Source organism: Myroides sp., assembly GCF_032073645.1.
GTDB lineage: Bacteria > Bacteroidota > Bacteroidia > Flavobacteriales > Flavobacteriaceae > Flavobacterium > Flavobacterium odoratimimum.
In genome coordinates this window covers 1-57671 of sequence record NZ_DAMANB010000016.1, presented here as the reverse complement: position 1 = coordinate 57671, position 57671 = coordinate 1, and the positions used below count along the sequence as shown (strand labels likewise).

57 protein-coding genes and 2 tRNA genes (1 of these 59 running past the window's edge) are annotated in these 57671 nt (G+C 34.0%); 41 read left to right on the top strand and 18 right to left on the bottom strand.

Features of this window, described 5'->3' with window-relative positions:
* A protein-coding gene (locus tag RT228_RS12365; RefSeq protein WP_006261988.1) for a hypothetical protein crosses the window boundary here: on the top strand, positions 1 to 215 show its 3' portion. It extends 175 nt beyond the left edge of the window; the window shows 215 of its 390 coding nt (coding positions 176-390); its start codon lies beyond the left edge, outside the window; its stop codon occupies positions 213 to 215.
* Positions 216 to 532: 317 nt separating this feature from the next.
* Here RT228_RS12365 and RT228_RS12360 read toward each other — a convergent pair whose 3' ends face one another.
* Positions 533 to 1273: a CDP-alcohol phosphatidyltransferase family protein gene (locus RT228_RS12360; protein WP_006260264.1), complete on the bottom strand. Its 741-nt coding sequence runs from the start codon at positions 1271 to 1273 to the stop codon at positions 533 to 535.
* A gap of 557 nt (positions 1274 to 1830) precedes the next feature.
* Between RT228_RS12360 and RT228_RS12355 the strand changes: the two genes are divergently transcribed.
* Both RT228_RS12355 and RT228_RS12350 read left to right on the top strand, forming a co-directional pair.
* Positions 1831 to 2952, top strand: coding sequence for a DUF4105 domain-containing protein (locus RT228_RS12355; protein ID WP_313138691.1), 1122 nt, complete (start codon positions 1831 to 1833; stop codon positions 2950 to 2952).
* Positions 2953 to 2980: 28 nt separating this feature from the next.
* On the top strand, positions 2981 to 3718 hold the full coding sequence (locus RT228_RS12350) for a tyrosine-protein phosphatase (protein WP_006260261.1): 738 nt from the start codon (positions 2981 to 2983) through the stop codon (positions 3716 to 3718).
* A 73-nt stretch (positions 3719 to 3791) separates the two neighbouring features.
* Here the strand turns inward: RT228_RS12350 and RT228_RS12345 are convergent, their stop codons facing one another.
* The gene (locus RT228_RS12345) at positions 3792 to 4181 is read right to left on the bottom strand and encodes a DUF1573 domain-containing protein (protein WP_006260260.1); all 390 of its coding nucleotides are present in this window, start codon (positions 4179 to 4181) and stop codon (positions 3792 to 3794) included.
* Positions 4182 to 4411: 230 nt separating this feature from the next.
* Between RT228_RS12345 and RT228_RS12340 the strand changes: the two genes are divergently transcribed.
* The 3 genes from RT228_RS12340 (at position 4412) to RT228_RS12330 (ending at position 8503) form a co-directional block, all read left to right on the top strand.
* Positions 4412 to 7045 (top strand): valine--tRNA ligase, encoded by a 2634-nt coding sequence (locus RT228_RS12340; RefSeq protein ID WP_006260259.1) that lies wholly within the window; start codon positions 4412 to 4414, stop codon positions 7043 to 7045.
* Positions 7046 to 7116: 71 nt separating this feature from the next.
* On the top strand, positions 7117 to 7752 hold the full coding sequence (locus RT228_RS12335; protein WP_006260258.1) for a TatD family hydrolase: 636 nt from the start codon (positions 7117 to 7119) through the stop codon (positions 7750 to 7752).
* 34 nt (positions 7753 to 7786) lie between these two features.
* The gene (locus RT228_RS12330; protein WP_006260257.1) at positions 7787 to 8503 is read left to right on the top strand and encodes a ThiF family adenylyltransferase; all 717 of its coding nucleotides are present in this window, start codon (positions 7787 to 7789) and stop codon (positions 8501 to 8503) included.
* A gap of 113 nt (positions 8504 to 8616) precedes the next feature.
* Here the strand turns inward: RT228_RS12330 and RT228_RS12325 are convergent, their stop codons facing one another.
* The 3 genes from RT228_RS12325 to RT228_RS12315 form a co-directional block, all read right to left on the bottom strand.
* Positions 8617 to 9273 carry an NAD(P)-dependent oxidoreductase gene (locus RT228_RS12325; RefSeq protein WP_006264421.1) on the bottom strand — a complete coding sequence of 219 codons (657 nt, stop codon included), beginning with the start codon at positions 9271 to 9273 and terminating at the stop codon, positions 8617 to 8619.
* 125 nt (positions 9274 to 9398) lie between these two features.
* Positions 9399 to 10598 (bottom strand): aromatic amino acid transport family protein, encoded by a 1200-nt coding sequence (locus tag RT228_RS12320; protein WP_006260254.1) that lies wholly within the window; start codon positions 10596 to 10598, stop codon positions 9399 to 9401.
* A gap of 49 nt (positions 10599 to 10647) precedes the next feature.
* Complete coding sequence (locus tag RT228_RS12315) at positions 10648 to 11853, bottom strand: aromatic amino acid transport family protein (protein ID WP_006260253.1); 1206 nt, start codon at positions 11851 to 11853, stop codon at positions 10648 to 10650.
* A 205-nt stretch (positions 11854 to 12058) separates the two neighbouring features.
* Here RT228_RS12315 and RT228_RS12310 point away from each other — a divergent pair, with 205 nt between their 5' ends.
* Positions 12059 to 12475, top strand: coding sequence for a Fur family transcriptional regulator (locus tag RT228_RS12310; protein WP_006260252.1), 417 nt, complete (start codon positions 12059 to 12061; stop codon positions 12473 to 12475).
* Here RT228_RS12310 and RT228_RS12305 read toward each other — a convergent pair.
* From RT228_RS12305 to RT228_RS12290, 4 genes are all read right to left on the bottom strand, one after another.
* The gene (locus RT228_RS12305) at positions 12472 to 13455 is read right to left on the bottom strand and encodes a YpdA family putative bacillithiol disulfide reductase (protein ID WP_006260251.1); all 984 of its coding nucleotides are present in this window, start codon (positions 13453 to 13455) and stop codon (positions 12472 to 12474) included. The two genes, RT228_RS12310 and RT228_RS12305, sit on opposite strands and share 4 nt — an antisense overlap.
* A 125-nt stretch (positions 13456 to 13580) precedes the next feature.
* A complete protein-coding gene (locus tag RT228_RS12300; protein WP_006260250.1) occupies positions 13581 to 14282 on the bottom strand; it encodes a YceI family protein in 702 nt (233 codons plus the stop codon).
* Positions 14283 to 14552: 270 nt separating this feature from the next.
* On the bottom strand, positions 14553 to 15065 hold the full coding sequence (gene azu / locus RT228_RS12295) for an azurin (protein WP_006260248.1): 513 nt from the start codon (positions 15063 to 15065) through the stop codon (positions 14553 to 14555).
* 121 nt (positions 15066 to 15186) lie between these two features.
* Complete coding sequence (locus RT228_RS12290) at positions 15187 to 15687, bottom strand: hypothetical protein (protein ID WP_006260247.1); 501 nt, start codon at positions 15685 to 15687, stop codon at positions 15187 to 15189.
* A gap of 148 nt (positions 15688 to 15835) precedes the next feature.
* Between RT228_RS12290 and RT228_RS12285 the strand changes: the two genes are divergently transcribed.
* The 24 genes from RT228_RS12285 (at position 15836) to recN (ending at position 37453) form a co-directional block, all read left to right on the top strand.
* A complete protein-coding gene (locus RT228_RS12285) occupies positions 15836 to 16411 on the top strand; it encodes a DJ-1/PfpI family protein (RefSeq protein WP_006260246.1) in 576 nt (191 codons plus the stop codon).
* 89 nt (positions 16412 to 16500) lie between these two features.
* Positions 16501 to 17361, top strand: coding sequence for a carboxylating nicotinate-nucleotide diphosphorylase (nadC, locus tag RT228_RS12280; protein WP_006260245.1), 861 nt, complete (start codon positions 16501 to 16503; stop codon positions 17359 to 17361).
* A gap of 12 nt (positions 17362 to 17373) precedes the next feature.
* A complete protein-coding gene (locus tag RT228_RS12275) occupies positions 17374 to 18753 on the top strand; it encodes a TFIIB-type zinc finger domain-containing protein (RefSeq protein WP_006260244.1) in 1380 nt (459 codons plus the stop codon).
* Between the two features lie 2 nt (positions 18754 to 18755).
* On the top strand, positions 18756 to 19757 hold the full coding sequence (locus RT228_RS12270) for an SPFH domain-containing protein (RefSeq protein WP_006260241.1): 1002 nt from the start codon (positions 18756 to 18758) through the stop codon (positions 19755 to 19757).
* A gap of 3 nt (positions 19758 to 19760) precedes the next feature.
* Positions 19761 to 20000 (top strand): hypothetical protein, encoded by a 240-nt coding sequence (locus RT228_RS12265; protein WP_006260240.1) that lies wholly within the window; start codon positions 19761 to 19763, stop codon positions 19998 to 20000.
* A 24-nt stretch (positions 20001 to 20024) separates the two neighbouring features.
* Positions 20025 to 20924 (top strand): YihY/virulence factor BrkB family protein, encoded by a 900-nt coding sequence (locus tag RT228_RS12260; RefSeq protein ID WP_006260239.1) that lies wholly within the window; start codon positions 20025 to 20027, stop codon positions 20922 to 20924.
* Between the two features lie 39 nt (positions 20925 to 20963).
* Positions 20964 to 21392, top strand: a complete 429-nt coding sequence (locus RT228_RS12255) for a DUF2147 domain-containing protein (protein ID WP_006260238.1) — start codon at positions 20964 to 20966, stop codon at positions 21390 to 21392.
* 666 nt (positions 21393 to 22058) lie between these two features.
* Positions 22059 to 24509 carry a primosomal protein N' gene (gene priA / locus RT228_RS12250; protein WP_006260237.1) on the top strand — a complete coding sequence of 817 codons (2451 nt, stop codon included), beginning with the start codon at positions 22059 to 22061 and terminating at the stop codon, positions 24507 to 24509.
* A 48-nt stretch (positions 24510 to 24557) separates the two neighbouring features.
* Positions 24558 to 25094 (top strand): DUF4375 domain-containing protein, encoded by a 537-nt coding sequence (locus tag RT228_RS12245; RefSeq protein WP_006260236.1) that lies wholly within the window; start codon positions 24558 to 24560, stop codon positions 25092 to 25094.
* Between the two features lie 121 nt (positions 25095 to 25215).
* The gene (locus RT228_RS12240) at positions 25216 to 25764 is read left to right on the top strand and encodes a helix-turn-helix domain-containing protein (protein WP_006260235.1); all 549 of its coding nucleotides are present in this window, start codon (positions 25216 to 25218) and stop codon (positions 25762 to 25764) included.
* A gap of 74 nt (positions 25765 to 25838) precedes the next feature.
* Positions 25839 to 26180: a 30S ribosomal protein S6 gene (rpsF, locus tag RT228_RS12235; RefSeq protein ID WP_006260234.1), complete on the top strand. Its 342-nt coding sequence runs from the start codon at positions 25839 to 25841 to the stop codon at positions 26178 to 26180.
* A 5-nt stretch (positions 26181 to 26185) separates the two neighbouring features.
* Positions 26186 to 26482, top strand: coding sequence for a 30S ribosomal protein S18 (rpsR, locus tag RT228_RS12230; RefSeq protein ID WP_006260233.1), 297 nt, complete (start codon positions 26186 to 26188; stop codon positions 26480 to 26482).
* A gap of 66 nt (positions 26483 to 26548) precedes the next feature.
* The gene (gene rplI / locus RT228_RS12225) at positions 26549 to 26992 is read left to right on the top strand and encodes a 50S ribosomal protein L9 (RefSeq protein WP_006260232.1); all 444 of its coding nucleotides are present in this window, start codon (positions 26549 to 26551) and stop codon (positions 26990 to 26992) included.
* Between the two features lie 213 nt (positions 26993 to 27205).
* Positions 27206 to 27835, top strand: coding sequence for a hypothetical protein (locus RT228_RS12220; RefSeq protein WP_006260231.1), 630 nt, complete (start codon positions 27206 to 27208; stop codon positions 27833 to 27835).
* 61 nt (positions 27836 to 27896) lie between these two features.
* On the top strand, positions 27897 to 28370 hold the full coding sequence (locus tag RT228_RS12215) for a DUF6495 family protein (RefSeq protein WP_006260230.1): 474 nt from the start codon (positions 27897 to 27899) through the stop codon (positions 28368 to 28370).
* Between the two features lie 12 nt (positions 28371 to 28382).
* Positions 28383 to 30380 carry an NAD-dependent DNA ligase LigA gene (gene ligA, locus RT228_RS12210; protein WP_006260229.1) on the top strand — a complete coding sequence of 666 codons (1998 nt, stop codon included), beginning with the start codon at positions 28383 to 28385 and terminating at the stop codon, positions 30378 to 30380.
* A 65-nt stretch (positions 30381 to 30445) separates the two neighbouring features.
* On the top strand, positions 30446 to 30955 hold the full coding sequence (locus RT228_RS12205) for a DUF6913 domain-containing protein (protein ID WP_006260228.1): 510 nt from the start codon (positions 30446 to 30448) through the stop codon (positions 30953 to 30955).
* A gap of 14 nt (positions 30956 to 30969) precedes the next feature.
* Complete coding sequence (dapA, locus tag RT228_RS12200) at positions 30970 to 31851, top strand: 4-hydroxy-tetrahydrodipicolinate synthase (RefSeq protein ID WP_006260226.1); 882 nt, start codon at positions 30970 to 30972, stop codon at positions 31849 to 31851.
* Positions 31852 to 31863: 12 nt separating this feature from the next.
* Positions 31864 to 32379, top strand: a complete 516-nt coding sequence (locus tag RT228_RS12195) for a ferritin (RefSeq protein ID WP_006260225.1) — start codon at positions 31864 to 31866, stop codon at positions 32377 to 32379.
* A 162-nt stretch (positions 32380 to 32541) separates the two neighbouring features.
* The gene (locus RT228_RS12190) at positions 32542 to 33348 is read left to right on the top strand and encodes an outer membrane protein assembly factor BamD (RefSeq protein WP_006260224.1); all 807 of its coding nucleotides are present in this window, start codon (positions 32542 to 32544) and stop codon (positions 33346 to 33348) included.
* A 14-nt stretch (positions 33349 to 33362) separates the two neighbouring features.
* Positions 33363 to 33674, top strand: a complete 312-nt coding sequence (locus RT228_RS12185; protein WP_006260223.1) for a DNA-directed RNA polymerase subunit omega — start codon at positions 33363 to 33365, stop codon at positions 33672 to 33674.
* Positions 33675 to 33694: 20 nt separating this feature from the next.
* Entirely contained in the window at positions 33695 to 34903 is a 1209-nt protein-coding gene (gene coaBC, locus RT228_RS12180) for a bifunctional phosphopantothenoylcysteine decarboxylase/phosphopantothenate--cysteine ligase CoaBC (RefSeq protein WP_006260222.1), read from the top strand.
* The gene (locus RT228_RS12175; protein ID WP_006260221.1) at positions 34896 to 35780 is read left to right on the top strand and encodes a DUF4835 family protein; all 885 of its coding nucleotides are present in this window, start codon (positions 34896 to 34898) and stop codon (positions 35778 to 35780) included. The genes coaBC and RT228_RS12175 overlap by 8 nt, the downstream gene beginning before the upstream one ends.
* A gap of 17 nt (positions 35781 to 35797) precedes the next feature.
* A complete protein-coding gene (recN, locus tag RT228_RS12170; protein WP_006260220.1) occupies positions 35798 to 37453 on the top strand; it encodes a DNA repair protein RecN in 1656 nt (551 codons plus the stop codon).
* A gap of 29 nt (positions 37454 to 37482) precedes the next feature.
* Here recN and RT228_RS12165 read toward each other — a convergent pair whose 3' ends face one another.
* Positions 37483 to 38325 (bottom strand): DUF4249 domain-containing protein, encoded by an 843-nt coding sequence (locus RT228_RS12165; protein ID WP_006260219.1) that lies wholly within the window; start codon positions 38323 to 38325, stop codon positions 37483 to 37485.
* A gap of 4 nt (positions 38326 to 38329) precedes the next feature.
* Positions 38330 to 40744, bottom strand: a complete 2415-nt coding sequence (locus tag RT228_RS12160) for a TonB-dependent receptor (RefSeq protein ID WP_006260218.1) — start codon at positions 40742 to 40744, stop codon at positions 38330 to 38332.
* A 156-nt stretch (positions 40745 to 40900) separates the two neighbouring features.
* Between RT228_RS12160 and RT228_RS12155 the strand changes: the two genes are divergently transcribed.
* Positions 40901 to 41902, top strand: a complete 1002-nt coding sequence (locus tag RT228_RS12155; RefSeq protein ID WP_006260217.1) for a sensor histidine kinase — start codon at positions 40901 to 40903, stop codon at positions 41900 to 41902.
* Positions 41878 to 42576, top strand: a complete 699-nt coding sequence (locus RT228_RS12150) for a LytR/AlgR family response regulator transcription factor (protein WP_006260216.1) — start codon at positions 41878 to 41880, stop codon at positions 42574 to 42576. Before RT228_RS12155 ends, RT228_RS12150 begins: the two co-directional genes overlap by 25 nt.
* 62 nt (positions 42577 to 42638) lie before the next feature.
* On the opposite strand, the gene RT228_RS12145 is transcribed toward RT228_RS12150, so the two are convergent.
* The 6 genes from RT228_RS12145 to RT228_RS12120 form a co-directional block, all read right to left on the bottom strand.
* Entirely contained in the window at positions 42639 to 44858 is a 2220-nt protein-coding gene (locus RT228_RS12145; protein WP_006260215.1) for an NADP-dependent isocitrate dehydrogenase, read from the bottom strand.
* Positions 44859 to 45096: 238 nt separating this feature from the next.
* Positions 45097 to 47496, bottom strand: coding sequence for a GumC family protein (locus tag RT228_RS12140; RefSeq protein ID WP_006260214.1), 2400 nt, complete (start codon positions 47494 to 47496; stop codon positions 45097 to 45099).
* A gap of 4 nt (positions 47497 to 47500) precedes the next feature.
* Positions 47501 to 48286, bottom strand: coding sequence for a polysaccharide biosynthesis/export family protein (locus RT228_RS12135; protein WP_006260213.1), 786 nt, complete (start codon positions 48284 to 48286; stop codon positions 47501 to 47503).
* Between the two features lie 234 nt (positions 48287 to 48520).
* On the bottom strand, positions 48521 to 49261 hold the full coding sequence (lptB, locus tag RT228_RS12130; RefSeq protein ID WP_006260212.1) for an LPS export ABC transporter ATP-binding protein: 741 nt from the start codon (positions 49259 to 49261) through the stop codon (positions 48521 to 48523).
* A 17-nt stretch (positions 49262 to 49278) separates the two neighbouring features.
* Complete coding sequence (gene tatC, locus RT228_RS12125; protein ID WP_006260211.1) at positions 49279 to 50091, bottom strand: twin-arginine translocase subunit TatC; 813 nt, start codon at positions 50089 to 50091, stop codon at positions 49279 to 49281.
* Positions 50092 to 50123: 32 nt separating this feature from the next.
* Entirely contained in the window at positions 50124 to 51089 is a 966-nt protein-coding gene (locus tag RT228_RS12120) for an SIS domain-containing protein (RefSeq protein WP_006260210.1), read from the bottom strand.
* An 89-nt stretch (positions 51090 to 51178) separates the two neighbouring features.
* On the opposite strand from RT228_RS12120, the gene RT228_RS12115 reads away from it, so the two are divergent.
* Both RT228_RS12115 and RT228_RS12110 read left to right on the top strand, forming a co-directional pair.
* Complete coding sequence (locus tag RT228_RS12115) at positions 51179 to 53374, top strand: ATP-dependent DNA helicase RecQ (protein WP_006260209.1); 2196 nt, start codon at positions 51179 to 51181, stop codon at positions 53372 to 53374.
* A 77-nt stretch (positions 53375 to 53451) separates the two neighbouring features.
* Entirely contained in the window at positions 53452 to 53904 is a 453-nt protein-coding gene (locus RT228_RS12110) for a hypothetical protein (RefSeq protein WP_006260208.1), read from the top strand.
* A gap of 549 nt (positions 53905 to 54453) precedes the next feature.
* On the opposite strand, the gene RT228_RS12105 is transcribed toward RT228_RS12110, so the two are convergent.
* Positions 54454 to 54690, bottom strand: coding sequence for a hypothetical protein (locus tag RT228_RS12105; protein WP_006260207.1), 237 nt, complete (start codon positions 54688 to 54690; stop codon positions 54454 to 54456).
* A 262-nt stretch (positions 54691 to 54952) separates the two neighbouring features.
* Between RT228_RS12105 and idi the strand changes: the two genes are divergently transcribed.
* From idi to RT228_RS12075, 6 genes are all read left to right on the top strand, one after another.
* A complete protein-coding gene (gene idi, locus RT228_RS12100; RefSeq protein WP_006260206.1) occupies positions 54953 to 55480 on the top strand; it encodes an isopentenyl-diphosphate Delta-isomerase in 528 nt (175 codons plus the stop codon).
* A gap of 4 nt (positions 55481 to 55484) precedes the next feature.
* Entirely contained in the window at positions 55485 to 55898 is a 414-nt protein-coding gene (locus RT228_RS12095; RefSeq protein WP_006260205.1) for a 6-pyruvoyl trahydropterin synthase family protein, read from the top strand.
* Positions 55899 to 56005: 107 nt separating this feature from the next.
* Positions 56006 to 56974 carry a type I phosphomannose isomerase catalytic subunit gene (locus RT228_RS12090; RefSeq protein WP_006260204.1) on the top strand — a complete coding sequence of 323 codons (969 nt, stop codon included), beginning with the start codon at positions 56006 to 56008 and terminating at the stop codon, positions 56972 to 56974.
* Positions 56975 to 57039: 65 nt separating this feature from the next.
* Complete coding sequence (locus RT228_RS12085; RefSeq protein ID WP_006260203.1) at positions 57040 to 57303, top strand: hypothetical protein; 264 nt, start codon at positions 57040 to 57042, stop codon at positions 57301 to 57303.
* Between the two features lie 81 nt (positions 57304 to 57384).
* Positions 57385 to 57458: transfer RNA gene (locus RT228_RS12080), tRNA-Thr, on the top strand.
* A gap of 42 nt (positions 57459 to 57500) precedes the next feature.
* Positions 57501 to 57574: transfer RNA gene (locus tag RT228_RS12075), tRNA-Thr, on the top strand.
* Positions 57575 to 57671: the final 97 nt, after the last annotated feature.

The following is a 57671-nucleotide window of genomic DNA, read 5'->3' as shown; positions in this document are numbered from 1 at the left end:
AGAGACTGTCTATTACCTTTAATTATATGGCAGAAGAGGGAAATCTTGTTTTTACTAATCACAGTGTTTCAGTATATAGAAATGATGGCTCTGTGAGTAAGGTAAAAGTAATTGCAACTTTTGTAATAGAAAATGAGAAAATAGTATTCTGTGATGAGTTAACGCTTCATGAAGAAGGAAAACATGATGATGCTAACCTTGGTTCTATGGTGTAAAAAAAACAATAAAAAAAGCCCTATACAAAGGGGGTAAGGTGTATAGGGCAAAAAAGTAGTATGAAAAAAAAGTTTGTAATAAAGTTTTCAATAAGTGTGCCAATGACTAGTGTTTTAGAGGTAAAGTGATTGTTTTATAGTCAATTGCTCATATTGTGATTATTGCTGTTTTGGATAGTTGTATAAATGAGAATAATAATTATTCAATAAAGAATTGGCATAAAAAAGGGGCAACATAGTCATAAGGATGAAATAGTACACTTTTTAGATATAGACCAAATGAAAAACGCTATCTGGAGAGATAGCGTTTCTTATTTTTAGTTAGTAGTTTGCTTTTTTGTCATATTCATGATGATAGATAGTAAGATATATACTAGTATAATAATAGGTATAGCTAGATATAATAGAGTAGCTAGTAGTACTAATGATAGTAGCATAAATCCTATCTGAAGTTTATAAGCTCCTAGATTATTAGGCTTGATTTTTAATGAGAACAATGGAAGTTCTGCATTCATGATAATAGCACTTAAGATACTGATCACCACTAATAAGTAAGGATTGCTTAATAAGGAGATAATCTCTTCTGATTTAGTCGTAGAGATAATCATCGGGATACTTAAGATGAATAGAGCATTACCTGGTGTAGGTAATCCGATAAACGAATCAGTCTGTCTAGTATCGATATTAAATTTGGCTAATCTATACGCAGCTCCTAATGTGATGATAAACCCTAAGTATGGAACTACTCCCATATAGTAGGTCTCAGGGGTAAGGTTATAGATCTCTTGGTTTTCTTGAATATTAGCTAGCATTTTATAAACTACTAATCCTGGAACTACTCCACTAGTCACCATATCGGCTAGTGAGTCTAACTGTAATCCCATTTCACTTTTTACATTAAGGATACGTGCTACAAAGCCGTCCCAATAGTCAAAAAAGATTCCTATACATACCCATAAGAAAGCCATGTGTATATTATCATCAAATGCATACACTAACGCAATTAATCCTGAAAGTAAGTTTAATAAAGTGATAGCATTAGGAATGTGTTTTTTCATAACTGAAATTTGTTTGTTTATATAAACTCTATAACGGTTTACTTGTATTTATTGATACAAATGTATCATAAAGTTACTAATTTTTATAGTGTTTATAAGGATTACTTTAGATAATGCCATTTATCTTTATAGATGTTTTATTATTTGATGTACTCTATTTAGGTAACTAAACGTTTATTAGATAATTAATATATTTGATAAGTAGAGAACAGACTACATTGGATCAAGTTAATTAAAGGATAGAAGAGGTTATACCTAGTATTGTACTTATAGCCAGATTAACATGGTTTTAGTTGCATTGAGTCCGTAGTGAGTCCGTAGTGACTCCGTTTTATAGTTAGTTTTAACGGAGTTATCATGGAGGTGTTGTGTTGATATAATTTAGTTCTTGCGAAGAAGATAGGAGCAGTAGCAGATGAGAAGCTACGTTTTAACTGTGGTACAAGAAGGTTATTCATAAATAGTTTAGAGTGTATGTTTTTATTGTAAATCAAAGATTAGTAAAGTATTTTTGTAAAGAGCAAATAGAACGCTTAGTTATAAATCAAGAAGAATAGATGACAAAGAAAATTATATATCTGCTTTTCTGCCTTTTTGTAGTGCAGATGGCTTTCTCTAAAGAACGACCACTCTCTGATAGAGCAGAGATAAGTGTACTTACTTGTGGTACGGGAGATGAGTTGTATTCACTATTCGGGCATACAGCGATACGCGTAAGTGATCCTTTTGAGGGGATAGATAGGGTATATAATTATGGAATGTTTGATTTTAGAACACCTAATTTTTATGGAAAGTTCGTAAAGGGAGATCTTTTATACTACGCAGATTATTCTACGTATAGAAACTTCATTGGGAGTTATGTATATGATAATAGAGCAGTGTATGAACAAGTACTAGACTTGACGCCAACTCAGAAAGAAGAGATATGGCAAAAACTGAACGAATCCTTAGAAGAAGAGAATAAATTCTATGTATATAAGTTTATAGATCAGAACTGTACTACTAAGGCGGTAGATATTATTAATAATAGTATAGCTACACCTGTGAAAGTAGATGTAGAAGGAAATACAGCTACTTATAGAACCATCTTAAACTCGTATCTGAACAAGAGATACTTCGAGATGCTAGGAATTAATTTAATATTCGGTTCTAAGGTAGATGCTCATTCTACTTTACTGTTCTTACCAGATAAGTTTATGCAAGGGTTAGCAGAGACTAAAGTCAACGGAAAACCTTTGGTTCCTGAGACAGTGACTGTTTTTGAGCCAGAAGTATCTACGGAGAAATCAGGTATAAGTGTGAACTCTATGTGGTTCTTTAGTCTTGTCGTTTTAGTGTTAGCAGGACTAATGACTCAGAGAGGCGTTAGAAGTGTGTATTTTGTCATCTTAGGGCTGTTAGGTATTTTCTTCTTTGTCGTAGGGTTTTACTCTCTTCATGGCGAACTGTTAAGTAATAATACAGTGCTACTGTGTAGTCCTATATTCTTAATCTTACCTTTTATAAGAAAGAATGTCAAGATAGCTAAGTTACTTCAGTTGTTAACTTTAGTTTGTGTAATTTTGTATATCGTATTGAATATTACTAGCGAAAAGTTATTAGTGACCTTGCCATTAGTATTGTTGACTCTTGTGAGTTTGGCTATAGAAATGCGTATAGCTAAGAAGTATAACAAGTAGACCTAATCAGAAAAAATAATATAAAGATATGTTCGGATTATTTAAATCTAAACCAGAGCTTAAAACATTAATTCCAAATAATTATGTAGATATTCACTCTCATTTAATGTTTGGTATTGATGATGGGGCGCAGACTAAAGAGGATACAAAGACTATTATAGAGTCGATGAAAGCGATGGGCTTTGACCAAGCGATTACCACTCCACATACTACACCACTAGTATGGGATAATACTAAAGAAGGAATCTTAGCTAAGTATGATGAGGTATTAGAGGTACTACCTACAGAGGCGGAGTCTCTTCAGCTGAGAGTGGCTTCTGAGTATATGATGGATGAGAGTTTCTTACAGCGCATTCATTCAGAGAAGCTATTGACATTAAAAGATAACTATGTATTAGTAGAGATGTCTTATATCAACCCACCTATACAATTAATGGATATTTTATTCCATTTAAAATCGAATGGGTATGAGATTATCTTAGCGCATCCAGAGCGTTATAACTTCTATCACAAGAATACAGAAATGTATAAGAAGCTTAAAAAATCAGGGTGTAAGTTTCAGATGAACTTATTGTCTACTACAGGATACTATGGAAGTCATGTATTAGAGGCTGCAAACTATCTGTTGAACAATGATATGATAGACTTCGTAGGATCTGATATCCACCATACCAAACATATCAAGGGCTTTGATGCTAAAATACAAATTAAAGAAGTGAAGAACTTCGAGAAAGCAATTGCTAATAATATCTTCTTTAAGAAATAAAGAATTACTTATCGTATAAAATAAGAAAGGGATCGCGTGAGCGATCCCTTTTGTTTTTCTGTCTATTTTCTGATTAGTTGTTTACAACTTCACCTTTGATGCGTAGTGCTACTACACCGTTAGTATAGTTCACAGCATTAGATTCTACAGTGATAGTTCTACTGATTTTACCAGGAGCCATATTATACTGTACGTCTATTTTACTTTTTTGACCTGGTAAAATAGGTTCTTCAGGTTTAGAAGGTACTGTACATCCACATGTAGATCTTACAGCTGTAATGATTAATGGCTCATCACCAACGTTAGTAAACTCAAAAGTTCTAACTCCATTATCTTTCCCTCTTACAACAGTACCGTAATCGATAGTATTGTTCTCTGCTTTAAACTCGATTTTTGGTCCTTTTTGTGCGAATGTTACTGCACTTGTCAAAACCAAAACTAATAATGCTAAAATGTTTTTCATTATTTTTCTATTTGTTGTTTTGTAAAATTAAAAACTTTAGGAATACTCGCAAATAAAAATAAACATTTAAAGTAATGTGTTATCTTTTGTAATTACATAGTAATCCATATTTTTGCATGATACAAAGGTACGTAAAAAGAAAGAGTGCTTAGATTAAAATTTGATTAAAGTATTGTTATCTTTGGATGTGTCTTTAAAAAATGTTAAAAACAAGTAAAATTAATAAGTAAATGACAATTCCTGCACAATTTGACGCGAAGCAAGTAGAGCAAAAATGGTATGAGTACTGGATGGAGAATAATTTCTTCCACTCAACTCCTGACCACAGAGAGCCTTACACGATTGTAATACCACCACCGAACGTGACGGGTGTATTACACATGGGACATATGTTGAACAATACGATTCAAGATGTATTAATACGTCGTGCTCGTTTAAAAGGGCTTAACGCTTGTTGGGTTCCTGGAACGGATCACGCCTCTATCGCTACTGAAGCTAAAGTCGTCGCAAAATTGAGAGAGCAGGGTATCAATAAAAACGATTTAACACGCGAAGAGTTCTTAGCACATGCTTGGGAGTGGAAAGAAGAGTACGGAGGAGTAATCTTAGATCAACTTAAAAAATTAGGTTGTTCTTGTGATTGGGATCGTACGAAGTTCACTATGGACCCAGAGATGTCTGAGCAAGTGATAAAAGTATTTGTTGACCTATATAACAAAGGATTAATCTATAGAGGGTACCGCATGGTAAACTGGGATCCTGAAGCGAAGACTACTTTATCTGATGAGGAAGTAATCTATGAAGAGCGCCAAGGGAAGTTATACCATCTAAAATATCAAATAGAAGGATCTAATGACTATCTAGTAATTGCGACTACACGTCCAGAGACTATCTTAGGAGATTCTGCTATCTGTATTAACCCTAATGATGAACGCTATACACACCTAAAAGGTAAAAAGGCTATCGTACCAATCTGTAATAGAGTGGTGCCTATCATCTTCGACGAATATGTAGATATGGAGTTCGGTACAGGATGTCTTAAAGTGACTCCTGCTCACGATGTGAATGATAAGGATCTAGGAGAGAGACATAACTTAGAGATTATAGATATCTTTAATGCTGATGCTACACTGAATGAATTAGGATTACACTACGCTGGTAAAGACCGTTTTGTAGTTCGTAAAGAGATAGAGGCAGAGTTAAAATCTATCGGAGCTTTAGACAAAGTAGAGAACTATATTAACAATGTAGGTACTTCTGAGCGTACAAAAGCTGTTATAGAACCAAGACTTTCTGATCAGTGGTTCCTTAAGATGGAAGAGTTAGCTAAGCCTGCTTTAGATGCGGTATTAGAAACAGAAGATGTAAAGTTATACCCAAGTAGATATAACAATACTTATAGAAGCTGGTTAGAGAATATCCGCGATTGGAATATCTCTCGTCAGTTATGGTGGGGACACCAGATACCTGCATTCTACTATGGAGCTGGTAAAGAAGACTTCGTAGTAGCTGAGAATATCGAAGCTGCTGTAGAATTAGCTAAAGTAAAATCAGGTAATGCTGCTTTGACTGCTGCTGATTTAAAACAAGATGAAGATGCACTAGATACATGGTTCTCTTCTTGGATTTGGCCAATGTCTGTATTTAACGGAATTACACAGCCAGAGAATGAAGAGTATAACTACTATTATCCAACGAATGACTTAGTGACTGGTCCAGATATTATCTTCTTCTGGGTAGCACGTATGATTATGTCTGGATATGAGTACACTGGTAAGAAACCATTTACGAATGTTTACTTCACAGGTATCGTAAGAGATAAACAACGTCGTAAGATGTCTAAGTCATTAGGAAACTCTCCTGATGCACTAGGATTAATCGATAAGTTCGGTGCTGATGGTGTACGTGTAGGATTATTATTATCTGCGTCTGCTGGTAACGATATTATGTTTGACGAGGAGTTATGTGCTCAAGGTAAAGCTTTCACAAATAAGGTATGGAATGCATTCCGTCTAATCAAAGGATGGGAAGTGTCTGAGACATTAGCACAACCAGAATCTGCTAAAGTATCATTAGCGTGGTACGAAGCGAAGTTACAGAGTGCATTAGTAGAGATAGAAGATCACTTCTCTAAATACAGAATTTCGGATGCGTTAATGACGATCTATAAATTAGTATGGGATGACTTTTGTTCTTGGTTCTTAGAAATGATTAAACCAGGATACCAACAGCCAATAGACAAAGCTACTTTTGACAAGACTATCGAGTTATTAGAAGCGAACTTGAAGTTGTTACATCCATTTATGCCATTCTTATCAGAAGAGATTTGGCAACATATTAATGAGCGTACTGCTGCTGCAGCATTAGTAGTATCTTCATGGCCAGAGATGAAATCATTTGATGAGAACTTGATTAAAGAGTTTGAATTCGCTACTGAAGTTATCGCTGGTATCCGTACAATCAGAAAAGACAAGAATATTTCGTTTAAAGAAACGATAGATTTAAAAGTAATCAACAACGAGAAAACATCTACATACTTCGACAGTATCATCTCTAAATTAGGTAACGTAGTTGCTATAGAGTATGTAACAGAGCAAGTAAGTGGTGCACTATCTTACCGTGTGAAATCTAATGAGTACTTCATTCCTGTAACAGGAAGTGTGAACTTAGAAGAAGAAATCGCTAAGTTAGAAGAAGAGTTGAAATATTTAAAAGGATTCTTGAAATCTGTACAAGGAAAACTATCTAACGAGAAGTTCGTTGGTGGTGCACCTGCTCAGGTTATCGAGAACGAAAGAAAGAAAGAAGCAGATGCTTTAGCTAAAATAGCAACTATCGAACACAGCTTAGCTGGATTAAAATAGTGTAGTATCTCTTAGATATAGAAGCCTCTAGTTAGTTTACTAATTAGAGGCTTTTTTTTATCTTCGTATGTATGAAAATCAATACACACACTCATCATATTACAGCACAGCAGGGGATAATAGAAATCATCAATCAGTATCCTCTGACAGTGGATAATACCCTTCCTACCTATACTGTTGGTATACATCCATGGTATATCCAGGAAGAGCGTTTAGAGGAAGAGTTAGCCTTGTTAGAAGAGCAGCTACAACAGCCAAATTGTTTAGCGATAGGAGAGTGTGGATTAGATAAGAAGATCAATATTTCGTTAAATCTACAGATAGAAGTATTTAAGAAGCAATTACTACTTGCAGAAAAGTATAAAAAAGCAGTAATTTTGCACGTCGTTTCAGCTTATCAAGAAGTTATACAGATTAAGAAAGAGTTACAGATTACGGTTCCTCTGATTATACATGGCTTCAATAAAAAAGAGCAAGTAGCAGAGAGTCTGTGGAAGAATGGGTTTTATTTGTCTTTTGGTAAACACCTTATTTATAACGAGGCATTGAGAAGTACCTTCTTGAAAGTACCAAGAGAGCAGTTGTTTTTAGAAACAGATGATGCTAAGGAGATAACCATAGAGGACGTATATACTGTGGCAAGCGCATTAGATATGAATATAGAAGCGATCATAGAACAGAATTATAAAACAGTTTTTAATAGATAACATCAGTCTTAGATTGATATAATAAGTAGAATAAATGGCAATTTGGCAAGAAAGAGCAGAATTACTTTTTAAGGAAGAAGGATTGCAAAAACTAAAAGATGCGAAAGTATTAGTAGTAGGATTAGGAGGAGTTGGATCATTTGCAGCTGAGTTTTTAGCTAGAGCAGGAGTAGGAAATATGACTATCGTAGATGGAGATACTGTAGATATTACGAATATCAATAGACAGTTACCCGCTTTACACTCTACGATCGGTATGCCAAAAGTGAAAGTTGTAGGAGATAGATTGATGGATATTAACCCAGAGCTTAACTTGATTCGTATAGAAGAGTTTATTTCTCCAGAGCGTGCTCATGAGATTGTGACAGAGGACTTTGATTATGTATTAGATTGTATTGATAGTATTACACCTAAGATTAACCTTATTTTGGCAGCTAAACGCAAGAAGGTAAAAGTAATCAGTGCGATGGGAGCAGGAGGAAAGATGATGGCAAATAAGATTGTGATTAAAGATATCAGTAAGACAGATGTATGTCCACTAGCGAAGCAGATCAGAAAGCGCCTAAAGAAAGAAGGAATATCTTCTGGGGTAAAAGCAATCTTCTCTACAGAAAAACCTGACGAGAGTAGCTTAAAGATGACAGATGGTAGTAACTTTAAAAAGTCATTTTTTGGGACGAATAGTTGGATGCCAGCCTTGTTTGGTTTAAACTCAGCAGAACATGTAGTAAGATATATCTTATCGAAATAGTAAAGTAAAAAGGCTGTAAATCAATTAGATTTACAGCCTTTTTTAGTAAGGGAAGAATTGCTATTATTTTGTTGTTGAACTGTTGTTTCCCTTATGGGGACTTATTATGAATTTTAGTAACCTATTGTAAATTGTGTGTTTTTAAACTGTTCGTTCTCTACTTCATCTACTATAGCGACAGCTACATCCTCTACAGATATTCTACTTCTACATTCGCTATCATAGACAGGAGTATTATTACTTAGTCTAAAGTGTCCTGTGCGCTTTCCAGGGTTTTGTGGGTTCATTTCTATCGCAGGGCTAAAGTATGTCCAGATAAAACCGTTTTCTTTACTTAATACCTGCTCAAAATAGTCTCTTACTGCTGTAGCACCTGGTTTAATAAAGTCAGGAAAATCTACTGTGTCTACTAACTGTAGCCCTGGTTTAATATACAGTGTACCTGCTCCACCGATTACAATTAAGCGCTCTACTTTAGCTTCTTTTACAGCATTGTGTATAGTCTGTATTCCTGTTGTGAAGTCTTCGTAAAGATTAGGATTTGACCATCCTGCATTGAATGCACTGATGACTACATCTGCGCCTGTTATCATCTTTACGAGTTCTTTTTGATCTGTTATATCTAGCGCTACTTTTTTTACTAAAGCGCTATTAGATATTGTTGAGGTATTTCTAGCGATTGCTGTAACGTTGTATTGACGATGTATCAATTCGTTTAATATAGCACTACCTACATATCCAGACGCTCCTATCAAAACTATATTTTTCATACGGTGTTATTTTATTAGGACAAAGGTACTGAGGAGTAGTGGTTTAAAAATAGAAAGCCGACTTAATCTAGAAATTTCTTAATCTAGGTTAAGTCGGCTAATATTGTATAAAGGTTGTTTCTTGTTTAGTAAGCTGGTATAACTTCAGCAACCATAAGGCCTTGAAGTATAAAAATCAAAAGAGAAAGTCCCCATAAAAATACGAAAGCGAGTTTCTGTAAAAAGGGTTGTTTAACTCCTGCTTGCTTTTGTGCTTTTTGTAACATTAACATCGGCATGATTAAAGCAAGAACTACTAATGGGATAGAAGCATATCCTAGTGCTATTACGAATCCATCAGGATAAAAGATAGCAAATACTAATGGAGGAATAAAGGTCAATAGCATTGCCGACATATTATTCTTGATTAGCGGTTTGTTCTTTCCTAAGTCTTGGATATAATCTTTTAAAGCCATGGCTACTCCCCAGAAAGAAGTAAGTAATGCTGCAGAAGCAAATAGTGTAAAAGAAATACCAATCATTTTTGAATTGTGTACTTGTTTTACTGCTTTTAATAAGCCTTCCATTTTAGAGTTCTCTTGTAGTATAGCAGTAAAGGTATTGCTATCTAAGTTTCCTAAGAATGTAAGTTCCCATACTAAGTATAATAGAAGAGGAGTGATACTTCCGATTAAAAATACGAGTTTTAATTGTTTAATATTTCCGTCTAAGTATTTTACCAATGTTGGAATAACTACATAGAACCCAAAGCTAGTAAAGATTACAGGAATAGTGGCTAATACAGGAATACTAGAAGAAGGTAAATGTTGTAAGTGGATCATTTCTACTTTAGGTAATAATAACGCCATTACAATACACAAGAAGATTAGCTTCGTTGTAAATACAATTTTATTACTAAAGTCAACAACACGTGTGCCGAATGCGATGATACTTCCAAATAATGCTGTAAATAGAAAAGCAGAAGTATGAGATGATATTTCTACTTGTAGCCACTTCTCTAAGTTAGTTCTGAATATTTCACCTCCTCCTGTGATATAAGCACTTACTAAGGCATACATTAGTATCAGCATACTTAGCGCTGTAGCAACAGCCCCAGAGTTACCTAGATATTTTACTGTTAAAGTATTTAATCCATCTGTAGGAGGGTTGTATTTATAGACATCCACCAGAAGTATAGCAGTATAATACATAGCAAACCAGATACAGAACAAGATAAAGGCCATAAAGGTAAAGCCTACACTTGCTGATATAATGGGCATTGCTAACATTCCTGCTCCGATTGTCGTTCCTGCGACAATAAGGATACTTCCGATAATTTTTTGCATTTCTATTTGTTTAAATTTATTTAATTCTTCGAATTTATTTTTTGTTTCATTAGTCTAAAATAGGGAGTACTCCCGCTGTCATTAAAACTTGTATTACTAAGATGCTTGTTCCAAAAGCAAAAATCAAGCTAAAAGCTATCTTTTGTAAAAAAGATATGGTCTCTTGTCTTTCTTTTTTGACTTTGATGTACATCAGTACAGGAATAAACAAAGAGGTTATCACTACAGAGATAGCTGCATAGCTTAGTGCTATCACAAAACCTTTAGGATAGTAAAGTGCGAATAATAATGGAGGTATAAAAGTAATTAGGTAAATAATTACACTGTTTTTTCCAAAAGCTTTCTTTTTACTTAAATCCTTTACATAGTCAAATAGGGCTAATGCCACTCCTAAGAAAGAAGTAAGGATAGCTGCAGCAAAGAAAATGTTTAAAGGAATATTCATCCACTTAGACTCAGATACACCATTTACAGCTATGATAACAGCTTCTAGACCTTGTGTTTCTTTTATGATTGTAAAGAAAGTATTAGAGTCTATACTTCCTAAGATAGATAGTTGCCAGATGATATACACAATTAGAGGTAATAGACTACCGTAGATAAACGCTTTTTTAAGTAGCTTAATATCTCCATCTAAGTACTTTACCATACTTGGTACCACAATATGAAAACCAAATGAAGTAAAAATAACAGGAATAGAGGAGAAGAATAGTTTACTCTCTATAGGCATCTGTAAGAGATTGTCTATTCTGACATAGCCAAACATCACAATGATAACAATCAATAGAAAGATTAGTTTGATAATAAATATCCATCTCGTAGCGATATCTACCACTCGAGCACCTAAACCAACTATACCTCCAAATAAAATTGTAAAGATAAAAGCAGTCACTTGTGGACTGATATCAGTCTCTAACCAATTACTTAAGTTCAGTCTTAGGATATCACTTCCTCCTGCGATATAAGCACTTACTAGAGCGTACATCAGGGTTAGCATACTTATTCCAGTGACGATAGAGCCTGCCTTACCTAAGTATTTATAAGTCATCGTGCTCAACCCATCTTCAGGATTATTATCTTTATATGTCTCTACTAATAGAATAGCGGTATAACACATCGTTAACCATATCAAGATCATTACTATCGTAATGCCTGTAAATCCTACTCCAGACGAAATAATCGGCATGGCTAACATTCCACCTCCGATTGCTGTACCCGCTATAATAAGGGAACTACCTATAAGTTTACTATTCACTTTGAGTTTGTGTTTTTAGTTTGATTGTTGTAAAAAAAATAAATATATGTTTTTATTATTTACTACAACACTCAAATATGTTTATTTATATTAAAATATTTTGATTGTTTTTAAGCTAAAGAGTTGTTAAATGGAATCTGATTACGTAAAAACGAGTTGATAAACAAACATTGTTTATCTTTGTTTATACACAAAATGAGAGACTATGAGTACCCTAAATTTAGAGCAAGAATTAAAAGCTAAAAAGATTAATCCTACTGCAATGCGTTTATTGGTTCTAAAATTCTTGAAGCAACAAAAAGGTGCAGTATCACTTGCTGATATAGAGGCAAGCTTTGAACAATCTGATCGAGTGACATTATATAGAACCGTAAAGACTTTTGAAAGCAAAGGATTACTTCATAGTATTACGACTAATAATATTACTCATTATGCGCTATGTGCTCAGGGGTGTGACGAAAAGAATCATCACGATACTCATCTACATTTCGTGTGTAATAATTGTAAAAAGACAATCTGTTTAACACAAGTGTCTATCCCTAAAATAGAAGTACCAGCTGGTTTTCAGCTAGATGATATAGACGTAGTAGCTAAAGGGGTGTGTAAGGAGTGCAAGCCCTAAAATCGACGATATCGATACTTAGAGATGATGTGGGTAAGAATGGTAACAGCGTGAATTCTAGAGTTCTCAATAAACCAAGTGTGCGTGTTTAAACCACCGCATACTACACCTGCTAAATATAAGTTCGTCACATTTGTTTCCATAGTTTCTGTATTGTAAGTAGGAGTCTGATTAGCATCATTAGATATTGTAACTCCTAATTGTTTTAAAAAGGCAAAGTTAGGACGATATCCTGTAAGTGCAAGGACAAAGTCGTTTTTTATTGCTAGTTCTTCGTTATTTGTGTTGATTATAACTGTATTATCAGTTATTTCTTTGATGTTACTGTTGAATAGGGCAGTGATACTTCCTTCTTTAATTCTATTTTCAATATCCGGTTTTACCCAATATTTTACATGAGAACTAATTTCTTTATCTCTTACAACCATAGTGACATTTGCTCCTTTGCGATAGCATTCTAATGCTGCATCTACAGAAGAATTACTTGCACCTACCACCACTACATCCATACCTGCATAATAATGAGGATCTGTGTAGTAATGAGAAACTTTAGGTAAGTGTTCTCCTGGAATGTTTAATGGATTTGGAATATCATAAAAACCAGTCGCTACGATAATGTCCTTAGCTGTATAGTTATCCTTAGAAGTCTTTATATCAAATGATCCTTCTTCATTTTTAGTCGCTTCTAAGACAGTTTCGAATAAGTTTATCGTAAGTTCATTAGTCGTTACCACTCTACGGTAGTATTCTAAAGCTTCACTACGACGAGGTTTGTTTTCTTTACTAATAAAAGGAATCTTGTCTAACTCTAATAATTCAGAAGAAGAAAAGAACTGCATATTAACAGGATAGTGATATAAGGAATTAACTAAACAACCTTTTTCTATGATTAGATAAGAAAGTCCGTTCTTCTTAGCTTCTAGTCCACAGGCTATACCTATAGGGCCACCTCCTATAATTATAATGTCAAAATGCTTCATTGTATCTATTTTCTATTCGCAAAACTCAAAGTTACGGCTTTATTCTTGTTCCTCTTTTAGAAAGCGGGTAAAAAAATAAGAGCTACTCGTTAGAGTAGCCCTTACAGGATATATTGTGAATGAAATTATTCAGTTACTTTATCAGCTACTAAATGAATTCCTATTTCCATATCTTGACTAATAGCCCAGTCAGCAGGGTTAAGAGCAGCACCTGAATCTTTATCAGTAGTACCGAATACTAATCCCCATTCTGTACGGTCAGCTACGAATGCAGCATCCATAACAGCTTTACCATTCTCTACAGTTACTTTAGCAGGGAAAGTGATGTTTACAGTTTTTCCTAAGATAGTTAAGTTTCCACTTACTACTTTATTAGCTCCTTCTATTTTACTAGTGTGTTTAGCAGCGTCGAAATCTTCTACATTAGTGATTTTGAAATCAACAGTCGAATTAGCTTCTACGTTAAAGAAGTCAGCACTTTTTAAGTGACCTTCTAATTTAGCGATATCTTCATCAGCACTTACAGAAGCACGATCAACTTTGATAGAGTTCATATCGATAGTATAAGAACCTGCGTTTAACCCATTTGCATCGATAGCGATATCACCAGCTTTTAAAGTTAAAGTACCATAACGAGGGTTAACTCCTCCTTTGTGACCTACTTTCCAAGTTACATTACTCTCAGTCAAGTTTACTGAATATTTGTCTCCTTGTTCTACAGCTACTTCTTGTTCTGTTGTAGTTGTTGCTTTATCTGCATTTTTGTTTCCACAAGATGCAAGAGTTAACGTAGCGATTACAGCTAACGATAATACAATTTTTTTCATTTTATATGCTAATTTGTTGATACAAATATACATGCTTAAATAAGAATAAACAATCAGTCAGAAAAAAATGACTACTAATTTTGAGCTAAAAAGCTTTAAAAGTGTCATATTTAACATTTTTTGTGCTTTTTATTTGGGTTTATTGATGAAATTAAATGACAATGTTTTCTTTTACAAGAGTAGAGTACAAACTACTTTAGAATAGAGTAATAAAAAATGGGATGTTTTAATTAAACACCCCATTTAAAGATTTGCATTAAAAATATATTACTATTCAGCAATTAATTTACCTTGCATTAAAGCGAAGTGAGCAGGGAATGTACATAAGAAGTCATAAGTACCTGCTTCAGTAATTGTGAATTCAATAGTATCAGATTGTCCACCTCCTAAAGTTTTAGTATGTGCTACTACATTTTCTAAACCACTTGGATGAATATAGTCAGTTTCTGTTGCTTGAGCAGCTTCAGTAGCAAAAGCAGTCATGTCTGTACCTGGTTTTAATAATACCCAGTTATGCCCCATAATTGCTTTATCCATTTTACCAGTATGTTTTAAAGTCAATGTAACTTTCTCTCCTACAGGAACACGAATTTCAGTTTGGTCAAATTTCATTTGATCATCTGCATTTAACGTGATTTGTACACCTGTTACTTCTTCTGGTGCTGCTGTTGTTTCAGCAGGCGTTTCAGTTGGAGTAGTTGTTGTATCTACTTTTTTCTCACCACATGAGAATAACATAGTACTTGTTGCTAAAACAGCTAGAGCTAAGTTTAATTTTTTCATAATTATTTTATATAATATTATTTATTTGTTAAGCGCTTTTAAGCGCTCATTTTGAGTACTATAAAGGTACGATAAATAACATTATTGCTCACTTTTTAATGTTTAAAATTTGTTAAAAAAACTACTGTTCTTTAAAAGAAGCTAAAGTGTTTAAGAAGTTGTCTTTTTGCGCTTCTTTATTCTGCCCTGTTGTCCATGTAATGTATTGATAGTTAGCTTTTTTTCCATCTAATATTACTTGTATCATATACATCATATCTTTATCTTGAGACATCAGTAGTTCATACTTCTTCCCTGGTATTCCGTTTATTCGGACATCTTCTTGTACTATTATCTCATAGTTCTCTCTTTTGTTATAGCTAGCTAGAGATTGTTTAACGTATTCTTCGAAGTTTGCCGTCTTATTTTTGTCTTGATGTACAGTGACTAAATACATCTGTTTAAACGTATTTCCATATTGAATATCAGCATCAGGGTATAATTCTTGCATCGGTGCGAATGTACCAGGTACTTCTATTGTATATAGATCTAAGACTTTGACATCTTGTGTTGGGGCTACTTTTTGGTTACAGCTGATTAGTGTAAAGAATGTAGCAGCTACTAAGGCGATTTTTGTTCTCATAGTCAAAATAAATAGGATTAATTAGATTTTTAAAGTTACTAAAAAGTATTCGGAGCAGATGTTATTTTATGGTTATTTTTTAAGATACAGTTTTTGGACTACTCATAATTGTTTACCTTAGAAGGGTATTAACTTAAATAAAAACAATATGGCAAAATCAGTTTTAATGTTAGCAGGTGACTTCGTAGAAGATTATGAAGTAATGGTTCCTTATCAAGCACTATTATCAATTGGAGTACAAGTAGATGTGGTATGTCCTGGAAAGAAGAAGAATGAAGTGATTGCAACTGCTGTACACGACTTTGTAGGGTATCAAACTTATGCAGAACTAAGAGGACATAATTTTGTAATCAATAAGTCATTTGATGAAGTGAATGTAGCAGATTATAATGGACTGTATATCTGTGGAGGGCGTTCTTCAGAATATATCCGTCTAAATAGTAAGGTAATTGACTTTGTGAAGTACTTCTTTGAAAAGAATTTACCAGTAGCGGCTATCTGTCACGGTATTCAGGTATTAACTCCAGCAGGTGTATTAAATGGAAGAACACTGACTGCTTATCCAGCAGTAGGACCAGATATCACTTTAGCGGGTGGTCATTATAAAGAAGTAGGAGTAGATAAAGCTGTGGTAGACGGTAATTTAGTTACTTCTCCTGCATGGCCTGGACACCCTGATATCCTTAGAGAATTCTATAAAATGTTAGGTGTAGTGATAGGATAAGCTTGTTATTATAACTCATAGTTTGCGATGTTCTATAATAAGATTTGCTAAAACATTTCTTATTTTAGCATCGCAAATTTTTTTTAAATATGATTTCAGAAGCACAATTTCAAGCAGAATTAGATATAATTATTAAGAACGCTATACGTGAAGATGTAGGAGATGGAGACCATAGCTCATTAGCTTGTATTCCTTCTACAGCTACAGGTAAGGCAAAATTACTAGTAAAAGAAGCAGGGTATATAGCAGGAGTAGAGTTCGCACAACAAGTATTGAACTATGTTGACCCTACTCTAGAAGTAGAAGTGTGTATTCAGGATGGAGCGAAAGTAGAAGTAGGAGATATAGTCTTATATATCTCAGGGTCTTCTCAGTCTATTCTAAAGGCTGAGCGACTAATGCTTAATGCCATGCAGCGTATGAGTGCTATCGCTACGAAGACTCGTGTATTCGTAAACTTATTAGAAGGTACGGGTACTAAGATATTAGATACACGTAAGACTACACCAGGTATACGTGCGATAGAGAAGTGGGCAGTAAAGATAGCTGGAGGAGAGAACCACCGTTTTGCTCTTTATGATATGATTATGTTGAAAGATAATCATATTGACTTCGCAGGAGGTATCAAAGAAGCGATTGAAAAGACAAACCAATATTTAAAAGACAATAATAAAGAGCTAAAGATCATCGTAGAAGCTAGAAGCATCGATGAGGTGAAGCAAATCTTAGCTTGTGATAATGTTCACCGTATCTTGTTAGACAATTTTGACTATGCGATGACACGTGAGGCTGTTGCATTGATAGGTGATCAATGTCAAACGGAGTCGTCAGGTAATATCGATGAAAGCACAGTTAGAGAGTATGCATTATGTGGAGTTAACTATGTTTCTTCAGGAGCATTAACACACTCAGTGTACAATATGGACTTAAGCCTTAAAGCAGTATTGTAGTAAAAGAGAAATATGGCAAAAACAATAAAGAAAATAGTATGTCCTCAGTGTGGGAGTAATCAGGTTGATGAGACTAAGAAAGACCACTATATCTGTAGAAGCTGTAATACACAGTTCTTTCTAGATAATGATGATATTACTATTAACCATAATTATAATACGGGTAAACTGAATAATGAACAAGGAGTGCAGATTGCTAAAAAAGCCATTATAGGCTTCTCTGCTGTTATCTTTATCTATTTCGCTTACCAGATCAGTAGATTCATATTTGCAGATTCTACACCAGCCCCTGTTACTACCACAGAGTATAACACCACCCCACCTCCTAAGCGAGATGTGAGATATGTCAATGCTAGTTATTCAGAAACAGCCTTAATGATCGACCCAAAAGGGAAGAATACCATCGTCTTTACAGGGTGGTTTAATGATATCTTTGCTGAGAAAGGTAAGGAAAATGAGGTATACACCATCTTACTAGACGCGACTACAGGAGAAGAAATCAGTAGAACACTTCTAGAAGTAGACCTATCTATAAAAGGAGCAGGTACGCATAGCAGTAAATTAGATTATTATAGAGGGGCTAATGACGAGCTATTCCTTATTGTGAATAGTTACTATTTATTCTTGTATAACCCTTCTCAGAAAGTGTTTGAGAATGTGACAGAATCTTTCTTTGTTAAGTATCCTGAGTTTGCAGGAGGAGTAGCAGCGATAGAATCTAGAACTTTTGATCAATGTCTGACAGTTACGAATAATAAAGGAAAACAATATGCCTTATTTGCAGATATAGGTGTTGTATTACCTATAGATAAAATCTCTAATATATACGATAAGAAATTAACGGATCCAGTTAAGACTACATCCTATAAATTTACGCGTATAGGTTTTGATTTTCCAGAAGAAGAAATACAGTTGATACAATACGAACATTGGACTCAAAAAGGTTTTCCACAATACAATGTAAGTTTTAACTGGAGCAAAGATTACGGTAGATCGGGTATATTCACAGAGAAGTCTCCTTATAAGAAAGTTTTAGTGATGCCGTATACTAAATCTAGAGCGAAGATAGTTTCTATTAAAGACCTTACTCCTAATCATACTTATGTAGATGGAGCACGTGTACTAGTAGGAGACGCAGAGTCTGTTATCATTGCTATCAAGATGTCTGTATTGGAGAACGAGACTATAACACTGCAGAAGATAAGTGGGGTAGATGGTAGTGTGTTATGGACTAAGAAAACGGACTGGAAAGAGATCCGTAGTATTGATGTAGAAGGAGATTATATATTAGTAAGGTTAGACAGTACTAATATTGCTATAATAAATAAGGATGGAGAGATCAAGATGACTTCAGACTTTTATGAACTAAAGACAGTAGGAAAAGAGATATAACTATGGGATTATTCAATATTTTTAAGAAACAGCTAGCTTCTGTTATAGAATGGAAGGATCAACCACAAGATGTCGTATGGTATCAATTTCCGTCGCCAACAGATGAGATCAAGAATGCATCTAAGTTAATCGTAGCACCGAGTCAAGGATGCGTATTAGTATACGATGGAAAAGTACAAGATATACTCCTAGAAGAAGGAACCTTTAGTCTGAGTACAGCTAATCATCCTTTTATTACGACATTGATTAATATTCGTCAGAATTTTGAAAGTGAGCATAAGTTAAAAGTGTTCTTCTTTAGACAATCTCAGATTATTAATCAGTCTTGGGGTACTCCTAGTGCGATTAAGTATGTAGATAAGCATTATGATATTCCGATAGAACTAGGAGTGAATGGGACATTCTCGTTTAAGATACAGGATATTAACTTTCTTTATAGAGAGGTTATTAGCAATGCGAATGTATATACAGCGATGGACTTAAAAGATATCCTTATTCAACGCATTCCTCAGGCTATCACTACTTATCTATCAGGAGCCTCATTTGGCTATACGGAGATAGATGCGCAGCTAGAAGTAATCTCTACCGAAATCAAGAATAAACTAAATGAAGAGTTTGCTGCTTTAGGACTTGCATTGACAGACTTTAAAGTACTAGGAACAGTATTCGATACCAAGACCCAACAGCGTATTGCCACTGTGTCTAATATAACTTCTGATGTAAAAGCAGCAGAAGCAGCAGGAATGACGTATGCAGAGTTAGAGAAGTTGAAAGCTCTGAGAGATGCTGCTCGTAATGAAGGTGGACTAGCAGGGGCAGGAGTGCAGATGGGAGCAGGACTAGAGTTAGGTAAGCAGCTGGGTATCGCTTCTAATCAAGTGCTGGAGCAGTCTGGAGATGATGGGCTTCAAGTTTTAAAGAAATTAAATTTATTATTACAAGAAGGAATCATTACACAAGAAGATTACGATCAAAAAAAGAAAGAAATATTATCAAAACTATAGCGTATGAAGTATATTATCGGTTTTATAGTTTGTATCTTAGTATTAATAACAGCATTATATGTTATTTTAGGTTTTTGGGGAATAGCCATGTTTGATTCAGAACATCTAGTCAATACCTATAAGACCATCGGAATAGTAATAGTAGTAGCCTTATTTTTGATTATGGCAGTGAGCTTTTTCTTTAAGCGTGATCATAAAGGTTATGATACGACTAAGGGAAATATAGCACATCCTAAAAAATAGCTTGATAAAAAGAAAAGAGATTAAATGTCGCAGGAAATAGAAGAAAGATTAGACAGAATACCTGTCATACGTACGATAGTCCGGACTTTAAAATGTATTCGTTTTAAGGTGTTAGAAGGGTATTCTCTTTATGATTTAATAGAATTATATGTCTTAGGGATTATAAAAGGAGCATTCTCCTATAGGGCAGGATCTATCGCCTTCAGTTTCTTTATGGCGTTATTTCCGTTTGCACTTTTTATACTGAACTTGATTCCCTATATCCCGATAGACAATTTTCAGGTAGACTTTATGCAGTTTATCGAGAGTTCTGTCCCTCCGAATACCTTTGGTGCGATAGAGTCTATTCTGAGCGATATTATGAATAACAGTTATCGCTCGTTACTATCATCCGGATTCTTGCTATCTATATTCTTAATGACTAATGGAGTCTTTGCGATTATAGGAGGATTTGAGTCTTCGTATCACATTATTGTTTCTCGCAATCTGATTAGACAGTATCTTGTCGCATTAGTCTTATCTGTATGTCTAGCGATACTAGTCATTTTCTCTGTTGCATTCTTTGTGACACTAGAGGTGGTGATGTATAAGTTTAACCTAGATTCTATGTTGATACAGTGGTCTAGAAGCATATTCTTATTGTTAGTAGTACTGATGACTACCTCTATCTTATACAAGTTCGGAGCCAAGCAGACCAAGCAAGTATCCTTCATCTCTATAGGGTCTGTATTTACGACTATTCTTTACATACTTACTTCTTATCTCTTTGGGGTATATGTATTGAGATTTGCTCGCTATAATGAGTTATATGGCTCTATTGGGACGTTGTTAGTAGTGATGTTCTATTTGTGGATTAACTGTATGATTCTATTGTTAGGTTTTGAATTAAATTTAGCTATAAATAAATTAAAGTCAAAAAAATAGCTATATTTGGGTTATAACCTTAAAATTAAACGCTGAACTATGAGAAATTTTTTAACGACAATTGTGTTGGTGTTAGCTGTGTCTTTATCAGCACATGCACAGAGTATAGTAGGTAAGTGGAAAACGATAGACGATAGTACAGGAAAAGAGAAGTCTATTGTTGAAATTTACGAGAAAGACGGTAAATATTACGGACAGGTAAAGAAACTTTTAAACCCATCTAAACCTAACCCAAAATGTGATAACTGTGAAGGAGATGAGAAGGGAAAACCTATCGAAGGGCTTGTTATCATTAAAGACTTACAGAAAAAAGGAAATGAATATACAGGTGGTAAAATCACTGATCCTGAAAGTGGTAAACAGTATAAATGTACTGTGAAACTAAATGGGAAGGATAAGCTAGATGTGCGTGGATATATCGGATTATCTCTGATAGGAAGAACACAGACGTGGAAAAAAGCAGATTAAAGATAAGTGAAGTATTTATAATAGTTATTTTATAATACAGAGATAGATTATCTAAAATAATTTTAAAAGATATAAAGGTCATTAGCACGCGCTAATGACCTTTTCTTTTGGGTAGAAGTCTTGTGTGGTATATAATCGGAGAGAGAAGAGGGAGTGAAGCCTGTAATTATGGCTACCTAATAGTTATCAAGCAAATCATTATTCATAGGTTCTATTTCTTCAACACCCCTACAACACTTCTTCAACATTGCTTCAAGAAACAAGCCTTCTAGTAGAGCAATCTTGGGGTATTGTTGAAGAAGTGTTGAAGGAAATGCTATAACTGCTTATATACACTGCTGTTAGGAGCTGTTGGGCAATTAGGATAGAAATGTTTGTTTTTGATTTATGTTATTGATTAGTAGTGTTTTGTGTCGTTTTTAGGGAGTGAAAAAAGTGATGCTTTTTTTATGTGGTATTTAGGTGTTATACATCACAGATTAGAAACCTTCAACAACGCGAGTAGAGGTGTATCGCGTGCATCTACTAGAAGTAATGAGATGTTATATATTACAGAATATATATAACCTTGCGATAAATAAGAGCGAATATAGTACTGATGGGATGAGATAAAAATAAAGCGATTATCTTTGTAATTATTGATTTCTAAAAAATAGTACTATTAGTATGAATTACTTTGTTGAGGTTATTGTTCCATTAGCTTTAGACCCTACGTTTACTTATGCTGTAAGTGAGGCAGAATACGAGTTTATCCAAGTAGGGATGCGCGTAGCTGTTCCTTTTGGTCGTTCTAAAGTATATACGGCTGTGGTAATCGAAAAACACAATAGAGTACCTCAGTACTATGAGGCAAAAGAAATCAATGAGATTATAGATCTGACTCCTGTTGTCACTGAGAAACAGATCAGCTTATGGAAGTGGATAGCAGACTACTATATGTGTACGATAGGGGATGTGTATAAGAGTGCTATGCCATCACAGTTACTTTTAGAAAGTGAGACACTTATACAGTATAATCCGGATAGTACTATTAAAGCAGAAGAATTAGATGATGCAGAATATTTAATATATGAGGCACTTCAAGTACAGTCTATTCTTAAAGTAGAAGAGATTATAGCAGTACTGAACCGAAAGAAGGTCTTCCCTGTGATTAACTCTCTTCTAGAAAAGAAGATGATATTCTTACAAGAAGAGATGGTGGAGAAGTATAAGCCGAAACAGATTAGATATGTCAAACTAGCGGAGCAATACTTGGCTGAGAATGGTTTGGCAGATTTGATGGAAGTAGTCTCTCGTGCTGAAAAGCAAAGAGAGATGATCTTAAAATATTTTCAATTGCAGGCTGTGCACAAAAAGCCGATTACAGTCAAACAGTTAGTAGAAGAATCAGAATCTACATCTGCAGTAGTTAAGGCACTTATTAATAAAGGCATATTTGAAGATTACTATTTAAACCAAGATCGTGTGATCTTCGGGGATGCAGTACAAGATATTATCGAGTTAAGTGATGAGCAGAGTAAAGCTCTTTGGGAGATCGGGCAGTCATTAGAAACGAAGGATGTCGTCTTACTACACGGTGTAACTGCGTCTGGTAAAACAGAAGTATATATCAAACTTATAGAGAAATACTTGGCAAATGAAGGACAGGTATTATTTCTATTGCCAGAGATAGGGCTTACAACACAATTAGTGATGAGGTTGACTAGCTATTTTGGAAACGAAGTAGCAGTGTATAACTCAAAGTATTCTCACAATGAACGATTAGAAGTCTGGGATCAGGTATTGAATAAGTCTGAAAAAGCAAAAGTGGTTATCGGTACAAGGTTATCTGTCTTCTTGCCTTTTCAGGATTTACAGTTGATAGTAGTAGATGAAGAACAAGAAGGAAACTATAAGCAACACGATCCAGCTCCTCGATATCACGGAAGGGATGCAGCTATCGTATTGGCAAAACAGCACAATGCTAAAGTAGTCTTAGGATCTGCAACACCGAGCTTAGAAACGTATTACAATGCTACACAAGGCAAGTATGGTTTAGTGGAATTAAAGAAGCGCTATACCAATGTAGTCTTGCCAGAGATTGTTTTAGTAGATGTAAAAGATAAATATAAACGAAAACAGATGACAGGGCATTTCTCAGATCAGTTGATCGATGAGATAAATATGGCGTTGTCGTTAGAAGAACAGGTTATTCTGTTTCAGAACCGAAGAGGTTTCTCTCCTGTCGTAGAGTGTATGACTTGTGGAGCTGTACCAGAATGTCCTCATTGTGATGTGAGTTTGACATATCACAAGTATAAAAATGAGTTGAGGTGTCACTATTGTGGTTTTACGCTACCGATGCCCAAACAGTGTTTTAGATGTCACAGTGTGGATCTGAATACAAAAGGATTTGGTACAGAGCAAGTAGAGGAAGAATTAAAAGAGTTGTTTCCGAATAAGCGTATTGCGCGTATGGATCAAGATACAACTAGAGGAAAGTATGGCTTTGAGAAATTAGTAGAGTCCTTTCAAGCGAGACAAATCGATATTCTAGTAGGAACGCAGATGTTGGCGAAGGGATTTGATTTTGACAATGTGAATTTGGTCGGAATAATGAATGCGGACAACAGTTTGTATCATCCTGACTTTAGAGCGCATGAGCGGGCATATCAGATGATGACACAGGTAGCAGGTAGGGCAGGGAGAAAGGATAAAAAGGGTAAAGTGATTATTCAGACATTTAATCCGTATCACAATATCATACAGCAAGTGACTCATTATGATTATATGGGAATGTATAAAGAGCAGATGTATGAGCGATATAACTTTAAGTATCCTCCTTTCTATAGATTAGTTAAGCTGACACTAAGACATAAAGAGTTCGAGAAGTTAAAAGAGGCTTCATTTTGGTTGTATAACAACCTGAAGGAGCAACTAGGTGTACCTGTTTTAGGACCAGAAGAGCCTGCGATTAATAGGATACGCAATCAATATATACGAGTGATTTTAATTAAAATTCCTCAGAATGTACCTCTGATAAAGACAAAAGAGAATGTTCGAAAAATATTGAAAAGTTTTGAAGCGATAGGACAGTATCGCTCTGTGAAAGTAGTCGCTAATGTAGATTTCTATTAGCGATTTTTTTAGAAGGTAAAAGAAGTGTTATAAAAAAGAAATAATAGTATGGAATTAAAAATTGTAGTATCACAAGATTCATTTAATAGTCAAGAGGCTTATGATATCGTTTATTCAAATATCACGTTTATTAACTTGGTAAGAGAAGAAGGAGGATTAATGGAAGAGACAGTTCACCCAGATGCAATCCTAAGTTATTATCTTGATTATTATTTAGCTCAATATAAGAATGGAAACTTCTCTCAGATTGTTTGGAATACTCAGGCTGATTATGAGTTTTTTGCTATTATAGCTGATGGGCTAGAGAAAATAGGAGCTACACAAAACTTAGCTCTTTTAAAGAAGCAACTTGAAGTTTTAAATAATATTGACGAAACTGTATTAGAGGCATTCTGTGAGTCGGATTACTTTGGTACGAATCCTACAAGAGATCTGTTGAAGAATGATGATTTCTATAATCTAGAAGAGGATATCGTAGAGTTAAATGCGAAGTGGTTGAGAAATCACCCTGATCTAGATGTATTATCTATAGAAGGAATGTATCAGAGAGCAGAGGCATTATTAGACAAGAAAATAGAAAGATAAATAAGAGGGAGTGAAAAAGCTTAGATTTACTGAAGTGTCTTAGATATGTCATAGTTATGTCATAAGGAATATTATACATCTGATGTAGTTTTGAATTGTTTAAAATATAATAAAGAAAGCTATGAATGTATTAAGTCAAAAATTGAAAGAACTAAGAGTGATAAAGGGGTTTTCTCAAGAAGAGTTAAGTGAAAGGTCAGGTATTAGTATTAGGACAATTCAACGAATCGAAAAAGGAGATAGTGAACCACGAGGAACGACTTTACAATTGTTATGTGGTGCTTTAGGGCAAGATATTAAAGATATTATTTCTGTTGAGAAGATAGAACTAATTGTAAGTAGAAAGTATTATTTGTCAATATTAGTAGGGCTTATTATTCCTTTGGGAAATGTTTTAGGTCCTTTTATAGTTTGTATTAGCAATAATAGAGAGGAGTTTAAGAAAGAAGGGAAGCATATTATTTATAATCAAATAGTTTATGCGTTGTTGTCGGCTTTTATCATTATTATCTGGACAATAGGGAAAATTAATCATGTAGCAGGAATCAACTATGTTTTAATGTTTTTTCTTTGTTTGTCATTTGCTAATTATGGGGTTAGTGTTTATGCTTTATATAAAATGAATAAAGAAACAAAGAGAATGTTTTATTATCCGTTTTTTAAAAAATAAGAAATTAGTTTTGGATAGTATGTATAAAGTTGTATTTTTGCACCCAATTTTGTAACAAATAAAATTTAGTATTTATGAATCATTATGAAACTGTTTTCATCTTGAATCCCGTTTTATCTGAAACTCAGATAAAGGAAACAGTAGTGAAATTCGAAGAATTTCTTACTTCTAGAGGAGCTGAGATGGTAGCTAAAGAGGACTGGGGCTTAAAAAAATTAGCTTATGAAATCCAACACAAGAAAAGTGGTTTTTATCACTTATTCCAATTCACAGCACCTGCTGATATCATCATCAACTTAGAGACTGAATTCAGACGTGACGAAAGAGTTATGCGTTTCTTAACTGTAGCTTTAGACAAACACGCTGTATCTTGGGCTGAGAGAAGAAGAGAGAAATTAAAATCTAAAAAAGCTTAATTGTTATGTCAAGTATAGAGCAATCTGCAAAAGGAAAAAAAGACGGAGATATCAGATATTTAACGCCTTTAAACATTGAAACAAACAAAACTAAAAAGTATTGTCGTTTCAAAAAATCAGGAATCAAATACATCGACTATAAAGATGCTGATTTCTTATTAAAATTCGTTAACGAGCAAGGTAAAATTTTACCACGTCGTTTAACAGGAACTTCTTTAAAATACCAAAGAAAAGTATCTGTAGCGATCAAAAGAGCACGTCACTTAGCTTTAATGCCATACGTAGCTGATTTATTAAAATAATAACAAATCATAAAGTTGTTGGTTTTCATTCGTGAAACCTAACTTCTTATAAAAAGGACATCAACAATGGAAATTATCTTAAAACAAGACGTTCAAAAGTTAGGATTTAAAGATGACGTAGTAACTGTTAAACCAGGATACGGACGTAACTATTTAATCCCTCAAGGGATGGCTGTATTAGCTACTCCATCTGCTAAAAAAGTATTAGCTGAGAACTTAAAACAAAGAGCGCACAAAGAAGCTAAATTAGTAGCTGATGCTAAAGTTATCGCTGAGGCGTTAAAAGCTTTAGAAATCAAGATTGCTGTTAAAGCTGGTGGTGAAAAATTATTCGGATCTGTAACTAATGCAGATATCGCTGAGGTTTTCGCTAAAAATGGTCAAGAAGTTGACAGAAAATACATCACTTCAGGAGTTATCAAACGTTTAGGTAAATATACTGCTAACGTTCGTTTACACCGTGATGTAATCGTTGAAGTTGATTACGAAGTAATCGCTGAGCAAGAATAGTCTTAAAAGATTATATATAGAAAAGGCCTTCCATTTGGAAGGCCTTTTTTTTTGCTATATAATTTAGCTAAATTATGTAAGGGAGGTTGGTTGATTACTAGTGTTTTTTTGTATCTTGGAAGTGTATAAAACTAAGCTGTGAAAAATAGCTTAATACTTCATTTATAGGAAGTAAGTAGTCGATTTAGTAGTGTTTAAAAACAAAAAGTAGTTATGAATAGATTAGTGAGAGTTTTAGGTATAGTTGTTATTGGGGTGTCTTTATTTGCTTGTAAGGATGACAAAGATACTTCTGGTGCAGAAGGAGAGGTGATAGAAACAGTGGTGACAGATGAAAGTACTAATAAAAATAAGGTAGAAGAAGAAGATACAACTACACCATGGCAGAACTTATACGAGCAAGAACCTGCTATTCTAAAGAGTACTGAAAAGATATTTAAGATCGACAATAAGAAAGCTGTTACGCTAATGGATGAGTCGAATAAGATATCTGTGAGTAAAGATGGGCTTGAGACAGTATTAGCTGCGTTAAAGACTACTGCGGCTAAAGACTATTTAGGTGAAGACTTCAATAAGGCTGTAATAGCTAATGGTGGTACGGGAGTAGTGGTGAGAGTAGATGTGTCTCCGAATGCAAAGAATGATGGTTCTAATAAAAGAGGAAATTACTATCAATTCACTATTTATGAAAATTATGAAGATAGAATAGTGACGGTGGGTACATTCATTTTTGATGTAAGAACGTTGTCATTTTATGAAATGGATATTGTGGAGGCAGATTATGTGCCATTAAAGTATGCAGTGTCTATGAAGAAGTCTTTAGCAGAGATAGTACAGAATTAATTTATCACATTATACGAATTGAAATGAAGGTATTATCTTTGTTTCAAATGCAATTTATATTATGAAATACAGTAGGCTTACGAAAGAGCAGTTTGAAGAATTACACCCAGAGTTTATTAACTTCTTAGCTGCACAGCAGATAGATAAGAATGAATGGGATAAGATAAAAGAAGAAAAGCCAGAAGTAGCAGAACAAGAGTTAGATATTTTCTCAGATTTAATTTGGGAAGGAGTACTGACGAATGCTAAATATTTAGAACATTATTCTAAGAGCCATATATTTTTGTTTGGTTTCGACGATAAAGAAATCAAGACTATCGTAATTAAGAGTAAACAATCAGATATAGATCTTTTAAGTAAAGAAGGACTGCAATGGTTATCAGATGCAGTGTTTACAGAAGATGTGGAAGTGAGACATGGAGGAAAAAGCTTTGGAGAGAATCGCAATGAAGAAATCTTTAGTTTAATCCAACAAGGAGCTATTCTGAGTGATGGTCATTTATATGGTCAATTTAAAGAAATGTTGAAACTGTAATCGTTTTAAAAAATGGATATTAAAGCACAATTAGATTTACTTCGCAAAGAATTAAATGAACATAATTATAATTATTATGTGTTGGATAATCCAACGATTTCAGATTTCGATTTTGATCAGAAATTAAAAGAATTAGAGAAGTTAGAATTAGCTCACCCAGAATATTTTGATATAAATTCTCCAACACAAAGAGTAGGAGGTACGGTGACTAAGAACTTTGATACTATAGTACACCGTTATAGAATGTATTCTTTAGATAACTCTTATTCTAAGGAAGATTTATTAGACTGGGAACAACGTGTACAGAAAGTATTAGGTGATGTGCCAGTAGAGTTTACATGTGAATTAAAGTATGATGGTGCATCTATTACGATTACGTATGAAGATGGAGTGCTGGTAAGAGCAGTGACACGAGGTGATGGAGTGCAAGGGGATGATGTGACTAATAATATTAGAACAATTAGATCAGTTCCTATTCGATTAAACGGAGATTATCCTCAGAGTTTTGATATTCGTGGAGAGATTGTATTGCCATTGGCAGGGTTTGAAAAGATGAATCAAGATTTGATAGAAATCGGAGAGACGCCTTATTCTAATCCAAGAAATACAGCTTCTGGTAGTTTGAAATTACAAGATAGTGCCGAGGTTGCAAAACGTCCTTTAGATTGTCTACTTTATAATATAGTAGGAAGTGATCTAGGGGTAACAACACAATATGAAAGTTTAGACAAAGCTAGAGCATGGGGATTTAAAGTTCCTACTATCTCTAAGTTAGCTAAGAATATTGATGAAGTATTAGAGTTTATAAATTATTGGGATATTCATAGACATGAGCTACCTTATGAGACAGATGGAGTGGTGGTTAAGGTCAATTCATTGCATTATCAAGATGAATTAGGGTATACTTCTAAAGCACCGAGATGGGCTATAGCATATAAATTTAAAGCTGAACAAGCAGAGACTGTATTAAACTCTATATCATATCAAGTAGGTAGAACAGGTGCTATAACTCCTGTAGCAAACTTGGAACCTGTACAGTTGGCAGGAACGATAGTAAAACGTGCTTCTTTACACAATGCAGATCAGATAGCGAAGTTAGATATTCGTGTAAATGACTCTGTATATGTGGAAAAAGGAGGAGAGATTATCCCGAAAATAGTAGGTGTGAATTTAGAGGCTAGACCAGCTGACTCTGAACGTACAGTATACATTAAGGAATGCCCTGAATGTGGTACTAAGTTAAAGAGAAGTGTCGGGGAGGCACAACACTATTGTTCAAATGTGTATGGATGTCCACCTCAAATAGCGGGTAGGATACAGCACTTTATCTCTCGTAAGGCGATGGATATAGAGGGGCTGGGAGAAGAAACTGTAGTACTGTTGTACAAAAATGAATTAGTAGAGAATTACGCTGACTTATACGAGTTAAAGAAAGAAGATGTTCTAGGTTTAGAACGCATGGGAGAGAAGTCTGCAGATAATCTGATAAAAGGTATAGAAGCTTCTAAACAGGTTCCTTTTGAACGTGTATTATACGCATTAGGGATCCGTTATGTAGGAGAGACTGTGGCTAAAAAGTTAGCAAATCATTATAAGACAATAGATGCTCTGGCAGAAGCTCCGTTAATGGAGTTGATAACAGTAGATGAAATTGGAGAAAGAATAGCACAAAGTGTAATAGACTTCTTTAGTAGTGATATTAATAAAGAAATAATTGCTAGACTAAAGGGATATGGTGTGCAATTTGTGTTAGAAGAAAAGGAATCTACGGTAGTGTCAGATGTTCTTCTAGGACAGACATTAGTGGTATCTGGGGTGTTTGAACAAATGTCTCGCGATGAGATTAAACAAGCTATCGAAGATCATGGAGGAAAAGTAGGAAGTTCTATTACCTCTAAGACTAATTATGTCGTGGCAGGAGATAAAATGGGACCATCTAAGCTAGAAAAAGCAAATAAACTAGGTATTAAAATATTAACAGAAGCGGAGTTTATTGCGTTAATTCAATAATTCGATGTTAAATGTAGTATTACCTAATTAGCTATTTGTTTATCTTTACAAAAACAGTAACTTATATGTGGTTTAATACTTTAAAGAAAAGATCACTTCAAAAAGTAGTAGAAAAGTCAACATTAAAAGCAGTACCGGTCGATTTTAAATATGATTTTAAAGAAATCGGTATTGTAGTAGATAAAGCAGAAGCTAAGGTTATTCCAGATTTAATTAAAAGTTTAGAAAGAAAAGGAATACCTAGTACAAAAATACATTTCTTGGTTTATGCAAAAGATAGCAAGAAGAATAATGAGGAGCACCTGTTTGGGATGAGTGAGTTCACATTAACAGGAGGTATAGAGAATAAAGAAGTCCTTGAGTTTATTGAAAAGAAATGTGATTTGTTGATTAGTTATTATACAAATCAGGCTTTGCCTTTATTATGGGTGACATCAAAGTCTAATGCTATTTTTAAAGTGGGAGTTTCCTCAGAAAATACACAATTGAATCATTTTAGTTTAGCTTTAGAGCGATTAGATGTAGAGAATTTTGTAGACAATTTATTTAAATATATTAACGTTTTTAAAAATTAATAATTAGAAGAACTATGCAATCACTTATTGGTACGGGAGTGGCATTAGTAACGCCATTTAACAGCGATTTTTCTGTAGATGTAGAAGCATTACAGAATTTGGTAGAATTTACAATAGCAGGAGGGGTAGAGTATCTAGTAGTATTAGGAACTACTGGGGAGTCAGCAACTCTTAGTAAGGAAGAAAAACAGTTAGTCAAACGTACCGTAATAAAGGCTAATAAGAAAAGATTGCCATTAGTATTAGGAGTAGGAGGAAATAATACACATGCTGTATTAGATGAATTAACACAGGAGAACTTAGAAGGGTTTGATGCTATATTATCAGTATCACCTTATTATAATAAACCTACACAAGAAGGAATTTATCAGCACTTCAAAATGATTGCTGAGAATAGTCCATTACCTATTATTTTATACAATGTACCTGGTAGAACAGGAAGTAATATGGCAGTAGGGACTGTAGTTCGTTTAGCGAATGAGTTTAAGAATATCATTGGTATAAAAGAGGCAGCGGGAAGTATGGTACAAGGGATGGAGTTAATCCGTCAAAGTACTCGCAAAGACTTTTTAGTAATATCAGGAGATGATGCGATCGCATTGCCTTTGGTGTTAGCAGGAGGAGCTGGAGTTATTTCAGTAATAGGACAAGGTGTTCCTCAAAAGTTTACAGATATGATTCGCCTAGGATTAAAAGGAGATATCAAAGAGGCATTTAAATTACAATATGAATTAATGCCTATTATCGATATGATCTTTGAACAAGGAAACCCTGCTGGAATCAAAGAGATATTAAAGTTAGAAGGAGTGATGCAAAATACGCTTCGTTTGCCATTGGTTAATGTAGATACAGACTTAGCTTCAAGAATCGAAAAAGAAATTAAAATACTGAATTAAAAAAAGAAAGTTATGTTATCAGAAAAATTAGAAAAAGCACTTAATGAGCAGATTAAAATAGAGGGGGATTCTTCTCAGATTTATTTAGAGATGGCTTCTTGGGCAGAGATTCAAGGATTCGAAGGGATTGCTACTTTTATGTTCGCACAATCAGATGAAGAACGTCAACATATGCTTAAATTAGTTAAATATGTAAACCAAAGAGGAGGACAAGCTGTTATCCCTGCTGTGACAAAGCCAGAGTTGGATCACACATCATTTAAAGCGTTGTTTAAGCAATTGTTTGATCATGAGGTGTTTGTTTCAAAAAGCATTAATGAATTAGTACATATAGCTTTAGAAGAGAGAGATTATGCAACTCATAATTTCTTACAGTGGTATGTGTCAGAACAAATAGAAGAAGAAGCTACAGCACGTACAATTCTTGATAAGATAAACCTTATTGGAGATGATAAAGGAGGTTTATATTTATTCGATAATGATATTAAAAACTTTAACCAACAAGCGAATAATAACCCAGCAGTTTAATCGTTTAAGGAATAATGATTTATATGAAAAGATGTCATTTTAGACATCTTTTCTTTTTAATATAAAAAGCTTTTTGTATAATGCAATTATTAATTTAAATTTGCATTTGCTTTTACAGGACTATCTTGGAAATGCTTTTGTCAAAAACAACGAAAAACATTTATGAAAAAATATATCGGTTTATCTATTCTTATGCTTTCAATAGCGAGCTGTGGACCAATGCAAAAGGCTTTGAAATCAGAGGATTATGAATATAAAAAAGAAGTAGCAAATCAGTTTTTTGAGAAAGGGAAATATAGAAATGCTATTCGTCTTTATGAACAATTAGAGACTGTTTATAGAGCGAATCCTAAAGCAGAAGATATGTTTTTTAACTTCGCTGAGGCGACTTATTTGACAAAAGACTATGAATTATCAGGGTTTCGTTTTAAAAACTTTGCGGCTACATATCCAAGAAGTGATAAGCGTGAAGAAGCTCTTTTAAAAGAGATTAAGTCTGGTGTCGCATTATCACCTGTGTACTCTTTAGATCAAAGAGTGACTTATGATGTAATAGATAAATTACAAAAGTTTATTGATCAATATCCTGGTTCTAATTTTGTATTTGAAGCTAATTCAATTATGCAAGAGATGAATGAGAAGATCGAGAGAAAGACTTATGAGAATGCAAAGCAGTTAAATACGATTGGAGATTGGACTAGAAATTACAATGCTGCTATCGTAGCATTAGATAACTTTATCTATGATTATCCAGGTACGAAATATAAGGAAGATGCCTTGTTCTATAAGTTTGATTCAGCTTATAAATTAGCAATGAACAGTGTGCATTATAAAATGGAAGAACGTCTGAATACAGCAAAGTCAATGTACGACGTATTAGTTCGTTTTAATGCAGAAACAAAATACAAAAAGCAAGCAGATGGTATGCTTGAAAATATACAAGAAGAATTAGCAAAATTTTCAAAATAACTTAAGCGAAAGAGATGGATTTAAAGAAAACAAATGCTCCAGTAAACACAATTACTTATAACAAAAGTAAGATTGAAGAGCCTACAGGAAATATTTATGAGGCTATTACTATAATTGCTAAGAGAGCAAACCAAATCAACACAGAAATCAAGAATGAGTTGGTTGACAAGTTGGAAGAGTTCGCTACTTACAATGATAGTTTAGATGAAGTATTTGAAAATAAAGAACAAATAGAAGTATCTAAATTTTATGAAAAATTGCCTAAAGCTCAAGCATTAGCTGTAGAAGAGTGGTTAGAAGGTAAAGTTTCATACAAAGAACAATAGAACATAAATAATACTTAGTGATGTCAAGTTTAGGCGGTAAAAAAATAATACTAGGTGTAACTGGTGGAATTGCCGCGTATAAGACGGCACACTTAGTACGTTTACTTATAAAAGCAGGTGCCGAGGTCCAAGTGATCATGACACCTGCTTCTCATCAATTTGTAACTCCTTATACTTTATCTACTTTATCAAAGAATCCAGCATATACAAATTTCTTCAATGATGCTGGTGAAGGAGGGACATGGAATAATCATGTTGATTTAGCACTCTGGGCTGACCTAATGGTTATAGCTCCTGCGACTGCCAATACATTAGCGAAGATGGCTAATGGATATTGCGATAATCTCTTAATGGCAATCTATCTATCTGCTAAGTGCCCTGTTATGGTAGCACCTGCGATGGACTTAGATATGTATGTGCACCCTACTACAGACCGTAATTTAGCCTTGTTAGAAGGTTATGGTAATCTTATCATTCCTGCTGAGGAAGGTGAATTAGCAAGTGGTTTAGTTGGGAAAGGTCGTATGGCTGAACCTGAGACAATCTTGCAGGCTGTAAAAGATGTGTTGTTAAATAATTTGCCCCTAAAAGGAAGAAAATTATTAATAACTGCGGGGCCTACATACGAACCTATAGATCCTGTGCGTTTTATAGGTAATCATTCTTCTGGAAAAATGGGGTATGATATCGCTCTAGAGGCTGCTAAGCAAGGTGCTGATGTAGTATTAGTATCAGGTCCTAGCAATCAGAAAATAGCGCATGAACGAGTAAAGGTTATCTCGGTTATGTCTGCTATGGAGATGTATGAGGCGTGTCATCAGTATTATGCTGATGTGGATGCTGTGGTTGCCGCTGCTGCAGTAGCAGATTATCGACCTAAAGAAGTAGCTACTGAAAAGATTAAAAAGAACAGTGAAGAGTTTATAATAGAAATGGATAAGAATCCTGATATATTAGCTTCACTAGGTGCTATAAAGAAAGAACAGTTTCTGATAGGTTTTGCACTAGAAACTCAAAATGAGATAGAACACGCAAAAGCTAAAATCAAGAAGAAGAATTTAGATTTAATTGTTTTAAATTCTTTAAAAGATGAAGGAGCAGGTTTTGGAAAACCAACGAATAAGGTTACCTTTATAGATAAAGATTTTAATATAGAACCTAAGGAATTAAAATCTAAAGAAGAAGTAGCTCAGGATATTATATATAAGATAATTAAACATTATGAATAAACTTATTTGGCTTTTTGGTTCGCTTTTTATAGTTCTAAACAGTTATGCTCAGGAGCTTAATGCAATAGTAACGGTTAACCATAGCCAAGTAGGAAATAGTAATCAAGCTTATTTCAAATCACTAGAGAAATCACTTAAAGATTTTATAAACAATACCAGTTGGACATCTAAGAAGTTTTCTCCAGTGGAGAGGATAGATTGTATGTTCTTTCTGAATGTAACTACTTACGGTAATAATACAGTATCTGGAACCCTTCAGGTCAAATCATCTAGACCTGTTTATGGATCTGGATATTCTACACAAGTATTATTGTTCAACGATAAGGATATTGTTTTTAATTATATTGAGTTTGAATCTCTTTATTACAATCCCAATTCATACGACTCTAATTTGACTTCTTTGATAGGATTTTATGCGAATCTAATTATAGGATTGGACGCAGAAACGTTTAGTAAAGGTGGAGGGAGTACTTATTTGCAAACAGCAAATGGTATAGCTTCTATTGCTCAGCAAGGAAATTATAGAGGATGGAAGCAAGGGGATGGTAGTAATACAAGATATTCTTTTATTAGTGATTTAGCTTCGGGAGTTGGAGAGGCTTATAAAGATGCTTTATATAAATATCACCGTTTAGGATTAGATCGTATGAGTGATAATGTAGCGGATGGAAGAGATGGTATTCTGCAAGCTTTAACAGCTTTAGAAGGTTTTAATTCTACTCGACCAAATTCTTTTCTGACACGTGTTTTCTTTGATTCTAAAACAGATGAGTTGATAGGTGTTTATGGTGGAGTGACAGATAAAAATAAGAAACGTGTAGTGGAATTATTGAATAAATTAGCTCCATTAAATGGATTAAAATGGAATAGTCTTTAGTTCTAAAATTAAGTTATATGCTTATATCATTAACAATCAAAAACTTTGCACTTATTGATACATTAGAAATAGATTTTTCTGATGGCTTTTCTATTATTACAGGTGAAACAGGAGCTGGTAAGTCTATTGTGTTAGGTGCATTAGGTTTGTTACAAGGAAAACGTGCTGATTTATCTTCTCTAAAGGATAAAGAAGTGAAGTGTGTTATAGAAGGTCATTTTAGTATTGGTAAATATGGATTGAAGGATTTATTCAATGAGTTAGAATTAGAATATGAAGATGTGACGATTATAAGAAGGGAGATTTCTCCTTCTGGTAAATCTAGAGCCTTTGTAAATGATAGCCCTGTTAATTTATCTGATTTGCAACAATTAACAGAACACTTAATAGATATACATTCCCAACATCAAACAATGGAATTGTCTGATGAAAATTACCAAATGCAAATTGTTGATGCAGTTGCAAGTAATAGCAATATTTTAGAGGAGTATAAAGGACATTTAGTATTATACAAGAAAGCCCAAACACAATTAAGAAGTTTACAACAACAACAGGCTGATTTAATCAAAGAACAAGATTATAATGCTTTTCTTTTAGAAGAGTTGATTCAAGGTAACCTTGATGGATTAGATCAACAAGAATTAGAGCAAGAGTACGAAAAACTGAATAATGTTGAGTTTGTAAGAGAAAGCTTTGGACAATCAATTAATCTTTTGGCAGACGATGAAGTAGGGGCGGTTTATAGATTGAAGGAGGTAAAGCAATTATTACAGAAAACGAGTACCATTTCTAAAGATTATGAAGAGTTATATACTCGTATTAGTAGTGTAGAAATAGAGCTGAAAGATCTGTCTGATGAGATAGAACGCCAATTAGATAATGTGTCTGCAGATTCTGAACAATTAGATTTAATTAATGATCGCTTACAATTACTATATAATCTACAGAGAAAACATCAAGTAGCTACTGTAGAAGAATTATTAGCTATTAGAAGTGAACTGGAAGAGAAAGTAGATCTAGCTAGTGGAATAGACGATAAAATAAGCTCATTAGAAAGAGAAATTGATAAGTTAAGTGTTGTTTTACACGAAGTAGGAGATAAGCTCTCAGAATCGAGAATAAAGGCTGTTCCTGTTTTAGTCAAACAACTATTAGAGATATTGTCATTAGTAGGAATACCTAATGCCAACTTCAAGTTTGACTTCACTGTATCCAAGAATTTTTTAGCTAATGGGAAAGATGAGTTACAACTGTTGTTTTCTGCTAATAAAGGAATGGATTTCGGTGTGCTAAAGAAAGTTGCTTCAGGAGGAGAATTGTCTAGAATTATGTTAGCGATAAAAGCAATATTAGCTAGGTATTCTAATTTGCCTACTATTATCTTTGATGAGATAGATACTGGGGTTTCTGGAGAAGTAGCTGATAAGATGGGAGTGATTATGAAAGATATGAGTACTCATATGCAGGTGTTTGCTATTACGCATTTACCTCAGATAGCAGCAAAAGGGAAGCAACATTATAAAGTGTACAAAACATCTGATGACGAAACGACTACTTCACAATTGACATTATTAGATTATGAGAGTAGAGTGAAAGAGATAGCACAGATGTTATCAGGGAAAGATATTAGTGATTCTGCTTTAGTTCATGCTAAAGAGTTATTATCAAAATAGAAAAAGCCATCACATGATGGCTTTTTTATTTACGGTTTAGGTTGTTCAAAAATAGTGTGATATATAGTTTGCTTCTCAGTTACTCTAAAGTATCCTAGTGCTTCTTTATCAGGTGTAGTAAGGTTTTTGACATTCCCCTTTATTTTAGAAATAGGTGTCTGAAAAGGACCTCCTCCATTGTTTAAAGCATCAGTTATAAGCCACATATAATCATAATAGTTTCTAGAGATTTGATGTAGATCTATTTGTATCTTGTCACCAGGTTCATAATCTTTGTCTGTTGATATGTCTTCTATTAGTTTACCTTTAGAGAACTCGTTAGAACGAACACTTAAGGCAGGTCTTTTATTTTCCCAAAGTAAATTAGTGTAATAATAATTTAATTTATTATCACCTTTATCTGTATCTTGAAAGTAAATTCTAATCGTATAATAGTAATCATTAAAGAACTTTTCTCTTCTTTGTTCTAACCTTTCTATTTTAGGAGTTTCAACTAACCTTTCGGTTGCTTCATAAATATCATTATCATACTCTATGTGTAATTTATATTTATTTTTCACAAAGTCTTTTTTAATAGAAGTAGAGATATATCTTCCAGTCTTATTGAGTTCTTTGAACTGATGTTTAGTTCCTTTTTCGTCTTCTACCCATACTGTTGCATTATGGACTTTAGGTGCTTGTGGATTATAAAAATCTGTAGTCAAAGATAGATTGATACTTAGGGTATCTTGTTTGTTCTCTGCATCAAAATCGAGATTACCTTCAACAACTAATCTTGGAGGTGCTGTTGGTAAGTCTATATCTATTACATGCTCACAAGAAGTAAGGTATAATAGAATAGAGAGTATACTTATATATTTGAGAATATTCATTTGATTAGAATTTAAAGTTATAGGTTACACTTGGAACCATTCCGAAAATAGACATTTTAACAGCTTCATTCTGTCCTCTGTGATCTTTGTGTTCACGGAATGATATAGAAGCGGCATTGGCTCTTCCATAAAGATTATATATGCCGAATACCCATTCACTTTGCCACTTTCTACTTGTGTTTTTTGTAGGGGTATAAGTTGCTGATACGTCTAAGTGATGATAAGCAGGTAGGCTGTAAGCACCTCTTTTCCCAAAATTAGGAACACTCTGACCTAAATAGTCATATCTTCCTTCTGGGTAAGATGTTGGTCGTCCTGATTGTAAGGTAAAGCTAGCGCTAAGATCCCACTTCTTGTTTAATTGGTACATAGCCGTAACAGAAAAGTCATGTGTTTTATCATAAGCAGTTCTATACCATTGACCATTATTTATTCCTGGCTCATCTGGTGTTCTACCAGGTGTTCTCTGCTCTGATTTTGCTAAGGTGTAGGATACCCATCCTGTAAGTCTACCTAGATTCTTACGCACCAATAGCTCTAGTCCGTATGCTCTAGATTCACCACTAAGTATTACGCGTTCTAAAGCATCATTACCTATCAGTTGTGCACCATCTATATAATCTACTCTGTTATCTCCTTTTTTATAGTAAACCTCTGTTTCTAAACTATATTTTCCTTCTTTAAAGTTTCTGAAGTATCCTAATGCAACTTGATCAACGAGTTCTGGCTTGATATATTTACTACTTGGTGTCCAGATATCTAATGGAGTTGGTGCTGCCGTATTAGACATTAAATGAAGATACTGAGCCATTCTATTATAACTAGCTTTAATAGATTGATCATCATTAATAATATAAGCAATGCCGAAGCGTGGTTCAAAATTATTGTAGTTTTGAATACTCTTACCTCTATTATAAGATTCAGTCCCTATGATATCTGCCATCTTGTATAAACCTAGTTCAGAGTCATATCTTACAGGTTGATTGTTTTGATATAGATTGATATTTTCTTTTCCTAGATTAGTAAATGTAGAAAACCTAGCCCCATAGTTTAAATTGAAATGTTGACCAATACTCTGTTCTGCTTCTAAATAAACACCTCCTTCAAAAGCGTATTTAGAATCTATCTTCTTATAGATAATAGATGAGTCTGGTTTTGTTGGCTTAATTACTCCTGGAGAAAAATCATAGTAAAGACCACTTACTCCATATTTTAATTGAAGATTACTATGGATGTCATGAGTTAGATCATATTTTAATGAGTAACTTTTAATATCAGAATCCCATTTAAAGCCAGTTATTTCCATATCTAGACCATATACATAGTCACTGTATGAAGTGGTAAGTTTACTACTTAGATTATCTGAGAATAAATGATGCCATTGAAGATTTAAAATTGAGTTTCCAAAGGTGTTCTTTAATAACTGACTAAAACTAAATACATCTCGTCCGAAATAACCAGATAAGGTTAGTTTATTGTTTTCGTTTAAATCAAAGTTTAATTTAGTGTTTAAATCATAAAAATAAGCAGAGTTCTTATTGTCTGTTAACTTTAGGAATAAATGTGCATACGAGGCTCTTCCTGCTACTAAGAAGGAAGATTTTCCTTTCTGCATAGGGCCTTCTGCCATTAATCTACTAGAGATAACTCCTATACCTCCTGTGCCATGAAACTCCTCAGTATTACCATTTTTTTGGAATACTTCTAATACAGAAGAAGCTCGTCCTCCAAATCTAGCTGGTATTCCTCCTTTGTATAGCTTGATGTCTTGAAGTGCGTCTGAATTAAACACTGAGAAGAAACCAAATAGGTGAGAAGAGCTAAAAACATTTGCATCATCTAAAAGTACTAAGTTCTGTCCTGCACTTCCGCCTCGCACATTAAATCCTGACGCTCCTTCACCCGCATTTGTTACACCAGGGAGTTGTAAGATAGACTTTAAAACATCTGTTTCGCCTAGTACAACAGGCATTTTTTTAACTTCCTCTATAGATAATTTATTGACACTCATCTCTGGTGTTCTAATGTCTGCTTTTGTAGAGTTCTTTACTATGACTACTTCGTCTAATTGTGCAGTGTCAGGTTTTAGGATGATTTTTACTGTATTATCTTTAGTTGTGTCTATATTAGCATGATGATTAGTGTAACCTAAGTATGATACTAGAATATTATACTGTCCTGATGGAATAGAGATACTAAACTCTCCTAACTCATTAGTGGTAGTAGCTAGATCTAATTCTTTTATATAGACAGTAGCTCCTATAAGGGGAGAGTTTTTATCTAGTACCTTTCCTTTTAATATTGTTTGTACTTGTTCATTTATGACATTAGCCATCGTATGCTGTACATGAAAAGGAATTGTAGATACGTAGAAACTCAGTCCCAATAAATAATTGGTAAACTTTTTGTGATTAATCATTCGTTTATCTTATTATGTTTCAATGCAAAAATAGATAAGTAATTATTGCTATTTGTTTAATTAAACGCTGATGAAGTAGCTATTATTTTAATGGCTTTCAAATAAATAGTAATGAAAGGATAATGATATTATTAATGATTCTTTACATTTGTTTGTATGAAGTCACTATGGAAATTTTATTCTAATTTTTGGTTGAGGAATGTGTCGGTTATCATTCTACTTCTTAGTGTATTTACATTCGTCGCTTCTGTAGATAAGAGTGATCGCTCATTATCTGAGATTTGGGAAGAGTTAGTGCCTTCTTTCTTTATAGTATATGGTTGTATTTTAATTAGTAATATTTTGCTGATTAAGAGATATATGATTACCAAACGATACAATATTTTTTTACCATTATTTACTATCTATTGGATTGTTGTTCTAATTGGTACTGGGTTGTTAAATATGCTTATAGATGGATTTGATTCTTGGTTAAGTGAAATTCTCAATACTATATTTTTAATGTTTTTAGGCTCTGGAACTTATTTTATTCATTTATGGGTGTTTAATGATATTACAGTTCGTGAAAAGCGTTTGGTAAATACTGTAGCTGAGTTAGACTTCCTCAAGATGCAGTTAAACCCACATTTCCTTTTAAACGCAATGAATAATTTATATGGGGAGGCTTTAACGAATCCAAGGGAAACGCCTGAGCGGATTTTGCAATTATCACATTTATTGAGATATCAATTAGAAGCAACCAAAAGAGAATTTGTTTCTTTAGATCAAGAAATAGAATTTTTAAAAGAATATTTTAATTACTATAAGTTTAGGACAAACGATTTAGTCGTAGATATAAAATATGAAGGGGATATTGAGAAGTTTCAAGTGCCTCCACTTTTGTATTTTAGTTTGGTTGAAAATGCGATAAAATTTGCTTTACAAACTGAATTTCCTTTTATAAAATTAAGAGGATATGCTAGAGATAATCATTTGCTGTTCGAATTAGAAAACAGTTGTTTGCCTGACGAAATGTTGCAAAAAGGAACAGGTGTTGGGCTTTTAAATCTAGAAAGAAGACTAGAAGTCTCCCAGTTGAGATATAAATTTACAAAGAACAAATCAAAGTATTATTATAAAACCACTTTAGAATTATGGGAATTACCTACCAGTGTTTAATAGTAGATGATGAGAAACCTGCACATCAGGTGCTTTTAAGTCATATTAAGCAATGCGATGATTTAGAATGTATAGGGCATGCTTATAGTGGAAAAGAAGCTTTAACTTTTTTACAAAGTAATGAAGTAGATATATTATTCTTAGATATTAATATGCCTTTAGTATCAGGATTAGAGTTGCTAGAAATGTTACCTATTAAGCCTACTACGATTGTGACTACAGCGTATTCAGAATTTGCATTAGAATCTTATCAGAATGATGCAGTCGACTATTTATTAAAACCAATAGCTTTTAGTAAGTTCCTTAAAGCAGTTGTAAAAGCAAAGGTATTCTGTAAGGATAGAAAAGAAAATAATCGCAAGAGCGAACTTCAAAAAGTATTAATAAAAGAAGATGGCTTTGATTATTTTATAGAAATGTCAGATATCATGTATGTTGAAAGTGCAGGTAATTATATCAAGATATTTACTAAAAGTAGGCGTAAGAGTTACTTTGTATATGGGTCGCTAGTAGGGTTTAAAACAGAATTAATAGGAGATAACTTTGTTCAGGTACATCGTTCTTTTATTATTAATAAAGAGTGTATAAAAGAGCGATTTATGAGTAAAGTCATTTTAATGAATGGCGATGAAGTGCCTATTGGGCGTAAGTATCAAATTTTATTAGATCAATAAAAGAGAGTATAAAAAAAGGTCATCAGTTAACTGATGACCTTTTTTAGTATATCGATGCTATATTAGATAGTGTCAATAATTTGGTTTAAAGTAGCACTTGGACGCATAGCTTTAGCTGTGTCAGCTACATTTGATTGGTAATAACCACCGATGTTTTGAGCTTTACCTTGAGAAGCGATTAACTCTTCGTTGATTTTAGCTTCAGCTTCAGTCATTGCTTTTGCGATAGGAGCAAATTTAGCTTGTAACTCAGCATCTTTAGATTGGTTAGCTAATGCTTCTGCCCAATACATTGCTAAGTAGAAGTGAGAACCACGATTATCGATAGATCCAACTCTACGAGCAGGTGATTTATCATTGTCTAAGAACTTAGCAGTAGCTTCGTCTAATGTCTCAGCTAATACCATCGCTTTAGGGTTGTTTTGAGTTTGGCTTAAGTGTTCGAATGAAGCACCTAGAGCTAAGAACTCTCCTAAAGAATCCCAACGTAAATATCCTTCTTCAATGAATTGTTCGATATGTTTAGGTGCAGAACCTCCTGCTCCAGTTTCGAATAATCCACCACCATTCATTAATGGAACGATAGATAACATCTTAGCTGAAGTACCTACTTCTAAGATTGGGAATAAATCTGTTAAGTAATCACGTAATACATTTCCTGTTACAGAGATTGTATCTAGACCTTGACGGATTCTTTCTACAGATACTTTAGTAGCTTCTACTGGGTTTAAGATTCTGATATCTAATCCAGTAGTATCGTGATCTTTTAAGTATGTATTTACTTTAGCGATGATTTCTCTATCATGAGCTCTATTCTCATCTAACCAGAAGATAGCAGGAGTATCAGATAAACGAGAACGGTTAACAGCTAGTTTAACCCAGTCTTGGATAGGAGCGTCTTTAGTTTGACACATTCTGAATATATCTCCAGCTTCTACATTTTGTTCGAAGAAGATATTTCCTTTATCATCAGATACGCGGATTACTCCATTTGTATCAGCTTGGAATGTTTTGTCATGAGAACCATATTCTTCCGCTTTTTGAGCCATAAGACCTACGTTAGGAACAGATCCCATAGTAGTAGGGTTATAAGCACCATTAGCTTTACAGTCTTCGATTACAGTTTGGTATACACCAGCGTAACAACGGTCTGGAATGATAGCTAAAGTATCTTGTGATTTTCCTTCAGCATTCCACATTTGTCCTGAAGTACGGATCATAGCTGGCATAGAAGCATCTACGATAACGTCAGAAGGAACGTGTAAGTTAGTGATACCTTTATCAGAGTTCACCATTGCGATAGCAGGACCATTAGCAATAGCAGCATCAATAGCAGCTTTTACTTCAGCTTCTTGAGCATGTCCAGCTAATTTAGCGTATAAATCACCTAATCCATTATTTGGGATAATACCTAATTCTGCAAATAAAGTAGCATATTTAGCATATACTTCTTTGAAGTAAACTTCTACTACAGCACCGAAGATGATAGGGTCAGAAACCTTCATCATTGTCGCTTTTAAGTGAGTAGAGAATAAGATACCTTTTGCCTTAGCTTCTTCTTTACATTCAGAAACGAACGCTTTTAATTTATTTACGTTTAGTACAGATGAGTCAATGATTTCACCTTTTAATAAAGGAGCGTAATCTTTTAATAATTTAATAGCACCATCAGTACCTACAAATTCGATTTTATATTTACAGTTATCAGCTATAGTTACTGATTTTTCACTACCATAAAAATCACCTTCAGACATAGAAGCTACTCTTGTTTTAGAATCAGCTGACCATGCTCCCATTGAGTGTGGGTGTTTTTTAGCATAGTTTTTAACTGCTTTAGGAGCTCTACGATCTGAATTTCCTTCACGTAACACAGGGTTTACAGCAGAACCTAAGATTTTAGCATATCTAGCTTTAATCTCTTTTTCTTCTTCAGTCTTAGCATCTGCAGTATAGTTAGGCACAGCATAACCATGAACTTGCAATTCTTTAATAGCAGCATTTAACTGAGGAATAGAAGCAGAGATGTTTGGAAGTTTAATGATATTAGCTTCTGGAGTCTTCGCTAATTCTCCTAATTCTGCTAATGCATCACCGATTCTTTGCTCTTCTTTTAAGAACTCAGAGAAAGTTGCAAGAATACGTCCTGCTAAAGATATATCTCTTGTTTCAACATCTATACTTGCTGTTTTAGCAAATGCTTGTACAATAGGTAAGAACGAATACGTAGCTAACATTGGAGCCTCGTCTGTAAACGTGTAAAGGATTTTAGATTTTTGTGTCATTTTTTATTTACTTTAAATGAAAACAATATTATCGTTAAATATATTTTGTTTAAAACTTGAAATTTATATAGCAAATATACTAAATATGTATGTTATTGTTTAGGCTTAATACCCTTTTTAGAGTTGAATTACGAATTTGATAATTCAGACTTTTTATATTTCTGTTTTAGTACATTTTGATATAATATTTTATCATATTAATGAAAAAGGTCACCCTATAAAAGAGTGACCTTTGTTCTTATTTTAGATTTATTAGTTTTTTCCACCAAGGGCGTTTGTCTACTTCTAGATCTTGGCCATATCCATAACCATATCCGTATCCATAACCATATCCTTTGTTTGTCTCAGTATCATTTAAGATAATTGACATATTCGGAAGTTTACCTTCTTTGTGTAAGTCATTAGGTAATTTAAGCATACGTTTGTCTAGGTAGTTTGCTCTCGCTACGTAGATGAACGTATCAGCATATTTCGCGATTAACAAGGTATCTGTAACTAAACTAACTGGGGCTGTATCTACGATGATATAGTCATATTGTTTTTTAAGAGTCTCAAACATATCTCCTATTCTATCTCCCATTAATAGTTCTGCTGGGTTAGGTGGAATAGTACCTGCTGGTAAAGCATACATATTTTCATAACCATCTATTTTTACAACATACTGGTTGATATCGTCCTCTTTTCTTAATAAGTAGTCAGATACGCCTTTAGTAGGAAGCATGATATAATCATCTAATCTAGGGTTACGAATATCTAATCCGATAAGAAGAGTTCGTTTACCTGATAATGCAATTGTAGCTGCAATATTTACAGATGTAAATGTTTTACCTTCTTTAGGGAATGTAGAAGTTAAGAATATCATCTTAGCATTACCTTCCTGTACATCACTTAGCATAAACTCAAGGTTCGTTCTAACGATACGAAGAGCTTCAGCAGTACTCGTTCTACTCGCAATATTAACGATTTTGGAATTATCGTTAGAGTGTGGTATATCACCTAAGAATGGAACTTGAGTATTTTCTTCAATGTCTAATCTAGTCTTAACCTTAGTATCTAATAAGCTACGTAAGTAGATTAAAGCAAATGGTATTAATCCTCCCATGATAAGAGCGGCTAATAAGATAATTGCTTTTTTAGGAGCTACTGGTTTATCACTACTCTTAGCTACATCGATTATTTTAGCATTTTGTTCTGTTGCTGCTAAAGCGATTGCAGTTTCCTCTCTTTTTTGGAATAAGTATAAATAGATAGCCTCTTTTACCTTTTGCTGTCTATCGATGATTCTGAACTCTCTTTCTTGTTTTGGTACAAGAGATAGTTTAGATTTTAATTCAGATTCTTTAGACGCTAACTCTCTACGTGTAATTTTTAGATTGCTCTCGGCTCTTAGAAGGCTTTCTAATACAGAAGCTTTCATAGAGTTGATTTGATCGTCTAATTTAACGATAGCCGGGTTAAGCTTAGTTGTACTAGTACTTAACTTATTTCTTTCTAATACTAATTTATTATATTGATCAATTAAGCTGTTAGAGCTAACATCTGTCGATACTATATTACCAGGAAGTAATTCGTTTGGTTTGCTGCTTTTTAAGAACTCTATTAGAGAAGAGATAACTTTTAATTCGGTTTCATTACTAATGATTTGTTTTTCATAAACATTAGCATTCTCTAAGTGAATTTTTAATTCTGTAGGAATATCAGTAATGCTATTTCTAGCTTTATATCCCTCTACGTTCTTTTCTACATCACCTAGTTCATCAGTAATCAGGACTAGACGAGAGTCGATGAACTCTGAAGTTTTCTCTGAGATAAAACGTTTATCAGCTATAGCACCATCATTGTACAAAGTAATCAATGTGTTTAAATAATCTTTTGCTTTCGCTGGCGTAGCGTTTAACAATGATAATTCAAGCACAGTAGAGAACTTATCAGTAGGAGCTATTTTTACCTCTTTTACGTAATAATCAACGACTTTTTGGATAGGTTTTACTTGTACTAGTATTTCATTTACAGTTTCTTCACCACCTTCTTTTTTAAGAGCATCTAGTGTTCCTGTTTTTTTAGGAACATTCTTAGTTACGATAAGTTTACCTAATATAGTAGAAATAGGTTCATCATATTTAAAAGTACCTAATTCTTCTTCCTCATCATTTAATAACAAGAAAGACGATTCAGTTCTATCTTTAACAATAAATGAATACTCGATATCATCAAAGTCAAAAACACGCTCTACAAAGTTGATAGAAACAGGACTATTACCATATAAATCCTTTTTTACAAATCTATCGTTATTGATTAAAGCTATATTTAATTGTAATCTTCTAACTGTTCTTTCTGCAAGACTTCTTGATTGTAGTACTTGTGTCTCGTTTTCTACATTACTTTTACCACCAGAGAACATCCCTAAGTCAGCGAATGCTGCCATTTCAGACGCTATTCCACCACCTCTTTTTTCATCTTTTACAATGATAGAAGTATTGATAGAATATATCTTCTGGCTATAACGTAAATAAACGAAAGCTAAAGCTACAGTAATAAAAACACTTAATACAAACCATCTCCAGTGAACTAAATATTTCTCTAGTTCTTCTCGTATGTTTATATTAGAGTTTTCTTGATTGTCAAATTTGTTTTCCATTTTTCTATTTTGTAGCAAGTGCTATTACAGTTACTAAAAGTGATAATGCAGATAATCCTAAACTTAAGTTAGGTCCTACTACAGAAGAGTTTACTCTTGTTTTGTTAGGCTCTACATATACAATATCGTTTTGATTTAAATAATAGTATGGAGATACCATAAAGTCCGCTTTAGTCATGTCTACACGGATAGGAACTCTTCTTCCATCTATTTCTCTTATCAGTAATATATTGTCTCTTTTTCCATATACTGTTAGGTCACCAGATAATGCTATTGCTTCAGCTAATGTAAGTCTCTCACTATTGATAGTGTGTACACCTGGCTTATTTACCTCCCCTTGTACTGTCACTTTGTAGTTCATGATTCTCATGTTGACAATAGGGTTATTGATATATTGGCTTATTTGTTTTGACAGTATTTCTACAGCTTCTTTTTTGCTTTTACCACCTACTTTAATAGTTCCTAATACAGGGAATTCTATATTCCCATCACTATCTACTAAGTATAAGTGTTGAGTCATAGTACCACTACCAGCAGGATTGTTAGGGTTTGTAGTCATTGTATTAGCTAAGTTAAACGGAGCAGCTGCTTCAGGATCTTCAGCAGATACAATGATCATTAGCAAATCATCTGCTCTTAAACGAGTCTCAAATTTATTATCATTAGACTCTTTTAGTAATACATCCTCAACGTTTTGGTAGTATACAACACTCTCTCTAGATGCACACGAACCTAGCAATAGCATAGTGCAGAAGAAAAGTGATAGTTTTAGCGCAATTATATTTTTCATTGTTATTTTTTTGCAAATATATAGTTTCTAAATAGTCAAAAAAAAGAGTTTTACTATTTAAAGTGTCAAATATAGTTTTTTCTGAGTAGAGACAAAATGTTACTTTCATAAAAAGTATAGTGTTTTTAGGATAATTCACGTTTTTTCTAATTATAAAAAACACAATAATCTCAGAAATTAAAAGAACTATAAATAATAACTGTTAAATATGTAAAAGTGGCTTTTGATTCTTATTTAGAACGTTAGTTTCTTTTTACGTAGCTCGAAGTTCTGACCTAAGTAGACTTTTCGTACCATTTCGTCTTCTGCTAGCTCTTCTGGAACACCTGCTTTTAAGATACCTCCTTCGAACATAAGATACGTTTTGTCTGTAATAGCAAGAGTCTCTTGAACGTTGTGATCTGTAATAAGGATACCAATGTTTTTGTTTTTTAAGTTCGCAACGATTTTTTGGATATCTTCTACTGCCACAGGGTCAACTCCCGCGAAGGGTTCATCTAGAAGAATAAACTTAGGATCAGTAGCTAATGCTCTAGCGATTTCTGTACGTCTTCTTTCTCCTCCAGATAGTACATCTCCTCGGTTAGTACGTACATGGTTTAAGTTGAACTCTTCTATTAGAGATTCCATTTTCGCCTCTTGTTCTTTTTTAGAGAGTTTCGTTAGTTGTAGTACACTTAGGATGTTGTCCTCTATACTTAGTTTTCTAAAGATAGAAGCCTCTTGTGCTAAGTACCCGATACCATGTTGTGCACGTTTATACATCGGGAAGTCTGTTATATCCGTATTATCTAAATATATATTTCCACTGTTAGGTTTTACTAATCCTACGATCATATAGAATGATGTAGTTTTACCAGCACCATTTGGCCCTAGTAGTCCTACGATCTCTCCTTGATTAACCTCTACTGATATACCTTTAACAACTTTGCGTTTTTTGTACATCTTAATTAAATTATCAGCTCTTAATTTCATGATTTTAAAATATGAGATTAGTCAATTTGTTTTGTTTTACTTGCTTCTATCTTCTTATTCTTTTTGTGTACGAAGAGAGAGATATAAATACTCACTTCGTATAGAATAAGTAATGGAATAGATACTATAATCTGGCTTACTACATCTGGTGGAGTTATTACAGCTGCGATGATTAATATTAATACGATAGCGTACTTTCTATAGTCTCTTAAGAACTGTGGTGTAACTAAGTCTAACACAGATAGGAAGTAAATAATAATCGGTAATTCGAATACTAAACCACATGCTATAGATGTCGTTTTTACAAGACCTATATAAGAGTTGATATCTATCTGGTTTTTAACGATATCACTTACCTGTAAATTCGCAAGGAAATTAATAGATAGTGGAGTGATAACGTAGTATCCAAATACTACTCCCATAAAGAATAATAAAGAAGATACAACGATAAATAGTTTAGCGTATTTCTTTTCTTTTGTATAAAGTGCTGGGCTGATGAATTTCCATATTTCCCAAAGAATGAAAGGAACTGCAATAATAAAACCTGCAGAAATACAAGTCCAAATTAATACAGAGAATTGTCCATCCATCGTTCTATTCTGAATCTCGAAGGGTAAGTCTTGTAAACAAAAACTTCTATCGAAATCAAAACGTTGTGCTATTTTACAAAAGAATTGATAGGTAACGAAATCACTTCTTTTTGGTGCGAAGATGATTTTGTCAAAAATAAAATCACTAAAAATAAAAGCGACTGCCCCTCCTCCTAGTATAAATGCTGAAGATCTAACTAATAACCATCTTAGTTCTTCTAAGTGGTCTAGGAAAGACATTTCCTTTTTTGATTTATCTGAGTTTGCCATATTTATACGATCCCTTCTTTTAATATATCATGTAGGTGGATTACGCCTACGTATTTGTTGTTTTGTGTCACTAGTAATTGCGTGATAGAGTTGTCCTCTAATATAGACAGTGCCTTAGATACGTGCTCAGAACTCTCTATTGATTTAGGGTTGATAGACATAATGTCTTTTGCCTTATAATCGTTTAGATTACTACTTTTTTGTAGCATACGGCGCAAGTCTCCATCTGTTATGATTCCTATGATTTGCTCATTATCTACTACTGCAGTTACTCCTAAGCGTTTCTCTGATATCTCTACGATTACTTCTTGGATAGAAGAGTCTGGAGATACCGCAGGTTTGTTTTCGCTTTTTAGTATGTTTTGCACCAAAAGTAACAATTTTTTACCTAATGCTCCACCTGGATGGTACATTGCGAAGTCTTCTGCAGTGAAGTTTCTCAATTCTATAAGACAAGCTGCTAAGGCATCTCCTAAAACTAGCTGAGCAGTGGTACTGTTCATAGGCGCTAGATTATTCTGTTCTGCCTCATGGTCTATTTTAGATAATAGGATATAGTCAGCACTTTTTGCTAAAAACGAGTTCTCATTAGCTGTGATAGCAATAAGCGTATTGTTGTGTCTTTTAAGGATAGGTGCTAATACTTTTATTTCTGGGCTATTACCACTATTAGAGATACAGATGATACAGTCTCCTGGTTGGATTAGACCTAGATCTCCATGCATTGCCTCTGCAGCATGCATATGGATAGATGGCGTTCCAGTAGAATTGAATGTTGCTACTATTTTTGCTCCAATTAGTGAACTTTTGCCTATTCCTGTCACAATTATTCGCCCCTTGCAGTTGAAAATCGCTTTAACAGTTTTTTCAAAATCGTCCGTTAGATAATCGATTAGTTTTTTAATGCTTTCACTCTCAGAAAGTAAAGTATTCTTGGCGGTGTTTAATATGTTAATTGATGTATTCAAAATGAGCGAATGTTAAATATTATGATTGAACTAAAGAAATTTTGTACCTTTAGGTACTGCAAATTTATGTAAAATACCATACAAAAATAATGAAATCAACTGAAATTGACTTGCACAAAGAGTTAAAGAGATTTTTTGGATTTTCTCAATTCAAAGGTCTTCAGGAAGATGTGGTCAAAAGTATTATTTCTGGACACAATACTTTTGTGATTATGCCGACTGGAGGAGGGAAGTCTCTTTGTTATCAATTACCTGCATTGGTGTTAGAGGGAACTGCTATTGTTGTTTCACCGTTAATTGCTTTGATGAAGAATCAAGTAGATGCTATTAGAAGTTTATCTTCAGAGCATGGTGTGGCTCATGTGCTTAATTCATCTCTTACGAAGACTGAGATAGCTCAGGTAAAGGAAGACATTAAAAGTGGGATTACAAAGTTGCTATACGTAGCACCTGAATCTTTAACTAAGGAAGAGTATGTTAGCTTTTTACAAGGGGAAAAATTATCTTTTGTAGCTATTGACGAGGCCCATTGTATTTCTGAATGGGGACATGACTTTAGACCAGAGTATAGAAATCTGCGCAACATTATTAGAAGTCTTGGTGATATACCTATTATAGGACTGACTGCAACAGCCACTCCTAAAGTACAAGAGGATATCTTAAAAAACTTAGAAATTCCAAACGCGAATACCTTCAAAGCATCGTTTAATAGACCTAACTTATTCTATGAGATACGTCCTAAAACGAAAAATGTAGAGACGGATATTATTCGCTTTATTAAACAACACCAAGGAAAGTCAGGAGTGATCTACTGTCTAAGTAGAAAGAAAGTAGAAGAAATCGCAAATGTACTTCAGGTAAATGGGATCAGTGCTGTGCCTTATCACGCAGGACTAGATGCCAAGACCCGTGCTAAACATCAAGATATGTTCTTAATGGAGGATGTAGATGTAGTAGTAGCTACTATCGCATTCGGTATGGGGATAGATAAGCCAGATGTACGCTATGTAATACACCATGATATTCCTAAATCATTAGAAAGTTATTATCAAGAGACGGGTAGAGCTGGACGTGATGGAGGTGAAGGACACTGTCTAGCCTATTACTCATATAAAGATATAGAGAAGCTTGAGAAGTTTATGGCTGGTAAGCCTGTCGCTGAGCAAGAGATAGGGTATGCATTATTACAAGAAGTAGTAGCGTATGCTGAAACATCGATGTCTAGAAGAAAATTTATCCTGCATTATTTCGGAGAAGAATTTGACGAAGTCAATGGCGAAGGGGCTGATATGGATGATAATATCCGTAATCCTAAGACTAAAGTAGAAGCTAAAGATAGTGTAGTTCAATTATTGAAAGTAATTAGAGACACGAAACAATCTTATAAGACGAAAGAAATAGTATTCACTCTACTTGGGAAAATCAATGCATTGTTAAAAGTAAATAAGACAGATACATTAGACTTTTTCGGTTGTGGTAAGGATCACGATGAGAAGTACTGGATAGCTCTTATTAGACAAGTATTAGTAGCAGACTTATTGCGCAAAGATATTGAAGCTTATGGAGTGTTAAAACTGACAGAAGCTGGGCTACAGTTTATAGATAATCCTAAGTCATTTATGATGACTGAAGATCACGAATATTCTGATGCTGAAAATGATTTGGATGTGATCGCTAGTAAAGCTAGTCTAGTGATAGACGAGGCTCTGATCGGTATCCTAAAAGATCTGCGTAAGAAAGTAGCGAAGAAATATGGTGTACCTCCATTCGTAGTATTCCAAGACCCTTCATTAGAGGAGATGGGGCTTAAGTATCCAGTTACTCTAGAGGAGATGTCTAATATTATAGGAGTAAGTGAAGGTAAGGCTAAGAAATATGGTAAGGAGTTCGTAGATGTGATTAGTAAGTATGTAGAAGATAATGATATCATCAGACCTGATGATTTAGTTGTTAAATCTACAGGTGCTAATTCCGCATTAAAACTTTATATTATTCAGAATGTAGATAGAAAGTTATCTTTATCGGATATAGCGAGTGCTAAAGGATTAGATATGGATGGTCTGCTAAAAGAGATGGAGCAGATCGTATATTCTGGTACGAAGTTGAATATATCATATTGGATAGATGATGTCTTAGACGAAGATCAGCAAGAAGAAATCTATGATTACTTTATGGAATCAGAGACAGATAATATTAAGGCTGCGATGACTGAGTTTGACGGAGATTATGATACTGAAGAGTTGCGATTAATGCGTATTCAGTTTATTAGTAAAGAAGCGAACTAGTTCATAGTAGAAATAGAACAATTAAAATCTTCAGTAGGTGACTACTGAGGGTTTTTTTATATACTCTTTTTAAAAATATGGAAAAAATATTTAAATCGTGTTTTAGACGATCTTCGTTAGTCAAGATTAGTATCGTTACTATGGTGCTTTTAATGATAAATATTTTATTTGTAATCTTAATATTAAAAGCAAAGAAAGGCGATATCGGGGTGAGTAATATCGAGAGTGCTATAGCAAGTGGAGTAGTGACGGCTTCTATATTAGTCTACTATGTAGTTAAAATATATCCTTATCTCAACAAAATAACGATTGATGGAGAAAAGATATATTATAAGAAAGTATTGGGACAGGAGAGAGTTATAGATATAGCTGCAGAAGATGTGCAGATACATATAGATACATTATATATGCGGTGGACTAACCAAGATGGCTATATAGAAGTGAATAGTGGAAAGAAAAAAATCAAGATTATAGAAAGTTATTATAAAAACTATGTAGTGCTAAAAGAAACTTTGGTCGCTTTAGCTTAACAAAAGATATATAGATAAAAGGTGTTCTTATAGAGCACCTTTTTTTGTGGATATTAGACACTTTGTTTAGGTAGGTATTTAGTAATCATACAGTTTAGATAGAAGGAGAATAGGTGATGAGTAAATGGAGGATTGTTCGACAAAGTCACCTCTAGCTCCACCAATCTCGAGTAATTGTCCATGAATTGTCGAGCGAATTGCTTATAACACCTGTATTATAAGGGGATATGCTATAGAGGGTGTTTGTGTTTATAAAGGATATTTTTTGTTTAACTTGTTGTTTGTTAGTGTTTTGTGTTGTTTTAAGGGCTAAAAAAAAGTACATCTTTTTTTTTATAAGACAGATCTTTGCTCTTATTGAGGAGATAGAATAGAAAAAAAGACCTTTCAGAACATGAAAAAGTACTTATAAAAGTGAAATATAGATTCGAATATTAAAAAAAATAGTGTCCTTTTTCTTAATAGTTAAAAGATGTACTGAGTTGTAAAAAAGAAAGAGGTAACCTATGTAATAAGTTACCTCTTGATATATGTATTCACAGATGCGGTCTATTCGTATAGCTCTCCTCGATGTGGTTTTAGGATATCTCTTAGTTGTCTCATTTGCTCATCATTGACTACCATATACGCGATAGTATGCTCTGGTGCTAGTACTGTATAGTCTATGATAAAGATAGGTAGTTGTTCTATAGCGACATACTCTTTAAGATGTATTACGTGATGTTCGGCTGTTTTTTCTCCAGCAGGCCCTTTAAAATCCCAAATAAGTTTGATTTGTCTTTCCATTTTCTAATTGTCATTTGTACAAAAGTAGTCAAAAAATAAGTAGAAATAGTTGAAGAATCAGTAGAAGTAGCTAGAAGGAAAAGCACTGCATATGAATAGTATTGAAAGGTAAAACGAGGGAGTAGATAACAAAAGAGGCAGTGTAGTCGTTTATAAATGAATATTATAGTATAAAGACAGGTTTATAACGATGCTATCTGATAAAGAGATTAGTTTAACCGTATCTTTTTTGTATTTTTGAGGTTGATATAAATTATTAGGTATGAAAGAAGAGTTAGTGGTATTAGTAAATGAACAAGATGAACAAGTAGGAGTAATGGAAAAGATAGAAGCTCATGAAAAAGCTTTGTTACATCGTGCATTTTCTGTTTTTATTTTGAATAAAAATAATGAAGTAATGTTACAACAACGTGCTTTAGAAAAGTATCACTCGCCTTTATTGTGGACTAATACTTGTTGTAGTCATCAACGTGTAGGCGAAACAAATATAGAGGCTGGTAGACGTAGATTAATGGAAGAAATGGGGTTCGAAGTGCCCCTAAAAGATGTTTTTAGTTTTATCTATAAAGCCCCATTTGACAATGGTCTGACAGAGCATGAGTTTGATCATGTGATGATTGGATATTACGATGATGAACCAAATATCAACCTAGAAGAAGTAGAGGCATGGAAATGGATGTCTATAGAAGGGATAAAGGAAGATATGGAGGCTAATCCTAATATATATACAGCTTGGTTTAAAATCATTTTTTCTAAGTTTTATCATTTTATAGAAGCTCAAAAAAAATAATAGTATGAGGTTAACTGTTAGTAGAAAAGCTCACTTTAATGCAGCACATCGCTTGCATAGAAAAGAATGGTCAGAAGAGAAGAACCAACTTGTTTTTGGTAAATGTAATAATCCTAACTACCATGGACACAATTATGAATTAATTGTTCAGGTAACAGGAGAGCTAGATCCAGAGACAGGATTTGTGATGGATTTAAAAGAACTATCAGATTTAATAAAATCGGAGATAGAAGAGAACTTTGATCATAAAAACTTGAATTTAGATGTACCAGAGTTTTTAGAGTTGATCCCTACGGCAGAAAATATCGCAGTAGTGATATGGCAAAAATTAAGACCTTTTATTAATAATGATAAAGAGTTAGAAGTGATATTGTATGAAACTGCTAGAAACTTTGTTTCTTTTAAAGGAGATTATTAATTATAGGGTATGCTAATGGGAAAAGTTGTAACTTGCACCCTCGTTTTTTATAGCGATTGGGAAAGATAGATAAGCAATAGCTTATTTTTAATAGAAGTGATTAATATATGGGTTTTAAACAATATCCGATACTATTTCAACCGATTCTGAAAGACAGAATTTGGGGAGGAACGAAGTTAAAATCAATACTTGGTAAAGATATTGATTCAAATGAGGTAGGAGAGAGCTGGGAGATTTCTGGTGTATCTTCTGATGTAAGCGTTGTCGCAAATGGGGTATATGAAGGATTAAGTTTAAATGATTTAATTCAGAAGTTTCCTGAAGAAATCTTAGGTGATTATATTATAAACCGTTTTGATAAGAAGTTTCCTCTTTTGTTTAAGTTTCTAGACGCAAAAGAAGATTTATCTATACAGTTACATCCGAATGATGATTTAGCTCAGAAGCGCCATGGGTCTTTTGGAAAGACTGAGATGTGGTATGTGATGCAAACGGATGAAAATGCAAGAATAGTAGTAGACTTTAAAGATGGAGTGACTCAAGAGGACTATCTACATCATTTAGAGGCTAAGACATTGCCTTCTATATTAAAAGAGATACCTGTAAAGAAAGGAGATGTATTCTTCATCGAGACAGGTACTATCCATGCTATTGGGGCTGGTGTATTATTAGCTGAGATTCAGCAGACTTCAGATATTACTTATAGAGTATATGACTGGGATAGACTAGATGCTTCGGGTAATTCTAGAGAACTCCATATCGATATGGCACTAGATGCTATCAACTATGATAAGAAAGAAGTAGAGTTGACTTATACTAAAGATGCGAATGTATCTAACGAAATAGTAGCGTGTCCATTCTTCTCAGTGAATTATATACCTCTAAAAGGAAGTTATCACAAAGAGAAGGATGCTTCTAGATTCTATCTATATGTGTGTACAGAAGGAGAAGGAGAGATCACATTAGGTGACGAAGTGTATTCTATACGATGTGGACAAACTGTGCTAATACCAGCAGCAGTAACACAAATAAGTTTAAGTGGTGAGGCTACAATCTTAGAGATATTTGTTTCTTAAAAGAGTAGTATACCCCATTTTTATATTGTAGATTTGCGTAAAATTAATACTAAATAAAGGAAATTATGGCAAGCGTAAGAAACCTAAAAAAAGATATTCACTATGTATTAGGTGATATCATCCAAGCAATTTATATTCAAGAAATGACAACTGGAGGACCAACTGCAGAGACTAACGCATTACTTGAAGAAGCGTTTGTTTCTTTCGATGAATTAATCGGAGCAGTGAATGCAAAAAACGTTGAGAATAAAAAAGCACATTTTAAAGGAGTTTATAAAAAACTAGAAGATGTTGCAGGTCAATTAGTTGAAAAAATCAACGCAATGTAATCGAAAAAAAGATTTAAAAAAGATACATTTTGTGTTGCAAGATTGAAAAACCATGCTATCTTTGCACTCGCAAAATGAGTCGCCGGTGTAGCTCAGCTGGCTAGAGCAGCTGATTTGTAATCAGCAGGTCGTGGGTTCGAGTCCCTCCATCGGCTCAAAAGTTTTAAAAGAGATTAGTATTACAATAATATTGAGTCGCCGGTGTAGCTCAGCTGGCTAGAGCAGCTGATTTGTAATCAGCAGGTCGTGGGTTCGAGTCCCTCCATCGGCTCAAAAGTTTTAAAAGAGATTAGTATTACAATAATATTGAGTCGCCGGTGTAGCTCAGCTGGCTAGAGCAGCTGATTTGTAATCAGCAGGTCGTGGGT

Bases quoted from the DNA above. Each gene is read 5' to 3' on its own strand.
- RT228_RS12090 (WP_006260204.1), top strand. From the start codon at position 56,006: ATGGGTTTTAAACAATATCCGATACTATTTCAACCGATTCTGAAAGAC.
- RT228_RS12345 (WP_006260260.1), bottom strand. From the start codon at position 4,181: ATGAAAAACATTTTAGCATTATTAGTTTTGGTTTTGACAAGTGCAGTA.
- dapA (WP_006260226.1), top strand. From the start codon at position 30,970: ATGCAATCACTTATTGGTACGGGAGTGGCATTAGTAACGCCATTTAAC.
- RT228_RS12325 (WP_006264421.1), bottom strand. From the start codon at position 9,273: ATGAAAAATATAGTTTTGATAGGAGCGTCTGGATATGTAGGTAGTGCT.
- RT228_RS12085 (WP_006260203.1), top strand. From the start codon at position 57,040: ATGGCAAGCGTAAGAAACCTAAAAAAAGATATTCACTATGTATTAGGT.
- RT228_RS12165 (WP_006260219.1), bottom strand. From the start codon at position 38,325: ATGAATATTCTCAAATATATAAGTATACTCTCTATTCTATTATACCTT.
- RT228_RS12270 (WP_006260241.1), top strand. From the start codon at position 18,756: ATGGGATTATTCAATATTTTTAAGAAACAGCTAGCTTCTGTTATAGAA.
- RT228_RS12330 (WP_006260257.1), top strand. From the start codon at position 7,787: ATGGCAATTTGGCAAGAAAGAGCAGAATTACTTTTTAAGGAAGAAGGA.
- RT228_RS12305 (WP_006260251.1), bottom strand. From the start codon at position 13,455: ATGAAGCATTTTGACATTATAATTATAGGAGGTGGCCCTATAGGTATA.
- RT228_RS12245 (WP_006260236.1), top strand. From the start codon at position 24,558: ATGGAATTAAAAATTGTAGTATCACAAGATTCATTTAATAGTCAAGAG.
- RT228_RS12290 (WP_006260247.1), bottom strand. From the start codon at position 15,687: ATGAGAACAAAAATCGCCTTAGTAGCTGCTACATTCTTTACACTAATC.
- RT228_RS12195 (WP_006260225.1), top strand. From the start codon at position 31,864: ATGTTATCAGAAAAATTAGAAAAAGCACTTAATGAGCAGATTAAAATA.
- RT228_RS12175 (WP_006260221.1), top strand. From the start codon at position 34,896: ATGAATAAACTTATTTGGCTTTTTGGTTCGCTTTTTATAGTTCTAAAC.
- RT228_RS12185 (WP_006260223.1), top strand. From the start codon at position 33,363: ATGGATTTAAAGAAAACAAATGCTCCAGTAAACACAATTACTTATAAC.
- idi (WP_006260206.1), top strand. From the start codon at position 54,953: ATGAAAGAAGAGTTAGTGGTATTAGTAAATGAACAAGATGAACAAGTA.
- RT228_RS12220 (WP_006260231.1), top strand. From the start codon at position 27,206: ATGAATAGATTAGTGAGAGTTTTAGGTATAGTTGTTATTGGGGTGTCT.
- RT228_RS12140 (WP_006260214.1), bottom strand. From the start codon at position 47,496: ATGGAAAACAAATTTGACAATCAAGAAAACTCTAATATAAACATACGA.
- tatC (WP_006260211.1), bottom strand. From the start codon at position 50,091: ATGTCTTTCCTAGACCACTTAGAAGAACTAAGATGGTTATTAGTTAGA.
- RT228_RS12275 (WP_006260244.1), top strand. From the start codon at position 17,374: ATGGCAAAAACAATAAAGAAAATAGTATGTCCTCAGTGTGGGAGTAAT.
- RT228_RS12145 (WP_006260215.1), bottom strand. From the start codon at position 44,858: ATGACACAAAAATCTAAAATCCTTTACACGTTTACAGACGAGGCTCCA.
- azu (WP_006260248.1), bottom strand. From the start codon at position 15,065: ATGAAAAAATTAAACTTAGCTCTAGCTGTTTTAGCAACAAGTACTATG.
- RT228_RS12205 (WP_006260228.1), top strand. From the start codon at position 30,446: ATGTGGTTTAATACTTTAAAGAAAAGATCACTTCAAAAAGTAGTAGAA.
- RT228_RS12190 (WP_006260224.1), top strand. From the start codon at position 32,542: ATGAAAAAATATATCGGTTTATCTATTCTTATGCTTTCAATAGCGAGC.
- ligA (WP_006260229.1), top strand. From the start codon at position 28,383: ATGGATATTAAAGCACAATTAGATTTACTTCGCAAAGAATTAAATGAA.
- lptB (WP_006260212.1), bottom strand. From the start codon at position 49,261: ATGAAATTAAGAGCTGATAATTTAATTAAGATGTACAAAAAACGCAAA.
- RT228_RS12350 (WP_006260261.1), top strand. From the start codon at position 2,981: ATGTTCGGATTATTTAAATCTAAACCAGAGCTTAAAACATTAATTCCA.
- RT228_RS12160 (WP_006260218.1), bottom strand. From the start codon at position 40,744: ATGATTAATCACAAAAAGTTTACCAATTATTTATTGGGACTGAGTTTC.
- rplI (WP_006260232.1), top strand. From the start codon at position 26,549: ATGGAAATTATCTTAAAACAAGACGTTCAAAAGTTAGGATTTAAAGAT.
- RT228_RS12105 (WP_006260207.1), bottom strand. From the start codon at position 54,690: ATGGAAAGACAAATCAAACTTATTTGGGATTTTAAAGGGCCTGCTGGA.
- RT228_RS12360 (WP_006260264.1), bottom strand. From the start codon at position 1,273: ATGAAAAAACACATTCCTAATGCTATCACTTTATTAAACTTACTTTCA.
- RT228_RS12240 (WP_006260235.1), top strand. From the start codon at position 25,216: ATGAATGTATTAAGTCAAAAATTGAAAGAACTAAGAGTGATAAAGGGG.
- rpsF (WP_006260234.1), top strand. From the start codon at position 25,839: ATGAATCATTATGAAACTGTTTTCATCTTGAATCCCGTTTTATCTGAA.
- RT228_RS12310 (WP_006260252.1), top strand. From the start codon at position 12,059: ATGAGTACCCTAAATTTAGAGCAAGAATTAAAAGCTAAAAAGATTAAT.
- coaBC (WP_006260222.1), top strand. From the start codon at position 33,695: ATGTCAAGTTTAGGCGGTAAAAAAATAATACTAGGTGTAACTGGTGGA.
- RT228_RS12095 (WP_006260205.1), top strand. From the start codon at position 55,485: ATGAGGTTAACTGTTAGTAGAAAAGCTCACTTTAATGCAGCACATCGC.
- RT228_RS12135 (WP_006260213.1), bottom strand. From the start codon at position 48,286: ATGAAAAATATAATTGCGCTAAAACTATCACTTTTCTTCTGCACTATG.
- RT228_RS12300 (WP_006260250.1), bottom strand. From the start codon at position 14,282: ATGAAAAAAATTGTATTATCGTTAGCTGTAATCGCTACGTTAACTCTT.
- recN (WP_006260220.1), top strand. From the start codon at position 35,798: ATGCTTATATCATTAACAATCAAAAACTTTGCACTTATTGATACATTA.
- RT228_RS12255 (WP_006260238.1), top strand. From the start codon at position 20,964: ATGAGAAATTTTTTAACGACAATTGTGTTGGTGTTAGCTGTGTCTTTA.
- RT228_RS12355 (WP_313138691.1), top strand. From the start codon at position 1,831: ATGACAAAGAAAATTATATATCTGCTTTTCTGCCTTTTTGTAGTGCAG.
- RT228_RS12320 (WP_006260254.1), bottom strand. From the start codon at position 10,598: ATGCAAAAAATTATCGGAAGTATCCTTATTGTCGCAGGAACGACAATC.
- priA (WP_006260237.1), top strand. From the start codon at position 22,059: ATGAATTACTTTGTTGAGGTTATTGTTCCATTAGCTTTAGACCCTACG.
- RT228_RS12115 (WP_006260209.1), top strand. From the start codon at position 51,179: ATGAAATCAACTGAAATTGACTTGCACAAAGAGTTAAAGAGATTTTTT.
- RT228_RS12150 (WP_006260216.1), top strand. From the start codon at position 41,878: ATGGGAATTACCTACCAGTGTTTAATAGTAGATGATGAGAAACCTGCA.
- RT228_RS12155 (WP_006260217.1), top strand. From the start codon at position 40,901: ATGAAGTCACTATGGAAATTTTATTCTAATTTTTGGTTGAGGAATGTG.
- RT228_RS12215 (WP_006260230.1), top strand. From the start codon at position 27,897: ATGAAATACAGTAGGCTTACGAAAGAGCAGTTTGAAGAATTACACCCA.
- RT228_RS12265 (WP_006260240.1), top strand. From the start codon at position 19,761: ATGAAGTATATTATCGGTTTTATAGTTTGTATCTTAGTATTAATAACA.
- RT228_RS12335 (WP_006260258.1), top strand. From the start codon at position 7,117: ATGAAAATCAATACACACACTCATCATATTACAGCACAGCAGGGGATA.
- RT228_RS12110 (WP_006260208.1), top strand. From the start codon at position 53,452: ATGGAAAAAATATTTAAATCGTGTTTTAGACGATCTTCGTTAGTCAAG.
- rpsR (WP_006260233.1), top strand. From the start codon at position 26,186: ATGTCAAGTATAGAGCAATCTGCAAAAGGAAAAAAAGACGGAGATATC.
- RT228_RS12260 (WP_006260239.1), top strand. From the start codon at position 20,025: ATGTCGCAGGAAATAGAAGAAAGATTAGACAGAATACCTGTCATACGT.
- RT228_RS12340 (WP_006260259.1), top strand. From the start codon at position 4,412: ATGACAATTCCTGCACAATTTGACGCGAAGCAAGTAGAGCAAAAATGG.
- nadC (WP_006260245.1), top strand. From the start codon at position 16,501: ATGATTTCAGAAGCACAATTTCAAGCAGAATTAGATATAATTATTAAG.
- RT228_RS12285 (WP_006260246.1), top strand. From the start codon at position 15,836: ATGGCAAAATCAGTTTTAATGTTAGCAGGTGACTTCGTAGAAGATTAT.